Raw genomic sequence first — 56,147 nt, 5'->3', positions numbered from 1 at the left:
GGTCGCCCTCGGCACCCGCGACGGCAATGCCGCAAGGGTTGGCATGCTTGATGATCGCCACGGCAGGCTCATCGAAGTCGAACGCGGCCCGCACCGCAGCATCCGCATCGACGTAGTTGTTGTACGACATCTCCTTGCCGTGAAGCTGTGTCGCCTGGGCGATGCCCGTGCCGTGCTGCTCAACGTAGAGGGCCGCCGACTGGTGCGAGTTCTCGCCGTACCGCAGCTCCTGCTTGAGGGTCGCGCTGAGGGTGATCTCCGCGGGAGCGGTGCTCGTGGCGGGAGCGGTGCTCGCTGCGGGGGCATCGGCCTTTGCCGCCTCGTGCTCGGCTCGGACCCCGACGTTGCCGGCAAACCACTCCGCCACCGCCGAATCGTAGGCCGCCGTGTGCGCGAACGCCTCGCCAGCGAGACGCTGCCGTTGGGCGAGCGTTGTGCCGCCGAGCGTCGCCGCCTTGATGATCTGCTGGTAGCTGTCGGGCGAGACCGCGATCGCCACATTGGCGTGATTCTTCGCCGCCGCGCGCACCATCGCCGGGCCGCCGATGTCGATCTGCTCGACAACTGCATCACCCTCAGCGCCAGACGCAACCGTCTCGACAAACGGATACAGGTTCACCACGACAAGCTCAAATGGCTCAACGCCGAGCTCCGCAAGCTGACGCTCGTGGTGCTCAAGGCGCAAGTCGGCGAGGATCGCCGCGTGCACAAACGGGTGCAGCGTCTTGACGCGACCGTCAAGCGCCTCCGGGAAGCCCGTCACCGTCGCAACCTCAGTGACAGGATGCCCCGCCTCGGCAATCATCTTCGCCGTCGACCCCGTCGACACAATCTCCACACCCGTGCCAACGAGGGCGGCCGCGAGCTCGAGCAGGCCGGACTTGTCGCTCACCGAAATGAGGGCCCGCTTCAACGGGATGGCGTCGCGGTGACGGTACAGGGATGCGTCGTGGCTGGGGCCGCTCATGCGACAAGCTCCTTCAGATTGATGGTTCCGTTGGCGATGTCGAGCACGACCTGCACGAGCAGTTCGCGCTCCACCACCTTGATGCGGTCGTGGAGTGTCGACTCCGTGTCATGCGGCAGCACAGGCACGCGGCGCTGCGAAAGAATCGGCCCGCTATCGACCCCGGCGTCAACGACAATGACGCTCGCACCTGTCTCCGACACCCCGGCGGCGATCGCATCGCGAACACCATGGGCGCCAGGGAACTCGGGCAAGAACGCCGGATGCGTGTTAATCAGATTCGGCGACAACGCGTCGACAAACGCGGCCGGCAGCAACCGCATCAGGCCACTCAAAATGACAAGGTCAGGTTCCCAGCGCTGCACCTGCTCCAGCAGCGCCTCACCCCACGCCTCGCGACTCGAATAGTTTGCGTACGACACGGCAAACGACGGGATGCCAAAGTCCTCCGCGTGGGCGAGCCCATCAGCATCACGGTCGGCACCGATCGCGACCACCCTCGCGGGAAACTCCGCATCCTCCGACGCCTCCAACAACGAGCGCAGGTTCGAGCCACCGCCGGAGATGAGCACGACGAGTTTCAGCACCCGCCAAGCCTACTCCGACGCAGCACCCCGCCGACCGCCAACCAGCAGCCCCAACACGCACGCGACACCCACCTCGAGCGCCGCACACAACCCCACCATGAGGGCGTCGGGGCCGAGCTCCGCGAGGCGGCCAGGACCGCCGCTGCCGCCAGACCACCACGCCAACAGCCCAAACCCAGCACCCGCCACCACACCCGCCAGCGACCCGAGCGCCACCAGCGACGGGAGCGGCAGCATCCGGAACTCAGGTTTCGCGCGGAGCAGCGCACCGACCAAGAACCCGATCACGACAGGGACGAGCACCCCGACAAAGCCAAACGCGAGATCGCCCGTCGGCAACGCCCCGAACACAGGGATCGCCGGAATCGGGCCGAGCGTCGTGCCGAGCGGCGACACCGCCGAACCAGTGCCGAGCGCGAACCCCGGCCCGATAAGCCATGACGCGCACCAGATCACCAGATTCGGCACAAACGCGAGCTGCGCCACCGTGAGCGCGATGCCCCCAAGCACGCCAGTCTGCGACGACTGATACAGGGCAATGATGCTGCCGTAATTCGTGGCGACGAGCACCGCGACGAGCACCGACGCGACAATCATGACGGCGGCAACCGACATGGCGCCAGCCAGCAGCGCACCACCGACCACCCGTCGCACCGCCGCCGGCCAGTCCGTGAGCCGAGCCCACACACGGTCAACAACATCCCGTGGACGCGTGCCGGCCAGCCGCTGCCGCGCCAGCCATGCGCCGATCGCAAGACCCGCCGCAAATACAAGCGTCGAACAGATGGTCCCCTGCACGATGGAGGGGCGCGCCGAGTCGTGGAGCGCGGTCAGCACGGCAATGAACGCGAGCACGCCGAACGTGGCAACAGACACCGCCAGCCCCAGCAGGTGGTGCGGGGTTTCGGCGATGCGACGGCCGGCACGCTGCCCCAGCAGCAACGTCAACAGCCCGAACCCGAGCGGCGCGATCGACAGCACGAACGGCTGCTCTGCCCCCGCCAGACCGAGCGACGCGACCAGCGTCTCATCCAGCGTGATCGTCATCCCAGCCCCGTGGCCGAGCAGCCACACGTCGACCGCGACCCGCCAAAACACCAGCCAGTCGATCTGCAGCTCGTACTGAAAACCCCACAGCAGCGTGAGCGGCACCAGCGAGATGCCAATGCCGATGCCCACAACAAGGAGCGCCTCCAGGGCGGAGAAGACGGCGGTGAGCGAGCGATTCATACCGCTCACGACCCTAGCCGGGCCCACCCGCCGAAGTGCTGCGCCGTACCGGCGCCGCGAGCATCCGCCCCGCTGGAAGTTCAGGAGATCGTGCGGCCCACTCCCCCAGATGCCTGAGAGTTCGCGGGCGGCGCTGCGCCTTTCCTGAATTTGCGTGAAGGGTGGGGGGATGACTGCATCGGTGTATGCCCGCGCGCTCGGTGACGACTTCGGGATGCTGCATCCAGAGCTGCAGCGATGGTTCGGCAGCACGGCCAGGGTGCGGGCGCAGGGTGTGTTCGATGAGGCGGGGTCGCGGCTGCGCTGGTTGCGGCCGTTGTGGAGCGTCGCTGCGCGACTTGGCCTGCTGTGCCCCGAGTACGGTCGCGGGGTGCCGTTTGAGGCGACCATGACGCCGGTCGGGGTGAGCACGGTCGCCACGCGACGCGTGCTGCGGTTCGAGTCGGGCGTGCGGGTGCTCGCCGACACGACCCGTGTGGTGCGCGGCCGGCTGGTCGACGCGCATGCCCGCGGGCGGCTTCAGGTCGAGATGGTGCCGGAGGTCATCGACGGGGCCCTTGTCGCGCATTCCGGACGAGCCCGACTCATGCTCGCGCGGCGTCTGCCGGTGCCCGTCCCGTCGCCGCGTGTGACCCTGCGGCACGCCTGGGATGCGAGCGCCGCGCGGCACACGGTCGACGTGTCGGTGCGGGTTCCCCTGCTCGGCGAAGTGTTCGGCTACCGCGGGAACTTCGCGATGCTCGCAGAGGCGTGAGACTGCGCAAGTTGTCGCGAATGCGCCGTGAGACGACGAATTGCGCAGTCTCAGCGACCTGAGGCCGCGGGCCCCACACGACAAAGGGCCCGCCGAAGCGGGCCCTTCGCACGTGGTGACGCTTAGAGCGACGCGAGGATTTCGCGCATGAGCGTGGCGGCCTCGGACGGCGTCTTGCCGACCTTGACGCCGGCGGCCTCGAGGGCCTCCTGCTTTGCCTGCGCCGTGCCGGCCGAGCCGGAAACGATGGCGCCAGCGTGACCCATGGTCTTGCCCTCGGGGGCGGTGAAGCCCGCGACGTAGCCGACAACGGGCTTCGTGACATTCGCCTTGATGAAGTCGGCAGCACGCTCTTCAGCGTCGCCACCGATCTCGCCGATCATGACGATCGCCTTCGTCTCGGGGTCTGCCTCGAATGCCGCGAGGGCGTCGATGTGGGTGGTGCCGATGATGGGGTCGCCGCCGATGCCGATCGCGGTCGAGAAGCCCAGGTCACGGAGCTCGTACATCATCTGGTAGGTCAGCGTGCCCGACTTGGAGACGAGGCCGATTGGGCCCTTGCCGGTGATGTTCGCGGGCGTGATGCCGACGAGCGCCTCACCTGGGGTGATGATGCCGGGGCAGTTCGGACCGATGATGCGGGTCTTGCTGCCCTTCTCCTGCGCGTACGCCCAGAACTCGGCCGAGTCGCCGACGGGAACACCCTCGGTGATGATGACGAGGAGCGGGATCTCGGCGTCGATGGCCTCGATGACCGCGTCCTTGGTGAAGGCCGGCGGCACAAAAGCGATCGACACGTCGGCGCCGGTCTTTTCGATCGCCTCGGCGACCGAACCGAAGACGGGCAGCTCGATCTGCGAGCCATCCTGCGCGGCGTGGGTGACGGTCGTGCCAGCCTTGCGGGCGTTGACGCCACCGACGACCTGCGTGCCGGCCTTGAGCATGAGGGCGGTGTGCTTGGTGCCCTCACCGCCCGTGATGCCCTGCACGATGACCTTGGAGTCCTTGTTGAGGAAGATTGACATTCCGGTGTTCCTTACTTCGCGGCGTGGGCGAGTTCGGCGGCCTTGTCGGCGCCCTCGTCCATAGAGGCGGCGAGGGTGACCAGCGGGTGGTTCGCCTCGTTGAGGATGCGGCGACCCTCGTCGACGTTGTTGCCGTCGAGTCGCACGACGAGCGGCTTGTCGGCCGCGTCGCCCAAGATCTCGAGGGCCTTGACGATGCCGTTCGCGACCGCGTCGCAGCTCGTGATGCCACCGAAGACGTTGACGAACACACTCTTGACCTGCGAGTCGCCGAGGATCACGTCGAGGCCGTTCGCCATGACGGTGGCGGATGCTCCGCCGCCGATGTCGAGGAAGTTGGCGGGCTTCACGCCGCCATGCTTCTCGCCCGCGTAGGCGACAACATCGAGCGTGCTCATGACGAGCCCAGCACCGTTGCCGATGATGCCGACCTGGCCGTCGAGCTTGACGTAGTTGAGGTCGTTGGCCTTCGCCTTCGCCTCGAGGGGGTCAGCGGCATCCTTGTCTTCGAGCGCTTCGTGGTTTGCGTGACGGAAGCCGGCGTTCTCATCGAGCGAGACCTTGCCGTCGAGGGCGATGATCTCGCCATCCTCTGTGAGCACGAGCGGGTTGACCTCGACGAGCGTCGCGTCTTCACCCTTGTAGACGTCGTAGAGCTTGACGAACACGGGCGCGACCTTGGCGACGAGGTCGTCGGGGAAGCCACCGGCGCGAGCGATCTCCTCCGCCTTGGCGAGGTCGATGCCGTGGGCCGGGTTCACCTCGATCTTGGCGAGCGCTTCGGGGCGCTCGACCGCGAGCTCCTCGATCTCCATGCCGCCCTCGATGCTGCAGAGCGAAAGGTAGGACCGGTTGGCCCGGTCGAGCAGCACCGAGAAGTAGAACTCCTTATCGATGCGGGCGCCCTGGGCGACCATGACGCGCTTGACGATGTGGCCCTTGATGTCGAGGCCGAGAATCTGCTCGGCTGCGGCGTAGGCGTCATCGGCGTTGTGCACGACCTTGACGCCGCCGGCCTTTCCGCGACCTCCGGCCTTGACCTGGGCCTTGACGACGACGGTGCCACCGATCTTCTCGGCCGCGGCCTTCGCCTCTTCGGGTGTGTCGGCAATCAGGCCGGCAAGTACGGGCACGCCGTAGGACTCAAAAAGGTCCCTGGCCTGGTACTCAAATAGATCCACGCTGCTCATTCCAATCCGCGCGTAATGGGGTGTGATTAGGCGATTTTTCTGAAGCGGACCGGAAAACCAGGCCCGGAGAAGATGCCACGAAGCACTCTACCCGCTGGGTGTACGGCGTTCTCCCCGACAACCGTTCATCGGGAATGAAAGAACATCGATTCCTTCGCCTCGGCACCCGCGGTCGCGGTTCGCCCGCGCCGTTGAGGCATCGAGAGGTCAAAATCTGCGCCATAGCCACGCTTATGGCGCAAATTTTGACCTCTCAGGCCCCACTCGAACCCCTCAGGCCCCGCTCGGGTGCCTACAACTTCTCGATCGGAGCTATTTTCACTAGCAGTCGTTTGCGGCCCGCCGAGTCGAACTGCACCTCGGCGATGCTCTTCGCCCCGTTGTCGGTGACCGAGGTGACGCGCCCCTCACCAAAATCGTCGTGCCGCACGCGGTCGCCGGCGACAAGCTTGAGGTCGCCGTTGTCGCGCACCGTGCCCGTGACCTTGTTGGCCCACTGGGTCTTTTCGCCGGCCTCCGCCTTGCGAGCGGCCCGCGCGAGGGCGGTCGCACTCGGGCCCGACGAATAGCCGTAGCCCGAGCCACCACCAGGATCGAAGCCGGGCGCTGCACCGGATGCCGCGCCACGCGAGCCCGACGAGAAGCCCGAGCCCACGGCATCCCGCCTCGCATTGAGCGCCCTGGGCTGGGTGCCGCCGCGACTGTTTGCCATGCCGGGCGACTGCCGCCACTCAATCAGGTCGACGGGGATCTCCTGGAGATACCGCGACGGCATCGCCACATTCACGTCGCCGAACTGCGCGCGCGTCATCGCGAGCGAGAGGTAGAGGCGACGACGTGCGCGCGTGATGCCGACATAGAACAGGCGTCGTTCTTCGGCGGGGCCGCCCGGTTCGCCGGACGACATCTGGTGCGGCAGCAACCCTTCTTCGATTCCGGTGAGGAACACGGAGTCGTATTCGAGGCCCTTCGCGGTGTGGAGGGTCATGAGCGAGACGGTGCCGCTCGAGTCGTCGAGCTCGTCGGCCGCCGCCACGAGGGTCACCTCGGTGAGAAAGTCGAGCAGGGTGCCCTCGGGGCTGCGCGTGTTGAACTCGCGCGTCTGCGCCAACAGTTCTTCGACGTTCTCGGCGCGCGCCTCGTCTTGCGGGTCGCGGGATGCTCGCAACAGTTCTACGTAGCCGGTGCGTTTGATGATGGCTTCGAGGATGTCAGCGACCTTCGCCGGCGGCCCGGCACCCTCTGGCGGGTCTGCGGCACGGGTGAGGTCGTCGAGCAGCCCGGCGAGCTCGACCATCGCGCTGCGCACCTTCGGGCCAAGCCCGAGTTCATCGGCCTGCCGCAGCGAGTCGCGCAACGTCTGCTCGTGCTTGTCGGCGTGCAACTGCAGCGCCGCCTCGGTCGCCGGGCCGATCCCCCGCTTCGGCACGTTCATGATGCGGCGCAGGGCCATAGGGTCGGCGGGGTTCGCGACCGCGATGAGGTATGCCATGACGTCTTTGATTTCGGCGCGCTCATAGAACTTCGTGCCGCCGAGCACCCGGTACGGGATCGCCGACCTGATAAAAATCTCTTCGAGCGCACGTGTCTGCGCGTTCGTGCGATAGAAGACGGCAATGTCCTTATACGCGAGCCCGCCCTCGTGCAGGGTCGAGACCTCGTCGGCAATGAACTGTGCCTCATCGTGCTGGCTATAGCCGGTGAAGCCGACGATCTTCTCGCCCTCACCGATGGTCGTGAACAGCTTCTTGTCTTTGCGGTCGAAGTTGTTTGAGATGACCGCGTTCGCCGCATCGAGGATGTTCTGGGTCGAGCGGTAGTTCTGCTCGAGCAGGATCACCCTGGAGTTGGGAAAGTCGCGCTCGAACTCGACGATGTTGCGGATGTCCGCACCACGGAACGCATAAATCGACTGGTCGGAGTCACCGACCACCGTGAGGCTCGCGCCCTCCAGCCGCCCATCGTCATCCTTCGGCGGCCGCGTGAGCTCACGGATGAGGGAGTACTGCGCGTGATTGGTGTCCTGATATTCGTCGACGAGGATGTGGCGGAAGCGACGTTGATAGACGGCCGCGACCTGCGGGAACGCCCGGAACAGGTACACGGTCTGCCCGATGAGGTCATCGAAGTCGAAGGCGTTCGCGCGCTGCAACTCGCGCGTGTAGGTGCGGAAGATCTCGGCGAACACCCGCTCGGCCGGGTCGTTGAAGTTTGCGTTGCGGGCATACGACTCGACGTCTTGCAGCTCGTTCTTCAGCTTCGAAATCTTGCCGGAGACAGAAGAAACGGTGAAGCCGAAGGCGTCGGCATCCATCTCCTTGATGATGCGCTTGATGAGTGCGCGCGAGTCGGCCGAGTCATAAATCGTGAAGTTCTTGGTGAAGCCGAAGTTCTCGGCCTCGCGCCGCAGGATGCGCACGCACGCCGAATGGAACGTCGAAATCCACATGCCCTCGGCGGCCTGCCCGATGAGCCCCTCGACGCGCTCGCGCATCTCCGCCGCGGCCTTATTCGTGAAGGTGATCGCAAGGATCTGGCTCGGCCACGCCTCGCGGCTGTAGAGCAGCCCGGCGATGCGCCGCGTGAGCACGCTCGTCTTGCCGGAGCCGGCCCCGGCGACGATGAGGAGCGACTGGCCCCGGAATTCGACCGCCTCGCGCTGTTGCGGGTTGAGCCCGTCGAGGAGGGGGTTCGCTGGCGCGCCATCGGCGTCGAGGATGAAGGTCATGTCGCCGTCAATTGTAGGCGGCGCCCCTGACAGCACTCGATGGGCGGGCAACGAGCGGCTAGGCGACCTCGAACAGCCCCGCCGCCCCCATTCCGCCGCCGACGCACATCGTCACCACGACATACTTGGCGCCGCGACGCCGGCCCTCGAGCAGCGCGTGCCCGACCATCCGCGCCCCCGACATGCCGTAGGGGTGGCCGATCGCGATCGCCCCACCGTTGACGTTGAACTTCTCGGGGTCGATGCCGAGCTGGTCGCGGCAGTACAGCGTCTGCGACGCGAATGCCTCGTTGAGCTCCCACAGGTCGATGTCGTCGACCGTGAGGCCGTGCTGTCGCAGCAGCTTCGGCACGGCGACGACCGGGCCGATCCCCATCTCGTCTGGCTCGCATCCGGCAACCGCCATGCCGCGATACACCCCGAGCGGTGCGAGGCCGCGACGCGACGCCTCGCCCGCTTCCATCAGCACGGCGGCGGATGCCCCGTCCGAGAGTTGCGAGGCGTTGCCGGCCGTCACGGTCGCGGTCGCGGTGACAGCCCCATCGGCGAGCACGGTGCGCAGGCCCGCGAGCCCCTCGATGCTCGTCTCGGGCCGGTTGCCTTCGTCGAGTTCTAGCGTGACCTCGCGAACGCTGATCTCGCCCGTGCCCTTGTCGGCGATCGCCATGCTCGCCGTGAATGGCACGATCTCGTCGGCGAAGATGCCGGCCTGCTGCGCCCTTGCGATGCGCTGCTGCGAAGTGAGCGCGTATTCGTCTTGCGCGTCGCGGCTCACGCCGTAGCGTTCGGCGACGAGTTCCGCCGTCTCCAGCATTGGCATGTACACGCCCGGGTGGTGCTCGTTGACCCACGGGTCGATCATGCGGAACGTGTTGCGGTGCTCGTTCTGCACGAGCGAGATCGACTCGAGCCCGCCGCCGACCGCGATGTCGATCCCATCAACGATGATCTCTTTCGCCGCGATCGAGATCGCCATGAGGCCTGAGGCGCACTGGCGGTCGATCGTCATGCCGGCGACCTCGACGGGGAGGCCAGCGCGGAGGGCCGACTGGCGCGCGACATTGAGGCCCGTGTTGCCCTCCTGCAGGGCGACGCCCAACACGAGGTCGTCTACCTCGGCGCCCTGCAGGCCGGCACGTTCGACGGCGGCGGCGATCGCGTGCCCGGCGAGCGCCTGCCCCTCCGTGGTGTTGAACGCGCCACGGTAGGCACGCCCGATTGGGGTGCGGGCGGTCGAGACGATGACGGCTTCTCTCATGGCTTCACTCCGTTGTGATCGATGGATGCATTCCACCTCGCACGGGCCTCGATCGCAAGGTCAGGCTGGTCGGCGAAGACACCGTCAACCCCCGACGACATGATGAGCTGGAACTCGGCGAGCCAATCACCGAAGCGCGCAGCATCCTTGCCCCGGCGCAGGTTGGCGTCGAGGTAGCGGTTTTCGGCACGGAGCGTCCAGCAAAACGCGGTGAGGCCTGCGGCATGAGCCCGGTCGACGACGTTCGTGATGCCGAGTGTCGCGCCGTCAGCATCCGTGCGCAGCAGCAGCCGTTTGTCGACACTCACACCGTCGATGCCCGAGGCGCGCAGGGCCGCCAGCCCGTCCACCGTGAGATCGTCGGCATACGGTCGCGCCCCCGTGCCGTCGCGGGCCACCCGGTCGGCCGGCGCACCCTTGGCCTCGACCAGGTAGATGAGCGGTGCCGTGACCCCGAGATTCCGGATGCCGCGCAGCACGTCGAGCTCGAAACTCTCGACCGTCACCCGCTCGTCGTCGTGCCACCCCGCCGCCCGCAGCTCCTCCGCGAAGAGGCGGTCGACGTCGAGCCCGATGGACGCGAAATAGGTGGCGTGCTTGATCTCCGCAACCAGGCCGACGCGGCGGCCATCGCGGTCGGCCTCGTCGAGCATCGCGAGCAGGTCGCCAAGGCGCAGCACCCCGTCGAGGCCGTCGAACGTCGTGTTGTTCACCCGCACTTTCGGCAGTCGTTCACGCGACCGCAGGGTGCTGAGTTCAGCCCACGTGAAGTCCTCCGTGAACCATCCGGTGAGCTCGATGCCATCGATCGTTTTGGTGGTGCGGCGTGAGGCGAACTCGGCGCGGCTCGCGACATCCGTGGTGCCCGAAATCTCGTTCTCGTGCCGCAGCACCAGCACGCCGTCGCTCGACGGCACAATATCGGGCTCGATCGCGTCGGCCCCCATCGCGATCGCGAGCGCGTAGGCCGACCGCGTGTGCTCGGGGCGGTAGCCGCTCGCCCCGCGATGGGCGATCACGAGCGGGCGGGGTGCGGGGGTGGTGGCGTTGGCGTTCGCATGCTGGGCTGTCGCCTGCTCGGATGTCACGGCTCAACGCTACGCGAGGCCAGCCTGTGGACACAGCATCACGCCCCAACACACGCCCCACTACCCTGCCGGAATGCCCCCGTGCCCGAGCTGCGGCGCCGCCCCGACGCGCGCCTGGAAGTACTGCATCGCCTGCGGTGCGCCGCTTGTGCGGCGTGAGGCGGTGCCCGCCGCGATCCGCCCGGAACCGCCCAGTGCCGCCACCCCCTCGCACACTCGCGGCCGGGTGCGCACGGCGGCGATCGCGAGTGCCGCCATCATCGGCGTTGCGGTCATCGCCGGGGCGGGCATCCTGCTGTTCACCTAGGGCAAACGGCAAGAGAATTCGCAGCAATTCGGGGAAGAGCTTCGGTACGCTATGCGTTGTACCCCGCAGAGGCGACAGCCTCGACAGACCCGGTACCACCTAGGAGAAGACCACAGATGGCCAACCCCGCATTCAGCAACTCGCCCGCCTTCGCGGCGGGCGCGAAGGCAGTCAACTACTCGAAGCCTGTCTCGGCCGAAGAGCTTGACGCCATGTACGGTCGCCCCTCGGCGACCCCCGTCGACACCGACCGGATGTCGTATGAGGACACGATCGTCAAGACGCTCATCGCCTTCAGCGTGCTCGTCGCGACCTCCGTCGTCGGCTGGTTTGTGCCGATCCTCATGATCCCCGGCGCGATCATCGGCCTCGTGCTCGCGCTCGTCAACATCTTCAAGAAGCAGCCGTCGCGCGGGCTCATCCTTGCCTACGCCGCGTTCCAGGGCTTGTTCGTCGGCGGTATTTCGGCGATCTTCAACACGATGTGGGACGGAATCGTCACGCAGGCGGTCTTTGGCACCCTTGGTGTTGTTGGCGTCACCCTCGTGCTCTTCCTCAACGGCAAGGTGCGCACGAGCCCCCGGGCCAACAAGATCTTCCTCGTGGCGATGATCGGCTACGCGGCCTTCTCGCTCGTCAACTTCGGTCTCATGATGTTCGGCGCGACCGACAGCATGTTCGGCCTGCGCGGTGACATTGAGATCTTCGGCATCCCGCTCGGTGTCATCCTCGGCCTGCTCGTCGTGCTGCTCGCGGCGTACTCGCTCGTCATGGACTTCGAGAACATCAAGACCGGCGTCGAGCGCGGCGCCCCCCGCATCTTCGGATGGCAGGCCGCCTTCGGCATCATGGTCACCGTCGTGTGGCTCTACGTCGAGATCCTGCGGATGATCGCGATCTTCCGCGAGTAAGCACTGCACGCGCAACAAGGGCCGTCCCACTGGGGCGGCTCTTCTTGCATGTCAGTCGGTCGCGAGATGCGGCTCAGTCGCGGCGGCGGCGGCGGCGAAACAGCCCGCGCTTCCGCTTCACCACGGGCGCCTCCTCCGCCGTCGCCATAGGCGCAGACCTGAGGGTCGAGACACCCCGCTCGGAGTCCTTCACAAGTCGAGTCCAATCACAGCGGATGCACTGCACCACATAGCGATGCACCGAAAGTCCCGTGCCGAAAAACGGGTTCGGCACCGTGCGGGTGCGCGCGTTGCAGGTCGGGCAACGAACCTCCCTGACATCCACCCCTGATCTGGGCATGCTCATGACGTCGACCTCGCGGCGGACGAATAGCGGGACACGATAGCCCTTCAGTGGTGCACGGTGCGCCCTAGGGTAGGCACATCCATGCTAGACCGACAGGTCTATTCAGGAGGACCCCGTCACTCCCACTCAATCGTGCCCGGCGGCTTCGACGTGACATCGAGCACGACCCGGTTCACATCCTGCACCTCGTTGGTAATGCGATTCGAGATGCGGGCGAGCACGTCATAAGGAAGGCGAGTCCAGTCCGCCGTCATGGCATCCTCGCTCGAGACGGGGCGCAGCACGATCGGATGCCCGTAGGTGCGGCCATCTCCCTGCACGCCGACCGAGCGCACATCCGCAAGGAGCACGACGGGGCACTGCCAAATGTCGTTGTCGAGACCCGCCAGAGTGAGCTCGGCGCGGGCGATCGCATCCGCTTTGCGCAGCAGCTCAAGCCGATCTTTTGTGACCTCGCCGACGATGCGGATGCCGAGGCCGGGGCCGGGGAACGGCTGGCGGCCAACAATGACCTCCGGGAGGCCGAGCTCGCGACCGATCTGCCGCACCTCGTCTTTAAAGAGCGCGCGGAGCGGTTCGACCAGTTCGAACGTCATGTCCTCCGGCAGGCCGCCGACGTTGTGGTGGCTCTTGATGTTCGCGGTGCCGGAGCCGCCGCCCGACTCGACCACGTCGGGGTAGAGGGTGCCCTGCACGAGGAACCGGATCGGGTCACCCTCCTCAGCCGCCTCCTCGATGAGCTGCTTCTGCGCCGCCTCGAAGGTGCGGATGAACTCGCGGCCGATGATCTTGCGCTTCTGCTCCGGGTCGCTCACCCCGGCGAGCGCCGTGAGGAACTGCTCCTCAGCATCGATCGTGATGAGTCGCACGCCCGTCGCCGCGACGTAATCCTCTTCGACCTGGCGGCGCTCATCCTGCCGCAGCAGCCCATGATCCACGAAGACACACGTGAGCTGGTCGCCGACCGCCTCATGCACGAGGGCCGCCGCGACCGCCGAGTCGACACCGCCCGAAAGCCCGCAGATGACCTTGCCCGAACCGATCTGGGCCCGGATGCGATCCACCTGCTCCTGGATCACATTGCCGGCGTTCCAGTCGTTCGCAATGCCGGCCGCGCGGTGCAAGAAGTTCTCGAGCACACCCTGGCCGTATTTCGAATGCTTGACCTCCGGATGCCACTGCACGCCGTAGAGCTTGCGCACGTCATCCGCAAACGCTGCGACCGGGGTCGCCACCGTCGACGCGAGCACGCGGAACCCCTCGGGCGCCTTCGCGACACTGTCACCATGTGACATCCATGCCGTCTGTGTCTCAGGCTGGCCGTCGAGCAGCACGCCGTTCTCGACAACGTTGATCTCGGTGGAGCCGTACTCGCGCTGACCCGTGTGGGCGACCTCGCCACCGAGCTGCTTCGCCATGACCTGAAAGCCGTAACAAATGCCGAAGACGGGCACGCCGAGCTCAAGGATGCCCTCGTCGAGGTGCGGGGCGCCGGGCTCATAGACGCTCGACGGTCCGCCGCTCAACACAATGCCGACCGGATTCTTCGCCGCGATCTCCGCGGCACTGATCGTGTGCGGCACAATCTCCGAGTAGACGCCCGCCTCGCGCACCCGGCGCGCAATTAGCTGAGCGTACTGCGCACCGAAATCGACGACGAGGACAGGTTTCTGCTCGGTCTCGCTCACGCGTGAACCTCCACGGGCTCAGGGATGGCCGCGAGTCGCTGCTCGACAAAGCGGGGAACGGTTCGCTCGAAATAGAACGAGAGGAACGGGATGACACCACCGAGCGCGATCAGCAGGAACCGCGCAAACGAGAACCGCAGCAGCCGCCACAACACGAAATCGCAGGCGACATAGAGCACATAGAACCAGCCGTGCATCGCGAGGATGACGATCGACAGGTTGACGCCCGTGATCTCCGTCTTGTCGGTGAGCGCGAGAAAGCCGTTCGCGCCGTTCAGCTCGATGTCGGTGCCGAAACCATAGCGCGTCACCATCATCACAACGAGGGCGAGAAGAAAGAACCCGGTGATGTACGAAGAAACCTTGTACACCGAGAGGGTCTTGCGGATGCGGGGGACGTCAGACGGGCGGGGGCCGATGGGCATGGGCCCAGTTTACCGGGCGGATGCTGGGGCTTCAGCCGCCAGCTCGGGCTCGCTCTCAAGCTCCCACGCATCTTTCACCAGCCGCCACCACAAGAAAATCGCGAAGCCGCCGAAGATCACCCACTCGGCCGCATAGAAGATGTTGAGCCAGTTGATCTCGGTGTCCTCGCTCGGCGGCGGCGCATCGATCGTCGTGAGCTCGCCAAGCGCCCCATCCGCGATGACATAGCCCGCGTAGGTGCCGGCATCATCGACAACAGACCACAGATTCACCAGGCCGGCCGGCGACAGCGCACTGAGTTCCCCGGCCTCAAAGTCGGTCTCTTGCGGGGCATCGCCCGCGACGTAGCGACCTGCCAGCTCGACAGTGGTGCCAGCGGATGCCACCGCCTCGAGTTGCGCAGCAGCATCCGAAATTTCGTCCTCGACGTCAGACCACCCGAGTGCCACGGCGAGGCCCGCCCCGTCAGCGGTCGTGAGATGCCCGACCAGCCAGAAGCCGGCGACGCCATCGTGGAGGCGACCGCTGAGCACAACCGCGTCACCCGCAACCCAGGTCCCCTCGACGGTGACGAGCTGCCCGTCCTGCGGCGCGCGCACCGACACCTGCGGTTCAGTGAGCTCGTCGAGCGGCACCTTCGACTCGGTTTCGCGGGAGACGACGTCGTCGCTGGCGAAACTGCGCTCAAGCTGCCACTGACCGAGCGCGGCGAACGCGGCGGCAATGCCGAGCGCGAGCAGAAGGGCGGCGATCCATCGGGGCCTGCGCGCCACCGACCACATGCTGTTGCTCACCATGGCAGCCTACCGGCGCGTGGCTGGGGGCTTGCTCGCTGCGCCCCGCGCCCCCGCGCCCCGCGCCCCGCTCCGCGCTCCGCGCTCCGCGAATGATGGGGTTCCGGCGAGAGGGCGCCGCCACGGCACCATCATTCGGCCGGTATCCCGTCATCGGCGCCGGGTTGTCGCGGAGCGTCGCCTCCTCCTCAAGGCCACGGATGCCCCGCGGTGCCCCCATTCGCTGGCGTCAGGCCGTCCCTCCCCCGGCAAGCACCATCGTCGACTCGTGGACGATTCCCTCCTCTTGCACCGCGAGACACTTCGCCTCGGCTCTGACCGGGAGCTGCGCCGGCGGTTCCAGCGCGGAGAGTTCCATCGCCTTCGATCCGGTGTGTACGTCTCGGCAGAGAGCTGGCAGGCACTGGATGCTGACGACCGATACCGGATGTCGGTACGAGCCTCCGCCGCGGTGATGCCGCAAGGGACACAGTTCAGCCATGACTCTGCTGCTGCATTTTGGCGCCTCCCCTCGCTCGGACCCTGGTCAACATCCGCACACGTTGTGATGGATCGGCGCCTTGGCGGTCGATCCCAGGTCGGCGTGCGGTTCCACGGCCTCGGGCTCGATGACACCCCGTCGGTCATTGATGAGGTCACCGTGACCTCGCTTGCCCGCACGTTGCTCGATGTAGCCACCCAGCCAAATTTCTCGCGCGCCGTCGCCATGGTTGATGCGGGGATCAGCGCGACCGACCGAACCGTGCGCCACCCGGTCTCGGTCGAGCAGCCCACACGCGAGCATCTCCTCTCACTGCACGAGCAGCGGATGCCGTACTTCGCCTCCGCGAGAGCGGGCCGAGTTCTCGAGTTCGCCGATGCTCGGAGTGGCTCGCCTGCGGAGTCCCTCTTCCGGTGTCAGTGCCATGCGCTGGGGCTCCCGCGGCCAGAGCTTCAGGTGCCATTCTTCGACGACGATGGTCTCATCGGCTATGCCGACTGCTACTGGCCGCACATCGGCCTAGTTGTCGAGATCGACGGCGATGTGAAGTACAGCGCGCGGCGAAAATACCAGCGACATCTCACGCCAGAGCAGATCTTTCTCGCAGAGAAGAAACGTGAAGACCGGATGCGACGCGTCGTCCGGAGCTTCGCTCGGCCTCCCGTGGAGACAATCCGCGATCGACGCAGGCTTGCAATGTTTCTGGCGCACCACGGACTCGTGCCGCAGCGGCGTGGTGCGACAGATGACGGGTTTTCGGCAGGATGACGCCGCCACGGCCCCTTCATCCCGCCGAAAAGCCGTCATTCGTGAAACGAGGGGGGTGAGGGGGCGCGCGCAGGGCGCGCGGAGAGCGGGCGCGTCAGTGCGACGAGATGTCGGGCGCTTCGAGCCGCACGCGATCGGCCGAAGCGTCGTCGGGCTGTCGCTGGCTGGCCCGCTCCGCCTCGACGCGGGCGAGGTAGTGCGACACCTCGCGTTCGATGCGCTCCTCATCCCAGCCGTGCACGCGGGCCATGAGCCGCGCTGCGATCGGCGCCGCCGAGACGCCACGATCCCACGCCTCGATCGAGATGCGGGTGCGGCGGGCGAGCACATCGTCGAGGTGCAGTGCGCCCTCATGGGAGGCGGCGTAGACGATCTCCGCCTCGAGGTAGTCGTCGGCGCCGGGCAGCGGCGTGTTGAGTGAGGGGTCGGCGCGCATGAGGTCAAGCAGCTCATCCGTGAGGGTGCCGTAGCGGTTCAGCAGGTGCTCGATGCGCACCTTGTGCACGCCGAAGGCGCGTGCGATTTTCGATCGCTTGTTCCACGCCGCCTGATAGCCCTCGGCGCCGAGGAGCGCAATGTCTTCTGTTGTGCTGCGCGGCACTTTGCCGTCGAGGGCGGAGGATGCGGCATCCACCGCGTCTCTCGCCATGATGCGGTAGGTGGTCCACTTGCCGCCAGCGACAACGACAAGGCCCGGCACCGTGTGGGCGACCAAGTGCTCGCGCGAGAGTTTGGATGTTTCGTCCGATTCTCCGGCGAGGAGCGGCCGCAGCCCCGCGAAGACACCCTCAACGTCGTCGCGGGTGAGCGGCACGGCGAGCACCCGGTTGACCTGTTCGAGCAGGTAGTCGATGTCGGCGGTCGTCGCGGCGGGGTGCGCTTTGTCGAGATCCCATTTGGTGTCGGTGGTGCCGATGAGCCAGTGCCTGCCCCACGGGATGACGAAGAGCACACTCTTCTCGGTGCGGAGCAGCAGCCCGACTTTCGACTGGAACCGGTCTCGCGGCACCACAAGGTGCACACCCTTTGACGCGCGCACCTTGAACGTGCCGCGTTCGCCGACCATGCGCTGCGTGTCATCCGTCCACACGCCCGTCGCGTTGATGACCTGCCTGGCACGGATCTCGAAGGTCTCATCGGTGACGAGGTCGCGGGCGGTCACCCCGACAATGCGCTGCCCCACCTTGATGAAGCCCTCAACCCGCACGCGGCTCGCAACCTTGGCCCCGTAGAAGGAGGCGGTGCGGGCGAGACTCGAAACGTAGCGCGCATCGTCGACCTGCGCGTCGTAGTAGGTGATGCCGCCAGCGAAGGCATCCTTCTTGAGGCTGGGGATGCCGCGCTGAATCTGTCGCTTCGTGTGGTGGCGGTGATGCGGCACACCGGGCGCGCGGCCACCCGTGCGCGCGAAAACGTCGTAGAGCACCATGCCGGCACCGATGTAGACACGCTCGAACAGGTTCCGCACTGGGTAGAGGAACCGCACCGGTTTGACGAGGTGCGGGGCGATGCGCTGCAGCAGCAGGCCCCGCTCGATGAGGGCTTCGCGCACGAGCCTGAAGTCGAGCTGCTCCAGATACCGGATGCCACCGTGCACAAGTTTCGACGACCGGCTCGAGGTGCCCGAACCCCAGTCGCGCGCCTCAACCATGCCGACGCTGAGCCCCCGGGTGACGGCGTCGAGTGCGCACCCGGTGCCGACGATTCCCCCGCCGATGACAAGCACATCGAGTTCGCGGGTCTTAAGGGCGTCGAGGGCTGCCGCCCGCTCTTCTGGCCCCAGCTTGGATGAGTGGGTGACGGTCTTCGGTGCGGTCACGGATGCCCCTCGCTCTCGGTACGAGTTCGATGCTAGCCGCGGCGGGCGAACGGAGGCTGGATGTGACCGCTAGTGCGGCACGTACGGTGCGACGACGACATCGACGCGCTGGAACTCTTTGAGGTCTGAGTAGCCGGTCGTCGCCATGGCGCGCTTGAGCGCCCCGACAAGGTTGGAGCGGCCGTTGGCCGTGTCTGACGGGCCGTAGAGCACCTGCTCGAGCGGGCCGACCTGGCCAACCTCGACCCGGTGGCCGCGCGGCAGCTCGGGGTGGTGCGCTTCAGCACCCCAGTGGTATCCGCCGCCGGGCACATCGGTGGCCCGTGCGAGCGTCGTGCCGAGCATGACCGCGTCGGCACCCATCGCGATCGCTTTGGCGATATCACCGGAGGTGCCGAGGCCGCCGTCGGCGATGACGTGCACGTAGCGACCGCCCGACTCGTCCATGTAGTCACGGCGTGCGCCCGCGACATCCGCCACCGCGGTCGCCATGGGGGCGTGGATGCCGAGGCTCGCCCGCGTGGTGGAGGCAGCGCCGCCGCCGAACCCGACGAGCACCCCGGCCGCACCCGTGCGCATGAGATGCAGCGCGGGCGTGTAGCCTGCCACGCCGCCGACGATGACGGGGACGTCGAGTTCGTAGATGAACTTCTTGAGGTTGAGCGGCTCCTGGTTTTGGGAGACATGCTCTGCGCTCACGGTGGTGCCGCGGATGACGAAGATGTCGACCCCGGCCGCGACGACCGTCTTATAGAGCTCCTGGGTGCGCTGCGGCGAGAGGGCGCCGGCAACCGTAACGCCGGCGGCGCGGATCTCGGCGAGCCGCTTGGTGACAAGCTCTGCCTGAATGGGCTCGGCATACATGGCCTGCATGCGGTGCGTCGCCTCAGCGGCAGGAAGGGTGCGGATCTCTTCAAGCAGCGGCTCAGGGTTTTCGTAGCGCGTCCACAGGCCCTCGAGGTCGAGCACGCCGAGACCGCCGAGCTTGCCCATGAGGATCGCCGAGGCCGGGCTCATGACGGAGTCCATGGGGGCGGCGATGAAGGGGGTCTCGAACGTGAACGCGTCGATGGTCCAGTTCACCGAAACATCTTTGGGGTCGCGGGTGCGCCGGTTCGGCACGATCGCGATGTCGTCGAACGCGTACACACGGCGTGACCGCTTGGCGCGGCCGATCTCTATTTCTTGCACTGCCACAGCCTAGCGCGACCCCCTGTCGCGGGGCCGAGGGTGGTGTGCGCGCGGGGAGAGCCGCGGCATCCACCGATCGGTGGAGGGCTGATTCATCCGATGCACGGCTATCGCAGCGGATGCCGCGCCGCCACGATTGACGCATGACAACACATGACTCCCCCGCCGTGAGCGTGCGGGGCCTGCGCAAAGAGTACGGCGCGTTCGCTGCGGTCGACGGTGTGGATTTCGACATCGCGCGCGGTGAGACGTTCGCGCTCCTCGGCCCGAACGGCGCCGGCAAGTCGACGACGATCGAAATCCTTGAGGGCTACCGCGACCGCACCGCCGGCGAAGTCCGGGTGCTTGGCACCGACCCCCACAAAGCATCGCTCGAATGGAAGTCCCGCCTCGGCATCGTGCTGCAGGACACGGGCGAGAGCGGCAATGTGACGGTGCGTGAGCAGCTCACCCAGTTCGCTGCCGCCTACCCGAATCCCCGCGGCGTCGACGAGGTCATCGCGGCGGTCGGGCTTGAGGAGAAGGCCGGCACCCTCATCCGCAAGCTCTCTGGCGGCCAGCGCCGACGGGTCGATGTCGCGCTCGGCATGATCGGCCACCCCGAACTCCTCTTTCTCGATGAGCCAACGACGGGCTTCGACCCGCAGGCGCGGCGCGCATTCTGGGAGGTCATCCGCGGCCTCAAGGCTGAGGGCACCACAATCCTCCTCACCACCCACTACCTCGATGAGGCCGCCCAGCTGAGCGACCGCGTCGGCATCATCGCCGAGGGGCGGCTCATCGATGTCGGCACCGTCGACGAGATCGGTGGCGCGGATGCTCGCGTGCCGGTTGTGCGGTGGCTCGAGCACGGGCTGCCGCGCGAGGAGCGCACCACAAACCCCGCACGATTCGTGCAACAGCTCGTCGATCAGATCGGCGAACCCAGCGGCCTCGAGATCGTGCGCCCGAGTCTTGAGGACGTCTACCTCGGGCTCATTGCGGCGCATACGGAGGTTTCGACACGGCCGCAGGCGGCATACTCAACCAGCAAAGGACAGACATCATGAGCCAGGTTTCGACACCGCCGCAGGCGGCGAACTCAACCGGCAATGCAACCCTCCCGACTGGCCGCACCCTGCGGCTCGGCATCCGGCGCATCGGCTACGAGCTCAAGGCATACTCGCGACAGGGCGACGCCGTCTTCTTCAGCTTTCTCTTTCCTATCGTCATGCTCACGATCTTCTCGGTCGCGTTCAGCGAAGCCGACTTCGGGCGGGATGCTGACGGAAACCCGGTGAGCGCCGCCGACTTCTACCTGCCCGCCATGCTCGCCGCGGGCGTGCTGCTCAGCGGGATGCAAAACCTCGCCCTCGATATCGCGGCGGAGAAGAGCGACGGCACGCTGAAACGGCTTGCCGGTTCGCCCCTGCCGATGGTGAGCTATTTCGTTGGCAAGATCGGGCAGGTGCTCGTCTCGGGCCTCGCGCAAGCGGCCCTCCTCCTCGTGATCGCCGCGCTCGCCTTCGGCGTCGAACTGCCCTCAACAGCGGAACGCTGGGGCACCTTCGCCTGGGTGTTTTTGCTCGGGGTCGCGACGAGCGCCATTCTCGGCATCGGCCTCAGCAGCATTCCCCGCAGCGGCAAGAGCGCGAGCGCCGTCATCATCCCCATCGTGCTCGTGCTGCAGTTCATCTCCGGCGTGTACCTGCAGTTCTCGGCACTGCCCGAATGGCTGCAGAACGTCGCATCCGTCTTTCCGCTGAAGTGGATGGCGCAGGGCATGCGCGCTGCGTTCCTGCCCGACGAGTTCAAGGTGCTCGAGCAGGGCGAGACCTGGGATCTGCCGGGGGTGGCGATCGCGCTCGCGATCTGGCTCGTCGTCGGGCTCGTGCTCGCACGCCTGACATTCCGCTGGATCCGCAAGGATAGCTAGGTGACGATCAACCGGTGGTGGCACGGCGCAGTCGCGGTCATGCTCGCGACGTGCGCCGCGCTGCTGCTGAGCGCGGCGAGGGGCGAGAGCGGCCTCGCGCTCGGGTTCGGGGTCATCGCCGCCTACGCCGTCGCCTGGGTGCTCATCGCACCTCACGCCTCCGAGGGCAACCGGGCCGCGAAGCTCCTCATTGCCATCACAATCGCCGCCGCCTTCTTCGGCTGCCTCGCCGCACCCAACTTCGCCTTCTTTCAGTGCCTCGCGCATCCGATCGCCTGGGTGATGTCGTCGTCAAAACGCAACGGCATCATGGCGAGCGCCGGCGTCGCCGTGGCCGTCGGTTTCGGGTTCCTCCTCGGCGAACCGTTCAGCATTGCGAACCTCGTCGCCAGCATCCTCACCGCCGGCATGTCCCTCCTGTTCAGCATCGCGTTCGGCCTCTGGATCTCACACATTGCCGAACTCGGCGACGAACGGCAGCACCTGCTCGAAGTGCTGCAGGCGACCCAGGCGGAGCTTGTCGCCCTCAGCCGCGAGGCGGGCGTCGTCGCCGAACGAGAACGGCTCGCCCGCGACATCCACGACACGGTCGCGCAAGACCTCACCGGCCTCGTCATGCTCACCGAACAGGCGAAGCGCACGACGGATGCCGCGGCTCGCGACGCCTTGCTGGCCCAGGTTGCCGATGCCGCGCGCGGGGCGCTCCACGAAACCCGTGCCCTCGTCGCCGCCGGTGCGCCCGCCGCGCTCGAGGGTGGGCTCGCTGCGGCGATCGACCGGGTGGCCGCACGCTTCACCCGCGACACCGGCATCACGGTGACCGTCACCTGCAACCCGGCTGAAACCCTCGACCGTGACAGTGAGGTCGTGTTGCTGCGCTGCACGCAAGAGGCGCTCACGAACGTGCGTCGGCACTCTGGCGCCTCGACCGCGACGGTCGAGCTCGACGGCACCACCCTCCGGGTGCGCGACGACGGGCACGGCTTCGACCCCGCCTCGCCGACCGCGGGCGTGGGGCTCGCGGGGATGCACGACCGCGTCACCCTCGTCGGCGGAACCTTCGAGGTGACGAGCGACGAGGGCGGCAGTGTGATCACCGTCGCGCTGCCGTCCGCTGAGGCGAAGGTGCGGCATCCATGACCATCCGTGTGCTTGTCGCCGACGATCACCAGATCGTGCGCGGCGGACTCGTCGCCCTGCTCGGCACGGCCGACGGCTTCGAAGTCGTCGGCGAGGCCGCCAACGGTGACGACGCAGTCGCGCTTGCCCTCGAGTTGCGCCCCGACCTCGTGCTCATGGATCTGCGCATGCCCGGCATCGAAGGCGACGAGGCGACCGCCCGCATCCTCGCGAGCGAACCCGGCATCCGCGTGCTCGTGCTCACCACCTACGAAAGCGACGACACCATCCTCCGCGCGATCGAGGCCGGGGCGAGCGGATACCTGCTCAAGGCGGCCCCACAGGAGGAGATCGTCGCCGGCATCCGGGCGGTCATGCGCGGCGAAGTCGCACTCGCACCCTCAGTCGCCGCCGCCCTCGTCAAAGGAATGCAGCGAACGGATGCCCCGAGCCTCAGCCCTCGCGAGCTCGACGTCTTGCGCCTCGTCGCCGAGGGGCTCAGCAACCCGCAGATCGCCGCCCGCCTCTACGTCGGCGAGGCGACAGTGAAGACACACCTGTTGCACGCCTTCGAGAAGCTCGAGGTGGGCGACCGCACCCGCGCGGTCACGAAGGCGATGGAGTTGGGGCTGCTGTAGCTACAGCTCCACGCCGACGAGCACCGGCTCCGGCTGCAGCCGCACCCCGAACTCCGAAAGCACGCGCGTCTGCACGTAGCGCGCCAACTCGGCAATCTGCTCGGCCGTCGCCCCACCCGTGTTCACGATCGCGAGAGTGTGTTTGCTCGAAATGGCCGCGGCAGAGCCGGGGAGACTGAACCCACGCCGGATGCCAGCGCGCTCGATCAGCCACGCCGCACTGAGCTTCACGCGCGATTCGGCCGGGTGCGACGGCTGGAGCCCATCGAGCAGACCTGCCTGCTCAAGCGGGAGCACGGTGTCTTCGGGGTCTGGGTCGAGACTCCAGCTCGGGGCATCCGCCGGCAGCTGGGCCGCAAAGCCGCCACCCACAATCGGGTTGGTAAAGAAGGAGCCGGTGCTCACCGAGTCTGGGTCGGCATCCGACAGCACCATGCCTTTGGATGCTCGGAGCCGCAGCACGGCGTCGCGCACCTCACCGACGGGGCGACGCTCCCCGAGCTCAGCCCCGAGGGCCGAGGCGAGCTGCGCGTAGCCGATGGGGGCGCTGAGTTCGCTGCGCTGCAGGCGGAGTTCGACCGCGAGCACGACCCCCTGCCGCCCCCGCTTCATGGCGGAGGTGCGATAACCGAGCCCGAGCTCGCCGGCGGGGATGCGCGCACGCTCCCCCGTGAGGAAGTCGAGAAAGTCGATCGCGACGAGCGTGTCAGAGAGCTCGGCACCGTAGGCGCCGATGTTCTGGATTGGCGACGCGCCGACCGAACCCGGGATGCCGGAGAGTGCCTCGAGACCGGCGAGTCCGGCGTCGATTGTGCGGGCAACGAGGGCGTCCCACGGCTCCCCCGCCTCAACCCGGATGATGACGCCGTCGTCGGCTGTGGCATCCAACCCCTCGATGCCGCTCGTGCGCACGTGCACCGCGGTGCCGTCGAAGCCGTCATCGCCGACGATGAGATTCGAGCCGCCGCCGAAGACGAGCCACGCTTCACCGGATGCCCACACCTCAAGCATCGTGTCGACAAGCTGCTCACGGTCGTGGACCTCGATGAACTCGCGGGCATCGCCGCCGACGCGGGTCGTCGTGAGCTCTGAGAACGCGGTCACTTCGGCAACGCCACCCTCACCTGGGCTTTGCCGAGCACCGTCTGCTCGTTGTAGGTGACCGTGAGGTCGATGCGCGCGCCGTCATCGTCGAGCACACCCACCTTTGCAGTGACCGTGACAACCGCACCGATCTCGGGGTCAACCACGACGGGGCGCGTGAAGCGCACCTGGTAGTCACGCACCAGCCCTGGGTCGCCGAGCCATTCGACGACGGGCTGCACGGCCGTGCCCATCGTGAGCATCCCGTGCGCGAGCACGCCGGGCAGGCCGACATTCTTCGCAACGTCATCGCGATAGTGGATGGGATTGAAATCACCGGATGCCCCGGCATAGCGCACGAGCGAATCGCGCGTCAGCGGATACACCGCCTCGGCGACAACCTGCCCAACCTCAAGCTGCTCCGGCATTATTCGTCTCCCCTCACGACGAGCGTCGAAATCGCGGTGACAACATGCTCGCCCTCGGCGTCAACGATCGTGGACTGTGCCGTGATCATGGCGTTGCCGCCGAGCGTCTTGATGCTCGTCACCTCAAGGGTCGCGGTGAGTTCGTCGCCAGCAACGATGGGGCGCGTGTATGTGAACCGCTGATCGCCGTGGACGACGCGCGAAAAGTCGATGCCGGCATCCGGCTCGGCGAGCAGCTGGGCGAGTGTCGCCTCCTGGATCACGACGGGGAAGGTCGGGGGTGCGACGACATCCGCATACCCGGCAGCGCGCGCGGCCTCGACGTCGAGGTTAATGGGGTGGGTGGCGAAGACGGCCCGCGAAAACTCGCGCACCTTCTCCCGGCCCACCAGGTAAGGGGCTGTCGGCGCGAAGGCCCTGCCCTGCAGTTCGGGGTTCACAGTCACGCCCGCAAGTCTATGCACGGTGGCGTGGGGGTGGGGTGGGCGGCCACTTCGGCGGAGTGCGGTGCCGGCCGGTTCGGCGGGGTGCGGTGCCGGCCGCAGATCGCTTCGGCGGGTGTTTTGTGTGCGGGCGGGTGAAGTTTCGCCCGCACCCGCACAAAACACCCGCCCAACCCCACGACACCCACCCAACCGGCCGGACGCCACGGCGAACGCCAGCGGCAGACCCCGGCCGCAGCATCCGCTCGCCGACCCGCAAGCACCACTCGCGGCGACCGTCGCCGGACGCACGAAACCCCGGCTCGCAATGAGCCGGGGTTTCGTGGGGTCTCAGTTCAGTTGACCGTCATGGGCCCCTGAAGTGTGGTGCCTACTGGCAGGAGTCACACTGCAGGAGATCCATCGGGTCGACCGGAACGTCGTAACCACTCACGCTGTCGTTGTCCATGTGGGCCTCCTTAAAGTCTTGGTTGTTTGGGTCGCAGTCACTGAGTCTTACATCGGCGCCTGCGGTGGGTTCCCACTATATAACCGGAATGACACGCATGTCATTCCCCTACATGTTGTGTTTTCGGCGTGTCGCGAGGTTTTTCTTAATGCTACAAAGCGCCACCGACATCTGTGTCGTTTATGAAAGAGCAGGCGAGCGATGAGCGAAGTGGAGTTGAGCGCGCACCGTCACCAGGCGGAGTAAACGCGACTGTTCTCAGATAGAGACTTCGGCGCACACCGGCCCGCGCCTAGTCGAACTCCATTCCGTCTAGCGCGGCGCGGATGCGGCCTTGGTGCTCGGCCTCAGCATTGGCCTGCCGCTGCTGCTCACGCTCGTCGGCAGCTTGAGCTTGTCGCTCCCACTCGTTTGCTTTTACAACCACCGAACGAACTGTCTCGAGGTGGTGCTGCGCCACTTCTTCGACAGTTGTACCGTCCAGAAGAATGCGGTCGCCGGAGACAGAAGCGATGCCGGGGCGGTGCATGGTCGAGAACAAGCTTTCATTCCAGCTCCGTTCGAAGTATGTAGACCAGTTTCGTGACGGTTGCCTAGAGAGCCGCAACGGCACGAGGTAGAGAGCGCTCCCGCGAGTTCCGTCCCTCCTCGGGCTCCCCAACCCCTTCTCATCGACACCCGTGACCCGGATGGGAGCATCGGCCGGTTCACCATCGGTAGTCCGCACCTCCGAGGGCGAGCGCCGGCGCCGCGACGGGACGGCTCGTGCCGGCGCTATGTGTCGGTTGATGCTGGCAGCTAGGCGCTCTGTCGCTTGCGCGACGTCCTGCCCATGTACTTCTACATAAAGCTTGTCTTTTAGACTCGCGGGCATCTCTACATGGTCGATACGAACCGGCAAGACCTTCACGCCGCTCTGAGCAATCTCGCCGGTCATCGCCAAGGAAACTTCTTTCTGGCACCACGGACTTGCGACGCTGTTCTTACTGATTAGGGCGACGACGAAATCAATCTGGTCTAGTGCCGCGGTGACGCGCTCCACGACGCTGTCGCCCACCAACAGTTCGCCCTCATCGCGCCACACGAAGTAGCCGAGTTTCTCGAGTCCGTCTTGCAGACCCGCCGCCAATCGCTTGTCGGCGTGCTGGTAACTAATGAACACACTGGCTACAAAATCGGGAGACCTCATGGCACTGAGGATAGATCTAGGTTCTGTCACTCGCGTGAAACCCAGCCAAATGCGGACGGCCCACGCCGCGCGGGTCGGCGTCTCGGTGAGTGCCTAATAATCGACGTGGCGAAGACTCCGCAAGCCACGAAATGGGCGGGATGCTTATCAGAACTGTGTCGAGCGTCGATCACGTCAACGCGTCCGGTAACGCTAGGGGGATCCTGCGCCACGATTCATCACCCGTTAGGCCTGACCGGCCTCGGACTGGAGGTGACGGTAGATGGTCGGGCGGGATACACCGAAGGTGTCGGCGATCTCCTGCACGGTGTGATTGCCGCTGTCATACATCGACCGGGCCTGCCGGATCTTGTTTGCGGTCATCTTGAACTTCGGCCCGCCCTTCCGACCGCGGGCACGGGCGGCCGCGAGTCCGTCATGGGTGCGTTCAACGATGAGGTCGTGCTCGAATTCCGCGATCGCCGCGAGCATGTGGAAGAACAACCGACCCCCCGGAGTGGTTGTATCGATTCCCTGCGACAGCGCCTTCAATCCGATCCCTCGCTGCTGCAGCTCGTCGGCCACCTGCTTGAGGTTCCGCACCGAGCGGCCGAGCCGGTCCAGCTTCGTAACGACTAGGGTGTCTCCGTCGCGCAGGTACGACAGGGCATCCGTCAGCGCCGGCCGCTTCGCGAGCGTGCCCGATGCGTACTCCACGAAGATCTTGTCGCAGCCGGCAGCCTCGAGCACGTCGGTCTGGCCTTCGGGATTCTGATCCTGGGTCGAGACTCGCGCGTAACCGATCGTTGCCATGCCTCACTGTAACGCGAACGTTGCCTGCATTACATAGATCGCGAACACGGATTATGAGACACGACACGCCAATTTTGCGCCCGAAGCCGTCGACCGTCTCATGAACGTTCGTTTATTTGACGAGTGAAGACAGAGTCCACCTTAATGATGGAGGGGAGCGTTTTTTGAGTTAGTCGCTCTTCCGAGCGGCTTTGCTCCGGAGCATCCTTGCGACGCGGCGCGAAGCCTTGTCGCTCAGGACGGGCCACGTAGTGCGGATGGCCGCGGCGATCATTGCGATCGCGAGGGCGAATCCGATTGCGTAGCCCGCTGCTTCCGGGATCTCAATCGACAGCTGGAGCATGGAACCTCCACCATTCGAGCTGTCAGCCAGGTCGGCCGACTCACGAGCCACGCAGCATGCGGGTTCGAGGTTGATGGGTTCTCGAGCTGCGAGAACAGCGAGGCCTAATGGTCTCGCGCGTGCGGCGTGCCGTCGAAGACGCGCAGTGGGCGTCGGATTGGGGGCACAAAAAAACCGACCCTTGGGCCGGCAGTTTTCGCACGCTAAAGGTGCAAGCCCAGTATCACATAGTTTGTGCCGCAGGGCCAGTCGACTGGGGCAGCAGCTCATGGCGTGGACACAGACCCGCAGCCTAGGCGTCCACGCTTCGATATCTCGGCCGAGAAATGCGCTTAGTGGCTGGAGGCGCGAGTACGCCTAAGGAACGACCCTTACAGCAATCAGTCGACTCGGTTGAATCAATCCTGAGCAACTGACGGTCCGGCCTCGATTCCGCCGGATCGACGAACTGAGCCTTTGGAGCGCTCGAGCCACTGCATGTGAGATGACTTGACGTGCGCGCGCTGCTGTGGGTTGTCAAACTTCAAGCGCGCAAGATATCCCCGCGAGATTGTGCCCTTCAACCGCTTCTCCAATGGAGACCCCACCTTCGCCTTGTAGAAGGCCATGAGAAGCACCATGGTGACGAAGCCTTCGACTACTCGAGTCGTTTCGAATGGTTCGATGAGAGTGTCAACTTGGTTCTCCCACCCCGGCTCACCAATCGCCTCAATGAGCAGGGCGCTTGGGATCGCGACCCTGGCATCTGACCTGGCTACGTCTAGATCCGCGACTTCGCGAGCAGTCACCAGCAGCTTGCGCGAGGCTAGCGTGGTGGTGATTCCCGCTTCCATGATTAGCCACGGAAGTAGTTTGACCAGGCCTTCCAAAAACTGATTCTCCTCAGCACTGAGTTCCTCTTCAGCCTGAGCGCGAAGCTGAAATGCTAGCTCTTGAAAGCTGTCATCTTCATGCATGGCATCAGCGAGATGACCCCATCCGCGCAAGACTGCTTCGAGGCTCTCTCGCTTGAGGGTTAGATCGTCTACCTCTTCACTGTCCCGCAAGACAACTGAAACGAGGGAGAGCGACTGCGCGAATCGAACCAGCGGTGGAAGGTCGGAGTCGTTTGTGACCGGAAATGGCAGGACATCAACGTCAGAGGACGAATCAAGCGGGTCGCTGGCTTCGATCCCACCCGGGGTTTCATCGCTTGCCTCACCATCTGTGGCGGCCAGTATTTGGTCGAACTGCTCACCCAGCCCATCCGGTGCGTCTCGCGGCGCCTGCACATTGAACGCAGAATCTTCGCCCGGAGTAGGGGGTTCCGAAATGAGCCTTCTCAGTGCGTCGAGCGTCTCTCTGTCATTCCTGACTAAAGCTGCATAGGAGGTCAGAATCGACGCGTAGTAAAGGGGACGCTTGAGAAGTCTGTCGAGAAGCTCGGGCGATTTCGCCGCAGCCTTCGCTGCGAAGAGATAAAGAAAGCTTGATTGGGTGAATCGGACGCGAACCCCGTCATCGATGAGCACACGCCGGCGAACCAAATCATCGAGTACTTTGCGCGGAGACTCTTCCCAGGCGAACCTCTGGAAGAATCCCTCCATAGTTTCGATGGTTTCCGATTGCAGCACGGCGCCATGGTCGTCAGAGACAAATCGTGCGGCAAGGTCGGTCAAGATCGACTCGCGGTCAGCGGCGCTAAGTGCTCGCCGAGAGTCGTCGCCCGTATCGTCACGACCCAGCAAATGATTGACGTACTGATCGATGATCGCGGTGGGCGAAGCATTAGCAATCAGAGACTCGCCTCGCGCCATGAGAGATACGAGCATCGCAACCGTGAACGGCGTACGCGGTAGGTGTTCACTTTGTAGGGTCGCAACGACAGCTGCCGCAAGAATCTCTGCTTTCGAACCGGCCGCCAGTTCTGCCATCGCCCGTACTTGCTTCGCTCCCAGCTTGCCCAGGTACCTCACCCGCACGTCACATCCGGACCGCTTCAGAACATCTACTGCGTCCGCTTCATTGACGCTGCTACATCCGAGGATTACTAGTCCCTCCGCATCACCCAGCTCGTCGCTGGCGCGCTCGGATATCCGGCTGTAGCTATGAAAGTTATCTATGCCGAGCACATGGGGCGGGAGCGGCTCCAGACGGTTTTGGATGAGTCCACGCTCCAGCGCCTCACCGCTGCGTGATTTCGAAAGAGGCTTATGTCCCGCCGGGAACCGTCTAAAATCCAGAAACACAGGTGCGACATGTCGCTTTCGAGATGCTGCAAGCAAAAGCCACCTGATTGCGGTCGACAATCCGGAGTTCTCATCCGCCACAAGGAGAATCACTCCGTCGTCGTCGAGATCTTGCTCCGGATCAACGACGTCTAGCTTCTCCTCGGGTTCTTGCGCGGAACGGAAAAACTCTTGATGCGGAACGGGCAGCAGCGTTGGCGGAAGAATCAGTTCGTGGATTGGTTTGCTGTCGAGATCGGCGAGTCCTTCACCGATAATCGTTTCCTCCCGAAACTGGTCCTCTAGGTAAGTGCGCATGTCACTGACGACATCGCGTACGACCCCGCTGGCACTCCGAGCGACATCATCGCGTGGTGCGATCGACCTGATAAAGGCTGGCAGATCAGAGTAGCTGTCACCGTAGCTGACGGGTTCGATATTCGAGTCGCGGTGGAACTCCCTCAATGTCGCCAATTCCGAAGAAAGACATAGCCGATAGTGCGGCATGGCGGAGGTCGCGAAGGTCTTCCGATGCCATCGCAAGAGCTCCGTGAAGTTCGGATCGTCAAGGGTACCTCCGCACCCGATGTACACGATCGACTTTGTCGCCGAGACGGCACGCTCGATGGCCTGGACACCTTCGGCGGACTTCTGCCGCGTGTAGTCGGATTCAGAAAGTACGACTGAGTCAGGCTCTGTATAGACACCATGGATATGACCAATGTCCCCAGACGCATTCAAGATTCGCTGGAAGCCATGCGGAGTTCGCCAATCGATTGCGCCACCCTTCACGAAACTTTCCAGGACGGTGTCGTAGTTCGTCGTGAATATTGGCGCGCCCAGTTCCGCGATCGCCCGCGGCCAAGATGTGTCTTCGACCACAATGCTGTCGAAGACACTACTGAGCCAGTTTGCAAACGCTTGCTCGCCCATTCCTCGCAATTTGGAAGAGAGTTGCCCGGCGACCTGAAGAAGCTGGGCAGCGTCGTTCTCCTCAATGGCGAGGTCGAGCTGCCCATCAACCATCGACCGCCACTTAGCCGCCTTCGCATCATGCGTTACGACAAAGTCCAGGCCATTGCGAATAAGCCCAACCCACGTCGACGACGGCGCAGCACGGGTGGCCGCGACGGTGGATCCCGCTCCTACGATGGCCACTACGCGGCCGCTCGCAAGGGCTTCGGATAGTTGCTCTACGGACATGATGTTCCCCCTACCGAGAGCATATTGCGCCGACCCAACATAAAAGGCCTTCGTGGCAATAAGCGGGCGCGCCTTTCCCTACCGCACAACGCTCACAGAGCCCAAAGCTGACCCAATGCTCACGACAGCGGTTGCCACCAAGGTGATTCATCGATCACCGGATATCCGAGCGAGAGTTGGTGACAGGTTGCAGGCCTAAATGACTTGAGCCCAGCGAAACAGCGAAAAGGTGAGACCCATGCGTCTTGACGTGGAGGATGCCTTGTCCGCCCGCTGCCTAAAGCCTTCGAGCTACGCGGGGAACGCGTCCTCCACGGGCAGTCCGAAAAGCGTGCTGGCTCGATTGGAGATGGGCTGGGCCGGATGCCAGCGGAATGAGTACCCAGCCGCAGCCAGAGTCTCGATTGCTTCTAGCGCCACCACTCCGATGTCGAGGTCCAGCGTGCGAGGCTCAGAGTTCCCACCGCTCGCCTTGTCCACGCTGCAACCTGCCGCGGTGAGCATTTCACATATGCGCTGCGCTTCCTTAGCATCACTCGTCCATACCCAAGTTGCCCGCGGAGAAGTTGATACCTCTAGTTGCATGAACCCACAGTAGAGGTACGTCACGTCCTGATTACCTTCGGTTCAGAGCGCTTCTCATGCTGCCGATACGCTGCTTCAAAATCGGCGTCGTCAAACATCACCTCCCAACCCTCTCCTTCGAACCGGTAGGCGTTCCAGTCGAACTCAGAATTGGGTAGATCCTTGGGCTCTGAATACGTCAGTTGGACGCGCTCTGCTCGGGGCAGGAGCGACTTCGGGCGAATTGCACTAACAAATGGCCCTCGGCCCATTGCCATCATGCGTCCGCGTTCGATCAGGTCGATCGCAATCGCGATGGCGCGAGCAAACCGTTGCCGGGACGTCTCCCCGAGGTTTATCTCGGAGCCGGCGAGCATTGCGATCGTTGACTGGCGGTCGCGGTCAGAAAGTCCAAGCTTTCGGCGGGACGCGGCCGGAAGCTGGAGCATCAAGCCTGCGAGTCCGAGCTCGTAATCCAGCTGCCGCAGCCCGCTGAGCCACAATGCTGCGCCTATGGCCCCAACCCGGACCTCGACGTTCTCGCCGCGGAGAGCCGCGGCGAGGCGAGCATCATGCTTGATCTCAGGCGCCGTCGCCTCCGCTGGCGGCCGCAGAGCGGAAGGCGCTAGGCGCACAATGCTCCTCCAGGACAGAGGATCACACCGCTGCAGCAGTAACCCGTGTACCGGGCAGCTGACTGCGAGCGACACGCGCCACGCGAGCGGGAACGCGGTTTCCGAGTCCGCTTGGCTGAGGCATGCGATGCACCCGCGCACGCTCGGCGGCCCGAACTGCCAGCGGACGCTGCGGCGTTCAGCGAAGGGCCACGTGTGCATCGAGGGCGGGATGAGAACTGTACCCACTAGATTCGGCCGACCCGGTCCCTGCAACCGCTCGACTGCGCCGTCCACCGTCATTCCTCGGATCTGCTGAGGATCGGCGCCCGTCCGGTCCGCAAGGGCTTCGACCCAACGCAGGCCAGGGCTGGTGTCGAGTTCTCGCGCGCGCACGTATCGACCGGTAAGCCCAGTCGCGAACTCAGACGGACTCATCCCGTATATGCGCGCCAGGCGAGCGACCCACGAGGACAGCGCCTCTCCGGGCTCAGCCGGGGGGCGAATCGGAAGAAGTGCCATTTCAGTCCAGGTTCATCTCTGCCTGCTGGGTGCGCTGCGACGGCCCAGCGTAAGTTGTCGCCGAGAGAACTCTTTCGTTGAGACATTCCTCGCCAGTGGCAATCGCGATTCTCGCGGCCCGGTTCAACAGTTCGATAAGCTCCCCGACATTTCCTTCGCTTCGATGCAGGAGATATTCGGTCATGACCGTGCTGTCTATCCTTGACGGCTTGCGAAGTGGAAGTATTTGGGCGTAACTGCTTAGAAATGACCGCGACTCGCTATCAACTACCCACCGCGGCAGTAGCAGCGGCTCGAAGCGATTTTCTAGCTGGGGGTCACTACGGATGGCGAGATAGGCGTCCTTGGTTCCCGCACCAACAATCGGTATCTGCAGCTCGTTCCCGATCCCTCTCAGCACGTTGAGCATGATCTGTCGCTCTTTGGCGGAGGCGGGAAGCACGTTGTGCAGCTCGTCGATGATGAGAATGCGCGCACCGACAGAGCGAAGAACTCGGAAAGCGAGCGTACGGAGCTCCGAAGTGCTGGCTCGCTCTCGGTGGGGGCAGTGGACCTTCAGGAGAATCTCCTTGTAGAACTCGCGCACACTCGGAAAGTCGGGCATCAGCATCGAGATCACCTCTATGCGTTGCGCACTGCTCTGTCGCTCTGCTGGGTGCATACGAAGGAAGCGGTTGATCACCATCGACTTCCCGCGGTTCGTGGGTCCGATGAGCAACAGGTTGGGCATGCGCAGCTTTCGCGGCCAGTTGTACAGCTCCTCCATGCGAGCGACCGCTTGCATCGCACGCGTGTATCCGACCCAATGGTCGGCACTGATGTATTTAATCCTGGCTTCGTCGGCCTGTCGCGCCATTTCAGCGCTGGCCGGCCGAAGGTGATCGAGTGGCAGGGATGTTCCTGACTTATTGCTCACCAGTCCTCCATCTCCTCAAATGCGGCAGCGGGTTCCTCGTCGCTAACCAGCGACGGGGCCGGCGGGACCGATTGCGTACTCGCACGGCGAGGGCGGCCTGCCTGGATGTCCCGGGTGCGCTCGCTATTCCTACGCGTTCGGCGCGTGGAACGCTCAGCATCGGTGATGAGCCTGCTCCGCTCCTGGCGCATCCTTAGCAAAGCTTCTGGGCTCTCGCTAGATCGCCCCTCGGCTGTCTGCTTCGCGACCAAAGCGCGGGTTTCCCAGATTGACACCGGCTCTAGGAGAGAGTTCGACGGAACCAGAAGATAGCTCCCACCGTCGGGTAGCTCGACCCAAACCCGGCTTACGTCCCGAGGATCTCGCACGAGGCGAAATTTAGCCAGCTCCCCTCGACGCTCAATCCATGGACTCAGCGTCGGCGAGAAATAGTGAATCCGGTCCCAGACGAACCCTTCCCTTCGAATGGACCTGTGGATGCTCGGCAGGAAGTCGATTATGTAACTCTCTTGATCGATCACACTGGGCGGTGGCCCATGACGCTCGACTGCCTTCGCCCAGGCGGCCGCGGGCGGATGCCCCAGGCTACGATGCACCGTTCCGTGGTATTCCCCGACGGCCAAGACAAGCCACTTCTCCAACTCTGGGAGGGTCATGATCGCTAGCTGCTGGGACCGGTACCCTTGCCGCTCGGCAACGCTTGAGAACGTGGTGCCGGGGATTTCGTGAACCCTACCCATGAGCGTTCCTATGACGCGCTCCACCGTTCCGCCGTCCTCAGGCGCCCACGGCCGCCGGAAACCCATGCGGATACCGTGCTGTTGGCAGCCGCGCTTCAGGTCTGCGCTGTGAAACTCGGATGCGTTGTCCATGAAGAGCTCTTCAGGTTTGCCCGCCATCGGCCAGTCCACGTCGAGGCCGAGGCCCCTCGCTCGCTGCGTCTTGTCACTAGCTACGCTCGCCAGGCAGAGCGCGACCGAGAGCCTTGAGGGGGCCTCCAGCGTGAGAACCATGCCGACGATGCAGCGGGTGGCCTTGTCGACCGCGATTGTGAGGTAGGGACGTCCGATCTCTTCGCGGTCAACTCGGTCTACGATCATGACGTCGACCGGGGTGTGATCGATCTCGACCCGTTCTAAAGGCCGACCGGATCCAGTCGCAGACCTTCCAGCCGGCTGCAGCTTGCGCTCGGCGTCCGCGCCCTGTCGTTTGCGCGCAGCGAGAGTAGGACTGACCGCTTCTATTCGCCGCTTGACTGTTGTGTGTGCTGGCACAGGGAGCTTGAGTCGAATGCACTCGTCCTCAACGAGTCTCTGAATGGTTGTCGCGCGCAGCCTTTGCTTGTGCAGGTGTCGCCTTTCCAGGACCTCCGCGATTACAGCATCGACAGCTGGTGCAAGGCGTGATCTCCCACGGCCCCCGCTAGGCGGCGCTGGAATGAGAGAAGTGACAGTTTGGGGCCCACGCCTGAACTTCGAAATGAGTTCGTAGAGGTAGCTAGCACTGATCCCGAGCTCTGCTGCGTTCTGGGCGGCAACTGCTCGGGTGACTTCCTTCAGCGCGGCGAGTTCAGACACGATGGCGAACCGCTTCACTGCAGCATTCCAGATGTCCTCGTCAACATCATGGGGGCTCGACGATCGACTTCCAGTGCGCACCATCGCAATCTCCCTCGCCATCGAGTGACGATGACGTTACGCCGAAGCAAGCGCGTCGCCAAGAGTGGAATATCACGGGTGTGCTCGAGGACCTCCACCTGAGCACCGCTTATGCGTTCTGATGCTGCCCAGTCGAGCGCCAGCGGCGTGACGCGATCGCGAAGGCGAACCCTGGCCGAAGGGACCTAGGAGTCTTCTCCCAAGCGATCCATCCATGGCGGTACCAGTGGATTGCACAGTGATGCCGGAATCCGCGAGCTGTATCTCGCGGTAGGGATTCCCAATCAATCTGCCGTTCGAGAGCGCGAAGCCGAGGATAGGTGAGCAACTCGTCGAACAGCTCGGAGAATGTGGGCGAGCGCTCATGGCGCTTGCGAAACCGGACGATGGCGATGGCTGCCCTGAGTCCCCACTGGTCGCCCCGAGCGCCCGTGAGCTCCTCGAAAAGCTGCGCGACCTCTGCAGGAAATGACGGGGGCGTGACTTTACCGTAAGCGTTCAATATTCCCTCCGCTGGATCGACTTCGTCGATGTCGCGGCAACACGTGCAGGCGTCGCACTGGGGAGTGAACGCGAGGGAAAGCGCTTCGTATGGCCTCAAACATTATGCCATACGGACTAGGCCGCAACATTTTGGCAACCGGACAGGCTGGGGGCATGTCATCTGGCCCGCACCCCAACCGGGAGTGGGAGGTGTTCGCGGGGGCCCTCGGTCGGCGGTTGCAGCGGGTCAGGCTCGCCAGGGGCCTCAGTCAGGAACAAGTCGCCTACCGGGCGAAACTAAGCCGGTACACCTATCAGAAGTACGAACGCGGATTCTCGAGACCAGGAGAGCCCGCAAATCCCTCTGTGCGCTCCCTCCTCGCATTGGCTCAGGTGCTCGAGATCGATCTTGCTGAAATGCTGCCCCCCGACGTGCCGGATCTCACAGCGCGCTGACGCGTGGGCCATACCATCTCAAACATGACAAGCAGAGAGCTCGACGACCAGACCCGTGCCGTGGGCCTGTCGATCGCGGAAAAGGACACCACTATCGGAGCTCTCGTTGACATGAGCGACTCCGAAATCGGCCTGTTTCTGCTGCAGGCCATGGACCAATCCACTCGCGAAGACTGGTCAACAGGAAACATGGGAGCACATGCACAGGCTTCCATCAACTTGCCGCGAATAGGCGGGAGGCCAAACCGCTCGATTCGGAATCTCGCTGAGATCATTGCAGACGTTATCGCGGACGGGATGGGCTGGCTGATCTCCACCGGCCTTGTCGGTCCGTCGGCGATGCAATCCGGAAGCTCCGCGGAATGGAGGATCACGAGCGCAGGCCACAACGTGCTGGCGCAGGGCACAACCGCTCACATTGAGGCAACACGTCGGCTCCATGTCGACCTTCATCCTGCTCTCCAGGGCGCAACCCGCATGAACTTCGAGCGTGGCGAGCTTGCTGCAGCTGTCCAAATCGCGATGAAGGAAGTGGAAATCAGTCTTCGAACCGCTTCGCGACTACCCGCGAAGCTGTCGGGCAAGTCCTTGGCGAGTGAAGCTTTGCGCGACGGAGGCCCGTTTCGAATAAGCGGTGAAACTCCCGACGAGCAGGACGGCTTCATGTTCCTGTTCATGGGTGCCACCGCAGCCCTGAGAAACCCCAATAGTCATCGTGCAGTCGAGTATTCAGATCCCACAGAAGCGGCAGACATTATTCATCTCGCTGACCTTCTGCTGCGCGTCATAGAGCGAGAGAAGGAGCATCGGTCGGCTTCATCGGCGTAGCTAACCGGCGAGACCATCGAGCGACTGGGCCCACAATCCACTCGACTTCGACCAGTCTCGTTCGGACCTCGTCAAAGGCCAGTAGAGCGGCCTATAGATCTAGCGGGCGGCCGCTCTACTCCACTTCGAAAGACGACAATCTGTTGGTCGTCCTAGAGCAGGCGAACGACTGATGGATGCCCGCCATCCATGTACTGATCCGAAGCGCTGCTTGCCGATCGGCTCAAACCGTCGATAGGCTCGCCTCAAATCGGGGGTACAACATGGGGGTACAAAAAGTGGATTCTGGCACGCTCAAAGGCGCACGTTCGCGCGCAACGATCGCTCTCGCGGGCGCCGCGCTGGTTTCGACCGTCGTGGCGGGGATGCTCGCGCTCGTACCTGCGACGCCGGCGGCGGCCGCCCCGGTCGGCTGCTCCGCCGATGTCTACTTCGTTCTCGGGACCGGGAGTCCCCTCACTACGCCGAATGTGCTCACAAGACGAGCTCCCGACGGCACACTGACCAGCATCACCACACCGGGCCTCAATCCGTGGACGATCGGAGTGAACCCTGTCGATGGACACCTTTACGCCTTCCAATACGAGTCGCCCGGCGACCACATCTTCCGGGTGGAGAGCGACGGCAGCTCGACCGACCTCGGTGCTGTCGCTGGAGGCCCCGGCGACGTCCTCGTCTCGATCGGCGGGTTCGACGACAGCGGCACCTTCTGGGTTGCCAGTTCGTCAATCCTCTACGGCATTGACATCGAGACAATGACGGCAACGGCGGTGCCGCTCAGTCAGAGCGTCGGCGGGGACCTCGCATTCATCGATGGTGTCATCTATGCGTCCACCAACCCCGTCTTTCCCGGTACGCCAGATCTCGCGCGCATCGACCCAGCTACCGGAACCGTCACGGTGGTCGACCTGCCAGGAATGATCACCGCGCCCTCATTGTGGACGGTCGACGGGCACCTCTACATCTCGCAGAACACCTCCCTCGTCGAGGTGCTCGACTACGACACCGCCACGCCGACGATGCTGACAGTCGGCTCCGGGGCCACCGGGTTCACCGGGATAGCACGGGACGCCGCCGCTTGCCCGACCGGTCCATCGCCGTTCCTGAACGCTGCCGACGACGACTACACCACGAATGCGCTGACCTCGGAGGGTGGTGTCGCGGGCAACGTATTCGGCAACGACACCGAAAACGGTGCGGCGGTCAGCTCGGCCGCGGTGACGGTGGCCGTGACGGATGACGGCGGCCTCACGGGCGTGACCATCGCTGCCGATGGCGCGGTCACGGTGCCAGCCGGCACGAGGGTCGGCACCTATGCACTGAGTTACGAGCTCTGCTCGATCGCTACGCCCACGTTGTGCGATCTTGCAGTGGTGACTGTGGTCGTCGAGGCTGCGACTCCCGACCCTGCGGTGGCGACCCCCGTCGGGGCCGCGGATCGAGAGCTCCCCCCGACCGGTGCCGAGTCCGGATGGCTCGCCGGCTCTGCGGTCATGCTGCTCGCCGCGGGTGCGGCGTTGTTCGCCCGCCGTCGTCATCTGCGCAGCGCTCTGTAGCTCTCAGGTGCCCTGTAGCTCTCAGTCGGAGCGCGGCAAGCTAGGTCGCTTCTGACAATCGTCTTGGAAAGGCGATGACGTCGGTCAGGCCGGCGTCGCGGCCGCCCGCATCCGGTGCGCCCGCACCTTCGCGCGGTTGCCGCAGCGCTGCATCGAGCACCAGCGACGGTTGTTCGCACGTGAGTCGTCGAGGAAGACGTGGGTGCAGTCATCCGCTTCACAGCTTCGGATGCGGTCGGTGCCGTGCAAAGTGAACTGTCGCACGGCGTCGCGCGCGATGCTCGACAGCGCCTGCGCCACCTTAACCCTGGTGGCGCCGGCCCGGCGGCGGCCCCCGGCGAGCACCGGCGGCACGTCCGGGGTGGCGGCGAAGAGGTTGATGGTGTCGACGTCGTCGCGAGCCGGCGACTGCCCACTGCTGATCGATTCGGCGGCGCGCGCGATGGCTGAGCGGAGGAGTACGGCGTCGCGCAGGTCGCGATCCGCGACCGTCTTCTCAAGGTGCGCGTAGCGCGCCGACACCCACTCAAGCAGGTCGGCAGGAGACGCGAACTGCTCACGCACATCGACGCCGACGAGGGCGAAATCGAGGCTGAGCGCACCTGAGTCGAAGTGCCAACGGGAGCCGTCCGGGTTGGCGAGCCACTGTCCAGTTGTCATGTAACCAACATACTGGGTTACGGATGCTCGGCCCTCGCCCAGCCTCGCCGCGTAGCGTGGCATCCCCACGACGACGGCTCAATGACCCCAGAAGGAACCCCATGCGCATTGCCATCATCGGCGGCCACGGCAAGATCGCCCGCCACCTCACCCCCCTCCTCACGACGGCCGGCCACAGCGTGAGCTCGATCATCCGAAACCCCGACCACGCTTCCGAACTCGAAGGCCTCGGCGCGACCCCCGTCGTCGCCGACATCGAACAGCTCGACATCGATGGTCTCGCGGGGGTGCTCACGGGGCACGATGCGATCGTCTGGACTGCCGGCGCCGGCGGCGGCGACCCCGCGCGCACCACAGCAGTCGACCGGGATGCCGCCATCCGCTCGGTCACCGCGGCAGATCGGGCCGGGGTCACGCGCTATGTGATGGTGTCGTACTTCGGCGCGGGCGTGCGCCACAACGTACCGAAGGAGAACTCCTTCTTCGCGTACGCCGAGGCCAAGGCCGCAGCCGACGAGGCACTGCGTGCGAGCGCCCTCGCATGGACGATCCTCCAGCCGAGCGCGCTGACGGATGATTCCGCCGCGGGGAGCATTGACACGAATGCCAACGAGGCCACAAACGTGAGCCGTGAGGATGTCGCGCGCGTGATCGCCGCGACCCTCGCCGACGGATCGACGGCGCACCGCAGCATCCGCTTCAACAGCGGGTCGACACCGATCGCCGAAGCGATCAAGGGCTGACGCCGGGGCGGCCCTTGAACTCGTCCATCGATCGGTAGACGCCGAACCAGCGGCCGCCGACCGTGTCCCACACGCGGGTCGGCAGCACACCGCGCATCACCTTGGACAGGTTCACCGACCAGGGCAGCAGCAGCATCGGACGGCCAGCGAGCATCGCCGACCATGCCCGGCGCACGGCATAGTCGGGGGCCATGAGCGGGGTGAGCAGCGGGCCGCGGGCGCCCTCGAACATGCCCGTGCGGATGTAGCTCGGCGCGAACGTCGTCACCTTGACGTGACGGTGCCCCGCCTTTTCGAGTTCGAGGCGCACCGAGTCGCTCCAGCCGATCACAGCCCACTTCGAGGCGGCGTAGACGGCCATGCGCGGGTTGGAGAGCGTACCGGCGGCCGACGCAATGTTGAGGATGCGGCACTCCCGGCCCGACGCGATCATGCCCGGCAAAAACTCCCGAGTGATGTGCATGGGTGCGAGCGCGTTGACGCGCATCGTGAGCTCCGTGTCGCGCGCTGAGTCCTGCTCCCAAAACCACGCGCTGCGCACGACGCCCGCGTTGTTGATGAGCACGGTGGGCACGCCGACCTCGGCGAGCACCCGCGCCGCGGCATCCCGGATCTCGTCGAGGCTCGACACGTCGACCCTCGCGGCGTGCACCTTGACACCGGATGCCTCGAGCTCGGGCACGACGCGGGCGAGCCCCTCCTCATCGACGTCCCAGAGCACGAGGCTGGCGGCGCCCTCGGCGGCGGCCCGCCTCGCGTAGAGCAGTCCCATGCCCATGGCGGCCCCAGTGATGAGCACGATCGCGCCTTCGACGGTCTTCATAGGCCGACGGTAGCGGATGAGCGGGAGGTCACGCGGGGTGCGCCTCGAACCCGAAGCGTTCGCCCTGCTCCCAGGCTTCGCTGTTGTTGCCATAGGAGGGGAGCCCGCCGGCGTCTCTAAGCATTCGCGCGAGGTGCATGAGGTTCCACGTCATGAAGGTGAGGCTGCGGTTGGTGAAGTCGTTGGCCGGGCCGTGCGCCTCCGGGTCAAGATAGCTCGGCCCTGGCCCGACCTCGCCGATCCAGCCCGCCTCGGCGCCGGGCGGGATCGTATAGCCGATGTGTTGGAGGCTGTAGAGGATCTCCCGAGCAGCGTTCTTGACGCCGTCTTCGTTGCCCGTGATGAGGGCGCCGGCCGTCTTGCCGTAGAAGATGTACTGGCCTTTGGCGTTGAGCTCAGACCCCATGGCGTAGAGCCGCTCGATGAGTTGTCTCGCGGTCGACGACACCTCACCGAGCCAGATCGGGCTTCCGACCACCAGGATGTCGGCGGCCTGCACTCTCGGCCACAACTCCTCCGCCCAGGCATCCCGATCCCAGCCATACTCGCGCATGTCGGGGTAGACCCCGGTGGCGACGTCGAAGTCGGCAAAACGGATGCTGTCGACGGTCACACCCTGCGCCCGCATGAGGGCGATGCTGCGATCCATGAGCCCCTGCGTGTGGCTCTGCTCTGGGCTGCGTTTGAGCGTGCAGTTGATGAACATGGCGCTGAGATCGCGGTACTTCGCCGGGGGAATAGCCTGCCCTGCCGCTGGGTTCGACCCGGTGGCACTACTCGATTTCGTCTCGTCAGTCATGCCGCGAATGCTACGCCGAGGCACCATCAGGTCCCAGTGTGAATGTCAGTGTTCTGGGCTAGCGTTGGCGCCACGCACACCCCGGAGGGCACCATGAAGGCAATAGTCGACGGCACCGTCATTGCAGAGGCGGATGCATCCGAGCTCATCTCGATCGAGGGCAACTGGTACTTTCCGCCCTCGAGCCTCACGGGCGGGCACCTCACCGAAAGCCCGACCCCGTACACGTGCCCGTGGAAGGGTGAGTGCCAGTACTTCACCGTGACGGTCGGCGACACCGTGGTGACCGATGGTGCCTTCAGTTACCCCCACCCCTATCCGGGTGCTGCCGAGCGGGTCGGCCGGGATTTCGCGGGATACCTCGCGTTTTGGAAGAGTGTCGAGGTCGTCGAGTGATTTCCGCCGCATGATCGAGTTCACGTCCGTCTCCAAACGATTCGGTGACGGGCCCCTCGTCATCGACAACTTCAGCCTTGTCATCCCCGCCCACAAGACGACCGTGCTTGTGGGGTCATCCGGATGCGGCAAGACCACCCTTCTACGCATGATCAACCGCATGGTCGACCCCACGTCGGGCCGCATCGAGATCGACGGCACCAGTGTGCTCGATCGCGAGCCGGTGGCGCTGCGGCGCAGCATCGGCTATGTCATGCAGAATGCGGGCCTGCTCCCCCACCTCAAGGTCGTCGACAACGTCGCGACCGTGCCGCGGCTCAGCGGCACGCCGAAGAAGGTCGCCCGTAAGCGTGCCCTCGAGCTGCTCGACACTGTTGGGCTCGACCGCGCCCTCGCCGGTCGCTACCCCGCACAGCTTTCGGGCGGCCAGCAGCAGCGCGTCGGTGTGGCGCGCGGTCTCGCCGCCAACCCGAACATCCTGCTCATGGATGAGCCGTTCGGGGCGGTCGACCCCATCGTGCGCGCCGAGTTGCAGCAGGAGACGATCCGGCTCCAGCGTGAGCTCGACAAGACGGTCGTGTTCGTGACCCACGACATCGATGAGGCGTTTCTGCTCGGCGACCAGGTCGTCATCCTCGAGAAGGGGGCCCGCATCGCCCAGGCTGGCAGCCCGAGCGAGATCATCGAGAACCCGGCAAGCGAGTTTGTGGCGAGCTTCGTCGGGGTCGATCGCGGCAAGCGTGCCCTCTCGATCAAGACCACCGCGCAGGGGCCCGTGCTCGTTGATGACGCCGGCCGCACCCAGGGCGTGCTCGTCGAGGATGCGGCACGCCCCGCTGCACCGACCGCCGCGGAGGGCGCCCGCTCGTGAGCTGGGTGCTCGACAACCTCGATCTCATCGGCAGGCTGTCGATCGAACACCTGCGCCTCAGCGTCGGGCCCATCCTTTTTGGTCTGCTCGTGTCGCTCCCCATCGGGTGGTCGGCGCACCGATTCCGCCCCGCCCGCGGGGTGCTGCTCACGGTGGCTGGGCTGCTCTACACGATCCCGTCGCTCGCACTCTTCGTCATCATCCCGCCCATTCTCGGCATCAGCTATCTCAGCGAGCTCAATGTGACGATCGCGATGACCGTCTTTGTTGTCGCGATCATGGCGCGCTCGGTCGCTGATGCGCTCGATTCAGTCGACCCGGCTGTGCGCCAGTCGGCGACCGCGATGGGGTATGGGCCGTGGCGGCGATTCTTCGCGGTGGAGTTTCCCCTCGCCGGCCCTGTCATTCTCTCTGGGCTGCGGGTCGCGGCGGCGAGCACCGTGAGTCTCGTCACCGTCGGCATCCTTATCGGTGTCGAAAGCCTCGGCTACCTCTTTACGAACGGCTACCAGCGACGCATCGTGCCCGAAATTCTCGCCGGTGTCGTCATGGTCATGGTCATCGCGCTGCTCATCGACCTTGTGCTGGTGATGGCCGGGCGGATGCTGCTGCCGTGGGCCGCGCTCGCGAGGGCCTCGAAGGGCGGCGCAGCGTGAACCTCATCATGGAGGCCTTCGCCTGGATTTTTGCGCCCGAACGTTTCGAGGGCCAGAACGCGATCCCCATCCGACTCGCGGAACACCTGTACTACACGGGCTTCTCGCTCCTCATCGCGGCGATCATCGCCATCCCGCTCGGCTACTTGATCGGCCACACCGGTCGAGGTAGGGAGCTTGCGATCGGCCTTTCGGGTGCCGCCCGCGCGCTGCCGTCGTTTGGTCTCATCCTGCTGCTGGTGCTCGTGATCGGGGTGACGAATAAGCCGCTCGCCGCATTCGCGGCGTTTATTGTGCTCGCGGTGCCGTCGATTCTCGCGGGCGCCTACGCGGGGTTTGAGGCGATCGACCGGCGCGTGATCGACGCAGCCCGCGCCGTGGGCATGACCGAGTGGCAGATTCTGTGGCGGGTCGAGGTGCCGCTCGGGCTGCCGCTGCTTGTCGGCGGGCTCCGTGCGGCGGCGCTGCAGATCGTGGCGACGGCAACGCTCGCCGCTTATATCGGGCTCGGCGGGCTCGGCTACTACATTTTCCGTGGCCTGCCACTCGGCCGCTACGACGAGATGCTCGGCGCCTCCCTTCTTATCGCTGTGCTCGCCATCGTCATTGATGGCATCCTCGCCCTGCTCCAGCGCATCATCGTGCCTCACGGTGTCGCTGCCGGGCGCACCCCCAGTCTCCGTGCGGCGCCAGCCCGGCGCCGCACGGTGGTGGAATCCCCCACCGCCTAGAACGATTGAAGGAACAACATGTTCACACCGAGGAACAAGGGCCGGCTCGCACTTGGCGTAGCCGTGGTCGGGGCGGCATTGGCCCTGTCAGGGTGCGCATCAGGTGATCCCCTGGCCACAGATGACGAGGCGGCAAGCGGTGACGCGATCGTCATTGGCTCGCAGACCTACTTCTCCAACGAGATCATCGCCGAAATCTACGCTCAGGCCCTTGAGGGCGCCGGCTTCGAGGTCGAGCGACAGTTCAACATCGGTCAGCGCGACGCGTACCTGCCGTCACTGGAGAACGGTGATGTCGACCTCTTTCCCGAGTACACGGGCAACCTGTTGCAGTTCTATGACACGGAGACCACGGCGACCGGGAGCGACGAGGTATATGCGGAGCTCCAGGAGGTGCTGCCAGAGGGCCTCACGGTGCTCGAGCAGTCGCCAGCGACCGACCAGGATTCGTACAACGTCACCGCCGAGTTCGCCGAAGCGAACGGGCTTTCGAGCCTCGCCGACCTTGCCGACGTGAGCGAAGAACTCACCCTCGGCGGCGCGCCCGAGCTGGAGGAGCGCCCCTACGGCCCCACCGGCCTCGCGGACACGTACGGCGTGACGGTCGGCTTTGTCGCGACGGGCGACACGACGGTCGATGACCTGCTTGCCGGCACGATCAATATTGCGAACGTCTACAGCGCCGACCCGCGCATTCAGACCGAAGATCTCGTCACGCTCGACGACCCAGAAGGGCTCCTTCTCGCGTCGAACGTTGTGCCGCTGGTGAACGAGGAAATCGCGGATGAGATTGCTGACGTGATCAATGCGGTCAGCGCCGCCCTCACGCCGGAGGGTCTCGTCGCTCTGGGCGTCGAGTCGACGGTCGATGAGCGCTCCTCTGACGACATCGCCGCCGACTGGCTCGCCGAGAACGGGATACTCGGCTAGCCCTGACCCATGTCGCCGACTGGGCCGACGAGCACACGCCAGACCCAGTCGGCGGCGGTCGCGGCGGAGGGGAGTGGCTCGCGCTTGAGCCACGCCTCGATGACGCCGAGTGCCGAACCGGCGATCCCGGCCGAGACGATGTCGACCGGGAGCCCTTCGAATCCTGGCGCTCCAACGCGGGTGATGGTTTCCCGCACGATGCTGTGGATGCGCTCGCGCAGTCGGGCCGCGACAACGGTCGACCCGCTGGCGCCGAGCACGCGCCGATAGAGTTCCGCATTCTCTTCAAGATGCTCAAAGTAGGAGTGCAGCGCGGCGGGCGGGCCGTCGAGCGGGCCTACCAGTTCGGGAAGGCTGGCACCCGCGTCGCCGGCTGCCGTGTCGAGCGCATCGAGGAGGAGAGTCTCTTTGTCGGAGTAGTGCTGGTAGAACGTGCTGCGGTTCACGTTCGCCTGCGCCACGATGTCACTCACCGTGATGGCGTCGAGCGGGCGCTCCCGCGCGAGCTTAAGCAGCGCCGCCTGGAGGCTCCGGAGCGTGCGCTCGGTTCTGACATCCATTCTCCGATTCTGTCAGCGTTCCCGAACGTTCTCTGCAAATTGTCCGCCAACTGTCGGATTTCCGACAGGTGTCGTTTAGTCTGGGTTCGGCCCACTGTCGTGCCTCCGTTTCCGCTGTCATGAAAGGCACCTCCGTGGCCAACTTGCTCTACCGTCTCGGCCGGTTTTCCGCACGTCGCGCGTGGACGATCATCGTCTCGTGGCTCGCCGTGCTCGCGATTGCGGGCGGCTCCTACCTCGCCTTCGGCGGCACCCTCGCCTCGAACCTCAGCATTCCTGGCACAGAAACAGAACGGGTGAGCGAGCAGCTGACCGAGCGTTTGTCTGGGCTCGGCGGCGCCACCGCATCCGCCGTCTTCCAGTCCGAAGACGGATCGGCGATCACCGAAGATCAGCAGGCCGAAATCAGCGAACTCCTCGCTGGCCTCGTGGACATCGACGGTGTGGACTCCATCGTTGACCCGTTCGCCACCGAAGCGGAACGTGCGGAGCAGGAGCAGGAGATTGCCGACGGGCTCGCCCAGCTCAGCGAGGCCGAAACGCAGGCTGAGGCCGCCCAGGCTCAGATTGATGCGGGCCAAGCACAGCTCGACGCCGCAATCGCCGAGGCCCAGTCCGCCGGATACTACGAGGCCACCAAAGCCGAGTTCGACGCGCAGCAGGCCCAGCTCGACGCCGGAATTGCGGAACTCGAAGCAGGTCAGGCCGAGATCGCCGAAGGCCGTGAACAGATCGAGCTCGGCCAAACGCTGCTCGAATATGCCGAAGAGCTTCGCACCGTCTCAACCGATGAGGCCACCGCGCTCGGAGTCATCACCTTCGAGGGCGACCTCTACTCCCTCTCGGACGAGCTCAAAGATGAGACTGCCGCCGCCCTCGACAATGCCGACATCGATGGCATCCAGATCGACTACTCCTCCACTATCGCCACCTCGGTCAGCAATCTTCTCGGCATCGGCGAACTCATCGGCTTCATGCTCGCGGCGATCGTGCTCGTCATCATGCTCCGGTCGTTGCTGCCCGCCACGCTCCCCCTCATCTCGTCGCTGATCGGCGTTGGGGTTGGGGTCGCCGGCACGCTCGCCTTCTCAGGGGTTACCGAGATGACCTCGGTCACCCCAATCCTCGGCGTCATGCTCGGCCTCGCGGTCGGGATCGACTACTCGCTGTTCATCATCAACCGCCACCGCAAGCAGCTCAAGACGGGCATGGACGTCCACGAGTCGATCGGGCTCGCCAACGGCACCTCCGGCAACGCCGTCGTCTTCGCCGGCGCCACGGTGCTCATCGCCCTGCTCGCGCTCAACATCACGGGCATCCCATTCCTCGGCGTCATGGGCACGGTCGGTGCGATCTGCGTGCTCGTCGCCGTGTTCATCGCGGTGAGCCTCACCCCGGCACTCCTGGGGCTGGCCGGCAACCGTGTGCTCTCGCGCAAGGAACGCGCGACCGTTGGCCAGGCCGAGCATGCTGAGCCGAGCATCCGGCCCATGCGCACGTCGCGTGCGGTCGCCGGGGCGGCCCTCGCCATTATCGGCTTGCTCATCATCGCTATTCCGGCGCTCTCGCTGCGGCTCGGGCTGCCAGACGGCTCAAGCGAACCAGAGGATTCGACGCAGTACCGCAGCTACATGGTGGTCGCTGACGAGTTCGGCGAAGGGCAGAACGGCGCCATTCTCGCGGTCGCTGAACTGCCCGAGGCTGTCAGCGAAGACGAGGTGCTCGCTACGCAGGTGGAGCTCGCCAGTGTGCTGATGGATCAGACGGATGTTGTCGCTGTCGCCCCCGTCGGCGTCTCGGATGAGCGCGATTACTTCGCGTTCCAGGTGATCCCGAGCGAGGGCCCGACGAGCGAGTCGACCGAAGCGCTCGTGCACAATCTGCGTGCGCTCTCACCCCTCGACGGCGGCATTGAGCTCGGCATTGCTGGCACGGCGAGCGGCAACATCGATATCTCGGAGAAGTTGCAAGACGTCTTGCCGCTCTACCTCTCTGTTGTGATCGGGCTTTCACTGCTGATCATGATCGTGGTGTTCCGCTCCCTCCTCGTGCCGTTGATTGCGACGGCCGGGTTTGTGCTGTCACTCTTCGCCGCCCTCGGCGCCGTCACCGCCGTGTACCAGTGGGGTTGGCTCGGGGCGCTGTTCGGCGTGACCAACCCTGGCCCGGTGCTGAACTTTGCGCCGCTCATCATCATGGGTGTGCTCTTCGGCCTCGCGATGGACTACCAGTTGTTCCTCGCCTCGGGCATGCGTGAGGCGTACGTGCACGGCATGCCGGCGCGCGCCGCCGTCGTCGCGGGCAGACGCAACGCCCGCGCCGTCGTCACCGCAGCGGCGATCATCATGATCGCGGTCTTCGGCGGCTTCGTGTTCTCGCATCTGTCGATGGTGCGCCCGCTCGGCTTCGGCCTCGCGATCGGGGTGCTCTTCGACGCGTTTGTCGTGCGACTGGTTCTTGTGCCTGCACTTCTGCACCTCGTCGGCGATAAGGCGTGGTGGCTGCCGAAGTGGCTCGACCGCATCCTGCCGAACGCCGATGTCGAGGGTGCGTCGCTCGAGCGCAGCCACCCCGTTGCGGGCGCGAAGCAGCCGGCGGTCGACCCGGCAAAGTAGCGCGGCGCAGCGCCCGTCGCCAGCTCGCGTGCGGCGGCTCAGGCGGGGCAGTTCAGCTGCGTGCGCGTGGTCGCGTCGCCGCGGCGAACATCATGCTCAGACATGGGGTGCGTGCAGACGGGGCAGGTCGGGTTGGCCGGGGGCACATACGCCGCCTCCGGCCGACCGATGCCGACCTGCGCTGGGCCAGTGAAGGTGTAGACGACGCGGTTCACGCGATTCCAGAACCCCGCCTTGCCCTTGAAGGGGTTCTCGAGTCTGGTCATCGGTTCCATGAAGCCATCGTCTCAGATCAGGATGCTGCTGGGTTCAGGATGCTGCTGGGTTCAGGAGCGCAATCACGCGGCGCATCACGGCCGGCGTCGAATCCGCTCTTGCACTCCGGCGTCTTCGCCGTGAAGCGCCGTGAAGTCGTCCAGCTGTCGTCGCGCCGTGCGAATCGACCTGACGCCAACGCCGATTATCGCCAGCCAGAGAAGGATGAGGATCCAGTACAGCACCCGATCTGCTGCCAAAAGCAGCGCCGCGATGTTGAAGGCGATGATCACCGCACCACACCCGATATAGAACACACCGATCGCCCGCGTTCGCTCGATCGCCTGCCGCTCCATCGTGAGACCCATGCCTCGACGATACCGCTCAGCCCTGGGCCTCTCCCGGCGCCGGCGCCACCTCACGCCGACGGCGCTTCGCCTCGAGCAGCTTCATGTCGGCCCGCGCGAGACACTCGTCGAAATCGGCGCCATCGGGCCAGGCGGCGATGCCATACGACCAGGGCACGGGGCTGCCCGCGCTCAAACGGTGAAGCAGTGTGTCTGCAGCATCCGGTTCAACCCGCGAGAAGATGAGCGCGAACTCGTCGCCGCCCAGCCGCACCACAAGGTCGTCGCTGCGCAGCCCCGCGACCCAGTGGTCCGCGAGATCGCGCAGCACTTGGTCGCCGTCGGCGTGGCCGCGTTCGTCGTTGATGTTCTTGAAATCGTCGACATCGATCAGCGCGATGCTGCGGTAGACGAGCGGGGCGCCGGATGCGCGCCGCACCCGGGTGAGCGCATACAGCCCGCGGCGGTTCATGACCCCCGTGAGCGGATCGATGAGTGACTGCTGTTCCAGCGCCGCCACAAGAACCTGGATGACGACCACCACGACCACGCAGAGCACCGCGATGGTCACCCACGCCGACGCCAGCGCCGGGCTGAACCGTCCACCAACGACGAGCGCGACCGAACCGGCCACGACGATGTACACGACAACGAATCCGGCCATGCGTCGGGAACCCCAGAACCCGGCATACACCCCGGTGGCGATCAGCCCGACGAGCAACGAGACGGCACCGGCATCCGTCGGCGAAGCGCTCACGAGCACCGCCGCGATCGCAATGTGCACCATCAGCTCGGCCCAGAGCACCCAGGCTGGGGTGTGCGCGCGCAACACCGCGAGCACGGCCAACATGGCCACCCCGATGAGCACGGCGGCGGCCTTCAGCGTGACGTTGTGGTCAGGATGCGCCGGAAAGATAAGCCCGACAATGAGGAGAATGACAGCAACACTCTGGGCGAGCATTAACGTCCAGACTGGGCCGGGCAAGCCGAACTTGTGCACCCTCACGAGGGGACGCTCCGCGAAAGATCGGACGAGCTCGGCCACGCCACGATTCTATGGCGAGGCGTCGCGTGCGTTACTGCTGCGTGCGATCAAACATCACGCGGTGGAGCAGGCCCGCAATGATCGCGCCAACAATGGGGAAGACGATGAACACCCAGAGCTGGGCGAGCGGTTCGGTGCCGCCGTAGACCGCGGCAGCGATGGAGCGGGCGGGGTTGACCGAGGTGTTGTCGATCGGGATTGTCACCAGGTGGATCAGGGTGAGGGTGAGCCCGATGGCAAGACCGGCGAGCGCGGGATTGCCGCGCGTGGGGTGGGTGACACCGAGGATGACGAGCACGAACACCCCGGTGAACACGAGCTCGACACCGATCGCGCCGCCGATTCCGAACCCGCCGGGCGAGAGTTCGCCCCATCCATTGCTCGCGAACCCGCCATCGCGGGCCGACTGGAACCAGCCGTCAGCGGATGACCCGATCAGCGCGATCACGCTCGTTGCGACGACACCGCCCACCACCTGCGCGGCGATGTAGGCGGCGCTGCTGCGCCACGGGAAGCGCCCTGCCGCTGCCAGCCCGAGGGTCACGGCAGGATTGAAGTGTCCACCCGAGATGGGCCCGAACGCGTAGGCACCCGCGACCACGGTGAGCCCGAACGCCAACGAGACACCGACGAAGCCGATGCCGAGGGAGGTGCCGTTGTCGCTGACGCCGAAGTTTGCGGCGAACACGGCGGAGCCGACACCGCCGAGCACGAGGAGGAACGTGCCAAAAAACTCCGCCAACAGCACGGCAGAAGTCGACGGTGCTTTGGCCGTCGACCCTGGAGTGTGTTCGAGCGGCGTCGGTTCGACAGCGGGTTCGGGGCGTGGATCAGTCATCTCGTGCTCCCTCGTGCAGTGGCTCAGTGCGTGTGATTCCCGTGAGTGCTCGTCGACGTGCCGATGTTCAGGGAATGTCTACTCCTGCGGGTCGGGGCGGTCAATACCCTGGAATTCAGAGCCCGGGCGCAGGGAGCGATGACACGATTCCGTCAGCCTCGCCTCGCTGCGTCAATGGCGCGAGCACAACCAGGCCGACTGCCACGGTGCACATAGATAATCGCCGCACTCACCTTCGCACCAGCGACGGCATTTACCTAGCCCTCGCGTTTGCTCTTGCCAACGGCACGCGATTGATACGCCACCGAGCCCATGAGGGCCACCGCTGTCAGCCCACTGCCAAGACAGGTGAGCAGCTTTGCTACCGGATCTTCAACCCACACGAGCGCAACGATGAATACGCAAGCGCTGATGAACAGCAACACCAGTAGCAGAATGAGGCGATTTCGCATTTTACTTACTCCAGTTCCTAACACGTGTTGATTGTGTCTCCAACGGAGTACACAACGCCGCTGTGAAAACTCGAGATCTGTAAATCAAGAATCGAGCCGCGTGTTACAGTTATTTCAGATAGGGAGATCTCGTGATCGAAACACTTGAGAACGACCGTGTTGACTCAAAGGAAATCGAGCGCCTACTCGGCGCCGCTGCGGAGCTTCCCGCGTCCAGCGAGCTTCGCGGCATCGTCACGCGCATGCTAACCGCCTTGAACAACGGCATACCCGTCGGCGTGTTCGAGCAGGACAAGGAGCTGACGCCGAACGACGTCGCCACACTCATCAACGTCAGCCGACCCCACGTGATGAAGCTGATCCGCTTGGATCTTCTCGCCGCTCACCAGAACGGCGCGCACTACAAGATCAAGTACTCGGACATCGTGGACTACATCGAGCGTCGCGACGCCGCTAATAAGGATGTCGCTGATTCGGTTAAGCGCGTGCGCCGCGGTCCATCGTTCACACTGACCGACAACGAGCAGGCCCTCCTCGACGACATGTAACGGTCGTCTACGCGGCGCGCCCTTCGAGGAGGCGAAGCTGGTCGAGCAGGCCCTGCGCGACCGGCTCCACCGCCTCGCAGTGACCACAGATGGGCAGTGCCGCGTCTTCGCCTTTGGTCAGTACATACGCTCCACCGCACAGAGCGACGACAGCGTCGCCCTCGACGAAACCGCGGACCTGGTCGTCCGAGGTGAACCAATGACGGTGGGTCGGTGGCACCGGCGGCCCGGGGAACCCTGAACCCGATTCGTCGATCTCCGCCAGAAGTTGAGCGAGACGCGCGTGCGTGACCATCACGCCGAGGACCAGCTCACTTCCCTTCGAGTACGCGACGGTACGCAGACCCTCATCGGGTTGCAGGAAGCACGCCGCAGTCGACAGGATGTCTCGGACGTCTTGATTACCGTCGCTCAAACTGACGACGATGTCGATGTCGCTGTTCGTCGTGTGCGCGTCCGCAGCATCCTCAGCAGCTTCTTCGTGCACGATGTTCACCGAGTACGACACCGTCGGATACTTCGTCTCCGCGTCCCAGTGCGGCGGCGACACGAGCTCCACGTTCGCCTTTGTTTCTACCGATTTGCGGATGCCTTCGATGACCTGAAGGTACACGAGGGTCTCGGTGTGGGTGCGGTCAAGGCGTTCGGCCTCCGCCTTCTTCATCTTGTGGTCGATGGAAGTGGGCTCCCAGACATTGGTCTTCGGGGGCTTCGACTTCGACGTTGACTTCTCACGCTTCAAGGCGGTTGCGACCTGGCTGTGGAATGCGTTGTGCGGGGCGGCGTAAATGAGCCAGGGGTCGCCGTCGTCGTCCAGAATGACTGCGCCGCGCCATCCGGCCCCGATATGGGAACGGACTTCGTAGACCGTGCTGCCGAACGCCTTTGTCGCTTCATGGTGCCGATCAGGCGTCGCGCCGTTCTCGAAGCGTGCATTCGCATCCGTCAGCAGCTTGTGCTCGATGGATAGGAAATCCAGCTCCGCCAAAGCCTTCGTCCGCGCATGCCCGCCCAATGCGAGCGCAGAATCCAAATCGTCAAGGATCGACGGGTCGGCGAACTGCTCGCGCTCAAGCAGCTTCCGCAGGAGGCGAATGGTGGGGCGAACAGGTCTCATCGCTTCCAGTGTATGAGCCCGCGCCGACACGGTGACGGGGTTGGGCAAAGAACTCAGGCCGGCCGGGCGAAGGGCTGAGTAGCGCGCCAACCGATGCTGGCCCGGTTCTGATTCGAACCGGGGCAACGTCGTGTTCAGGGTCTAGTCGACAAGCGCCGATCCACTCGGGAACGATCCGAGGCGTGCGCATTGGGGCAAGGGCCCTGACGGGTGGCCGCTGGCCCGACCGGTCGAGGTCGCCACCGTGCTCGCTGCATCGATTTACTGAAGGAAGTCACCCGATTGCGTGAAAGGGCCCGGGGTGGAGGTTTCACGGAATTGAAAAGCGCTGATCAGAGGCAGGTTACCTCGAGGCGTGCGCAACTCATTCCAGGCTAAGGACGATTCCTTTCAAGTGCCGCTTGCGAACTTCGTGTCACCTTTCCAGATCGCTTTCAATCACTGCCGCCAGTCGCGCCCGCGAGCGCGTTGCGACACCAGCGATCAACCAGGCGGGAGCGAACGGAAGCAGCCAAAGCAAGGTGCTCCACTGGGGAACCAGAATGGCCACCAAGATGGGCGCGGCCGCGAATACCACGGTCAATGCGAAAAGGACGTTGGAGATCACGAAGATCCGGGCAGACTCCATGTTCTTCATCCTGTCAGCCGCCCGCCGAAAAGGGCGGGGCCGTAGTCGCTTGCGCGTGGCCCACGCGCTGGCAGCAAGCGGTCTGACCACGCTCGAACGAGGATATTTCTATTCAGATGGCGGAGCTACTGCTGTCGCTCTCTGAATCCTGTTCAAGTGTCAGCGACTCGTTGTGCTTTGCCGCGGTTGTCTTGCGATGTGCCCACAACGCAATGCAGCCATGCGTGACAAACATGATGATGCCAATTCCGATGGCGGTAACACCGTTGAGTTCGGTCGTTCTCTCGACAATCAATCCGAAGATGAGGATTACAACTCCGGCGGCGGCGGCAACGATGGACCACTTCCGCCTCGACGCGTAGAGGAGGGACGGCTGGATCTCGACGGGATCAGACATGGGCGATTGTCCTCATAATCCATCGAGCTTGACAGATCTGCCGGCGTCTCGATGGTAATCTCGCTCAACGAGCGACAATCTAGGTCGGGCCGCACGTCACGGTCACTCATCCCGTTTCACGCACCGCACAGTCCTTTCCATGTGACCAGCGTCCGAGCTGAAAATGTTGTAGCAGCCGGGTAGGCTCCGGCCATGGAACCCATGGGAATCCCTTATAGCTGGTTCTGGGGTGTGGGTGCTGTTCTGATCGCCATCGCTCTGACTTCTGCGGCGCAGGGAAACGTCTGGCTGTTCGCCTCGCTCGTCCTTGCCGGGGCGGCGATGTTGATTCTGGGGTTCGTGGAGCGGCACAGAGGAGGCCGACTTTTCTGAGTCAAGAGGGCTTTCTCCGACTCGGCCGACACGCTCATCTTGGGTCGGCCAGGAACCGGATCAGGCTAGCGGCATCTCAGCCAAATCGTAGGCCGGTCAGATGTTCCAGAGCGGTCGGTACTGCGAATCTGAAGGGACTCCTTGTGAGTTGGGACACCGAAGCCGACGCCGCAGGTCCGAGGCTGCGACTGTGGAGCGGCGCCGACAGTCCGCCATCGATCTCCGATGGAACCGACAGGCGCAGTCGGTGGCCCCTCGCGAGTGATCCTCTCCTCAATCGCACCAGACACCCGACGAAGACGGCAGCTCCCTGCAAGTCGGGCCTGTACCCTGCCAATGCTCGTCGACGTAATCGCAAATGTTATCCGTCTTCGTGGCCGAGGTAGATGCGAATAACAAGGACTAAAGTCAGCACAAACCCGATGGCACAAATGATGAGTGAAAACCATTCGCCGCTGGGCCACTTGGTTGACGCAGCCTGCACGGCGGACAGGATTGCGCCGACCGCGAACCCGACCAGCACGACCCACTCAATCGCTAGTCGCCAATTGTTTCTGGACGGGTTGGTGTCCACGGCACTTCACCTCAGCACTCGCACACAGAATCAGAACGCGCGTAAACCCACTATGCGTTGGTGGTGGCGCCGACCATACGAAGCCGAATCTACCGTGCCCGTCGCTTCCGCCGCGCGGAGACAATCACCACGATCGCCAATGCCAGTGCGCCAAGGTACCCGACAATCACCATTGGCCAGAACTGGATGATGACTCCCAGCGTGGCGAAAAGGAAGAGGCCCGCGATACCGACGATGCCGATCCACCGGTCTCGTTCTTCAGTTGAAGTCACGTTCGTTTCCAATCAGCATGTGAGGGCAGCGGATGCCAAGGCTATGCCCACGCCCACAAACCCTACTCCTAGGACCACAGCCGCTACTGGTGTCGGCGCGCCGCCGCTCGCAACACTGGCTGCTCCTCCTGCATAGAGCGCGTACTCAAAGAGACCTACCGTTATAGCTGCCCCAGCCAGAGCCAAGGCGCAGTCTTTAGTTATCAGACCTGACGAGTCAGCGGCACCGATCGGGTTGCACGCGGCGTACGAGTACGGGTTGGCTTCCTGCCCACTCGGGTCAAACTGGGTGAATCGCCCCAGACTGGCGTCGTAGTAGCGAGCGCCGAGCTTGTAGAGCCCTGCCGCGCTGTCGTAGTAGCCGCTGATGTAGCGCAGGCTGTTTGTCGATGGCGCAGTTCCGGTGGCAGTGCTCCGCGCTTCACCGTACGGGCTGTACGAATACCCGCCGAGCCATCCTCCTGGGGTGGAGAACATCCCGATGACGCTGCCCTGGTGATCGGTGACGTAGTAGTACCGAGACCCGCCGCCGAGGCGGTTCGCGAGCGCTTCCCC

Annotated in this window: 58 protein-coding genes and 1 pseudogene (1 of these 59 running past the window's edge); 20 read left to right on the top strand and 39 right to left on the bottom strand. The window is 64.8% G+C overall.

The genetic code is table 11. From position 1 onward, the window contains the following. The 3 genes in view from purH to ACY48M_RS12415 are tightly spaced (at most 9 nt apart) and all read right to left on the bottom strand, a layout consistent with a single transcriptional unit that may run on beyond the window. Positions 1–967 carry the 5' portion of a bifunctional phosphoribosylaminoimidazolecarboxamide formyltransferase/IMP cyclohydrolase gene (gene purH, locus ACY48M_RS12425; RefSeq protein WP_462820607.1) on the bottom strand. It extends 683 nt beyond the left edge of the window, so 967 of the gene's 1,650 nt are visible here — the first part of the coding sequence; it begins with the start codon at positions 965–967; the stop codon falls past the left edge of the window. Further along, complete coding sequence (gene purN, locus ACY48M_RS12420) at positions 964–1,554, bottom strand: phosphoribosylglycinamide formyltransferase (protein ID WP_462820606.1); 591 nt, start codon at positions 1,552–1,554, stop codon at positions 964–966. The genes purH and purN overlap by 4 nt, the downstream gene beginning before the upstream one ends. 9 nt (positions 1,555–1,563) lie before the next feature. Next, a complete protein-coding gene (locus ACY48M_RS12415; RefSeq protein ID WP_462820713.1) occupies positions 1,564–2,784 on the bottom strand; it encodes a cell division protein PerM in 1,221 nt (406 codons plus the stop codon). A 169-nt stretch (positions 2,785–2,953) separates the two neighbouring features. Here ACY48M_RS12415 and ACY48M_RS12410 point away from each other — a divergent pair, with 169 nt between their 5' ends. After that, positions 2,954–3,538: a DUF4166 domain-containing protein gene (locus ACY48M_RS12410; RefSeq protein ID WP_462820605.1), complete on the top strand. Its 585-nt coding sequence runs from the start codon at positions 2,954–2,956 to the stop codon at positions 3,536–3,538. Between the two features lie 122 nt (positions 3,539–3,660). On the opposite strand, the gene sucD is transcribed toward ACY48M_RS12410, so the two are convergent. From sucD to ACY48M_RS12385, 5 genes are all read right to left on the bottom strand, one after another. Then, the gene (gene sucD / locus ACY48M_RS12405; RefSeq protein WP_462820604.1) at positions 3,661–4,563 is read right to left on the bottom strand and encodes a succinate--CoA ligase subunit alpha; all 903 of its coding nucleotides are present in this window, start codon (positions 4,561–4,563) and stop codon (positions 3,661–3,663) included. A gap of 11 nt (positions 4,564–4,574) precedes the next feature. Continuing rightward, positions 4,575–5,744: an ADP-forming succinate--CoA ligase subunit beta gene (gene sucC / locus ACY48M_RS12400; protein WP_462820712.1), complete on the bottom strand. Its 1,170-nt coding sequence runs from the start codon at positions 5,742–5,744 to the stop codon at positions 4,575–4,577. A gap of 301 nt (positions 5,745–6,045) precedes the next feature. Beyond that, positions 6,046–8,481: an ATP-dependent helicase gene (locus ACY48M_RS12395; protein WP_462820603.1), complete on the bottom strand. Its 2,436-nt coding sequence runs from the start codon at positions 8,479–8,481 to the stop codon at positions 6,046–6,048. Between the two features lie 58 nt (positions 8,482–8,539). Next, complete coding sequence (locus ACY48M_RS12390; protein WP_462820602.1) at positions 8,540–9,739, bottom strand: acetyl-CoA C-acyltransferase; 1,200 nt, start codon at positions 9,737–9,739, stop codon at positions 8,540–8,542. Next, a complete protein-coding gene (locus tag ACY48M_RS12385; protein WP_462820601.1) occupies positions 9,736–10,827 on the bottom strand; it encodes a glycerophosphodiester phosphodiesterase family protein in 1,092 nt (363 codons plus the stop codon). The genes ACY48M_RS12390 and ACY48M_RS12385 overlap by 4 nt, the downstream gene beginning before the upstream one ends. Positions 10,828–10,900: 73 nt before the next feature. On the opposite strand from ACY48M_RS12385, the gene ACY48M_RS12380 reads away from it, so the two are divergent. Continuing rightward, positions 10,901–11,134, top strand: coding sequence for a hypothetical protein (locus ACY48M_RS12380; protein WP_462820600.1), 234 nt, complete (start codon positions 10,901–10,903; stop codon positions 11,132–11,134). A gap of 116 nt (positions 11,135–11,250) precedes the next feature. Continuing rightward, the gene (locus ACY48M_RS12375) at positions 11,251–12,045 is read left to right on the top strand and encodes a Bax inhibitor-1/YccA family protein (RefSeq protein WP_462820599.1); all 795 of its coding nucleotides are present in this window, start codon (positions 11,251–11,253) and stop codon (positions 12,043–12,045) included. A 462-nt stretch (positions 12,046–12,507) separates the two neighbouring features. On the opposite strand, the gene guaA is transcribed toward ACY48M_RS12375, so the two are convergent. The 3 genes from guaA to ACY48M_RS12360 are packed head-to-tail and all read right to left on the bottom strand — an operon-like array spanning position 12,508 to position 15,299. Then, positions 12,508–14,079 (bottom strand): glutamine-hydrolyzing GMP synthase, encoded by a 1,572-nt coding sequence (gene guaA / locus ACY48M_RS12370; protein ID WP_462820598.1) that lies wholly within the window; start codon positions 14,077–14,079, stop codon positions 12,508–12,510. After that, on the bottom strand, positions 14,076–14,504 hold the full coding sequence (locus ACY48M_RS12365) for a DUF3817 domain-containing protein (protein WP_462820597.1): 429 nt from the start codon (positions 14,502–14,504) through the stop codon (positions 14,076–14,078). Before ACY48M_RS12365 ends, guaA begins: the two co-directional genes overlap by 4 nt. A 9-nt stretch (positions 14,505–14,513) precedes the next feature. Continuing rightward, on the bottom strand, positions 14,514–15,299 hold the full coding sequence (locus ACY48M_RS12360) for an SURF1 family cytochrome oxidase biogenesis protein (RefSeq protein WP_462820596.1): 786 nt from the start codon (positions 15,297–15,299) through the stop codon (positions 14,514–14,516). 268 nt (positions 15,300–15,567) lie between these two features. Between ACY48M_RS12360 and ACY48M_RS12355 the strand changes: the two genes are divergently transcribed. After that, positions 15,568–16,548 (top strand): hypothetical protein, encoded by a 981-nt coding sequence (locus ACY48M_RS12355; RefSeq protein WP_462820595.1) that lies wholly within the window; start codon positions 15,568–15,570, stop codon positions 16,546–16,548. Positions 16,549–16,642: 94 nt separating this feature from the next. On the opposite strand, the gene ACY48M_RS12350 is transcribed toward ACY48M_RS12355, so the two are convergent. Both ACY48M_RS12350 and ACY48M_RS12345 read right to left on the bottom strand, forming a co-directional pair. Beyond that, positions 16,643–18,367 carry a glycerol-3-phosphate dehydrogenase/oxidase gene (locus tag ACY48M_RS12350; protein WP_462820594.1) on the bottom strand — a complete coding sequence of 575 codons (1,725 nt, stop codon included), beginning with the start codon at positions 18,365–18,367 and terminating at the stop codon, positions 16,643–16,645. Positions 18,368–18,436: 69 nt separating this feature from the next. Beyond that, positions 18,437–19,558: a GuaB3 family IMP dehydrogenase-related protein gene (locus ACY48M_RS12345; protein WP_462820593.1), complete on the bottom strand. Its 1,122-nt coding sequence runs from the start codon at positions 19,556–19,558 to the stop codon at positions 18,437–18,439. A 143-nt stretch (positions 19,559–19,701) separates the two neighbouring features. Here ACY48M_RS12345 and ACY48M_RS12340 point away from each other — a divergent pair, with 143 nt between their 5' ends. From ACY48M_RS12340 to ACY48M_RS12325, 4 genes are read left to right on the top strand one after another with little or no spacing between them, the layout of a single operon-like run. Further along, a complete protein-coding gene (locus ACY48M_RS12340; RefSeq protein WP_462820592.1) occupies positions 19,702–20,607 on the top strand; it encodes an ABC transporter ATP-binding protein in 906 nt (301 codons plus the stop codon). Then, positions 20,604–21,473, top strand: a complete 870-nt coding sequence (locus tag ACY48M_RS12335; RefSeq protein ID WP_462820591.1) for an ABC transporter permease — start codon at positions 20,604–20,606, stop codon at positions 21,471–21,473. Before ACY48M_RS12340 ends, ACY48M_RS12335 begins: the two co-directional genes overlap by 4 nt. Next, on the top strand, positions 21,474–22,613 hold the full coding sequence (locus tag ACY48M_RS12330; protein WP_462820590.1) for a sensor histidine kinase: 1,140 nt from the start codon (positions 21,474–21,476) through the stop codon (positions 22,611–22,613). It begins immediately after the preceding gene. Further along, a complete protein-coding gene (locus ACY48M_RS12325; protein WP_462820589.1) occupies positions 22,610–23,230 on the top strand; it encodes a response regulator in 621 nt (206 codons plus the stop codon). Before ACY48M_RS12330 ends, ACY48M_RS12325 begins: the two co-directional genes overlap by 4 nt. Here the strand turns inward: ACY48M_RS12325 and ACY48M_RS12320 are convergent, their stop codons facing one another. The 11 genes and pseudogenes from ACY48M_RS12320 to ACY48M_RS12270 all read right to left on the bottom strand — a co-directional run bounded on the left by ACY48M_RS12320 (position 23,231) and on the right by ACY48M_RS12270 (position 35,661). Further along, entirely contained in the window at positions 23,231–24,334 is a 1,104-nt protein-coding gene (locus ACY48M_RS12320) for a UDP-N-acetylmuramate dehydrogenase (protein WP_462820588.1), read from the bottom strand. Then, the gene (locus ACY48M_RS12315; protein ID WP_462820587.1) at positions 24,331–24,741 is read right to left on the bottom strand and encodes a MaoC family dehydratase; all 411 of its coding nucleotides are present in this window, start codon (positions 24,739–24,741) and stop codon (positions 24,331–24,333) included. The genes ACY48M_RS12320 and ACY48M_RS12315 overlap by 4 nt, the downstream gene beginning before the upstream one ends. Further along, entirely contained in the window at positions 24,741–25,187 is a 447-nt protein-coding gene (locus tag ACY48M_RS12310; RefSeq protein WP_462820586.1) for an FAS1-like dehydratase domain-containing protein, read from the bottom strand. Before ACY48M_RS12310 ends, ACY48M_RS12315 begins: the two co-directional genes overlap by 1 nt. 737 nt (positions 25,188–25,924) lie before the next feature. Further along, a complete protein-coding gene (locus ACY48M_RS12305) occupies positions 25,925–26,821 on the bottom strand; it encodes a toll/interleukin-1 receptor domain-containing protein (RefSeq protein ID WP_462820585.1) in 897 nt (298 codons plus the stop codon). A 225-nt stretch (positions 26,822–27,046) separates the two neighbouring features. Continuing rightward, the gene (locus ACY48M_RS12300; RefSeq protein ID WP_462820584.1) at positions 27,047–27,613 is read right to left on the bottom strand and encodes a recombinase family protein; all 567 of its coding nucleotides are present in this window, start codon (positions 27,611–27,613) and stop codon (positions 27,047–27,049) included. A gap of 169 nt (positions 27,614–27,782) precedes the next feature. Further along, complete coding sequence (locus ACY48M_RS12295) at positions 27,783–27,956, bottom strand: hypothetical protein (RefSeq protein ID WP_462820583.1); 174 nt, start codon at positions 27,954–27,956, stop codon at positions 27,783–27,785. Positions 27,957–28,354: 398 nt separating this feature from the next. Further along, entirely contained in the window at positions 28,355–31,366 is a 3,012-nt protein-coding gene (locus ACY48M_RS12290; protein WP_462820582.1) for an SIR2 family protein, read from the bottom strand. 605 nt (positions 31,367–31,971) lie between these two features. Further along, a complete protein-coding gene (locus ACY48M_RS12285) occupies positions 31,972–32,379 on the bottom strand; it encodes a hypothetical protein (protein WP_462820717.1) in 408 nt (135 codons plus the stop codon). A gap of 231 nt (positions 32,380–32,610) precedes the next feature. Beyond that, a pseudogene (locus ACY48M_RS12280) lies at positions 32,611–33,066 on the bottom strand (TniQ family protein); the annotation flags it as partial. A gap of 1 nt (position 33,067) precedes the next feature. Next, on the bottom strand, positions 33,068–33,982 hold the full coding sequence (locus ACY48M_RS12275) for a TniB family NTP-binding protein (protein WP_462820581.1): 915 nt from the start codon (positions 33,980–33,982) through the stop codon (positions 33,068–33,070). After that, entirely contained in the window at positions 33,979–35,661 is a 1,683-nt protein-coding gene (locus ACY48M_RS12270) for a transposase (RefSeq protein WP_462820580.1), read from the bottom strand. The genes ACY48M_RS12275 and ACY48M_RS12270 overlap by 4 nt, the downstream gene beginning before the upstream one ends. 636 nt (positions 35,662–36,297) lie before the next feature. On the opposite strand from ACY48M_RS12270, the gene ACY48M_RS12265 reads away from it, so the two are divergent. The 3 genes from ACY48M_RS12265 to ACY48M_RS12255 all read left to right on the top strand — a co-directional run bounded on the left by ACY48M_RS12265 (position 36,298) and on the right by ACY48M_RS12255 (position 38,963). Continuing rightward, entirely contained in the window at positions 36,298–36,579 is a 282-nt protein-coding gene (locus ACY48M_RS12265; RefSeq protein WP_462820579.1) for a helix-turn-helix domain-containing protein, read from the top strand. Positions 36,580–36,603: 24 nt separating this feature from the next. Next, the gene (locus tag ACY48M_RS12260) at positions 36,604–37,407 is read left to right on the top strand and encodes a TIGR02391 family protein (protein ID WP_462820578.1); all 804 of its coding nucleotides are present in this window, start codon (positions 36,604–36,606) and stop codon (positions 37,405–37,407) included. Positions 37,408–37,685: 278 nt separating this feature from the next. Next, a complete protein-coding gene (locus ACY48M_RS12255) occupies positions 37,686–38,963 on the top strand; it encodes a DUF6923 family protein (protein WP_462820577.1) in 1,278 nt (425 codons plus the stop codon). A gap of 84 nt (positions 38,964–39,047) precedes the next feature. Here the strand turns inward: ACY48M_RS12255 and ACY48M_RS12250 are convergent, their stop codons facing one another. Next, positions 39,048–39,623, bottom strand: coding sequence for a CGNR zinc finger domain-containing protein (locus tag ACY48M_RS12250; protein WP_462820576.1), 576 nt, complete (start codon positions 39,621–39,623; stop codon positions 39,048–39,050). Positions 39,624–39,724: 101 nt separating this feature from the next. Here ACY48M_RS12250 and ACY48M_RS12245 point away from each other — a divergent pair, with 101 nt between their 5' ends. Next, positions 39,725–40,366 carry an SDR family oxidoreductase gene (locus tag ACY48M_RS12245; RefSeq protein ID WP_462820575.1) on the top strand — a complete coding sequence of 214 codons (642 nt, stop codon included), beginning with the start codon at positions 39,725–39,727 and terminating at the stop codon, positions 40,364–40,366. On the opposite strand, the gene ACY48M_RS12240 is transcribed toward ACY48M_RS12245, so the two are convergent. Further along, complete coding sequence (locus ACY48M_RS12240) at positions 40,356–41,189, bottom strand: SDR family NAD(P)-dependent oxidoreductase (RefSeq protein ID WP_462820574.1); 834 nt, start codon at positions 41,187–41,189, stop codon at positions 40,356–40,358. The genes ACY48M_RS12245 and ACY48M_RS12240 overlap by 11 nt on opposite strands. Before the next feature lie 28 nt (positions 41,190–41,217). After that, entirely contained in the window at positions 41,218–41,988 is a 771-nt protein-coding gene (locus tag ACY48M_RS12235; protein ID WP_462820573.1) for a flavodoxin family protein, read from the bottom strand. Positions 41,989–42,081: 93 nt separating this feature from the next. On the opposite strand from ACY48M_RS12235, the gene ACY48M_RS12230 reads away from it, so the two are divergent. The 5 genes from ACY48M_RS12230 to ACY48M_RS12210 are packed head-to-tail and all read left to right on the top strand — an operon-like array spanning position 42,082 to position 45,572. Then, on the top strand, positions 42,082–42,384 hold the full coding sequence (locus ACY48M_RS12230; RefSeq protein WP_462820572.1) for a DUF427 domain-containing protein: 303 nt from the start codon (positions 42,082–42,084) through the stop codon (positions 42,382–42,384). A gap of 10 nt (positions 42,385–42,394) precedes the next feature. Then, positions 42,395–43,255 (top strand): ABC transporter ATP-binding protein, encoded by an 861-nt coding sequence (locus tag ACY48M_RS12225; RefSeq protein ID WP_462820571.1) that lies wholly within the window; start codon positions 42,395–42,397, stop codon positions 43,253–43,255. Further along, complete coding sequence (locus tag ACY48M_RS12220; RefSeq protein WP_462820570.1) at positions 43,252–43,911, top strand: ABC transporter permease; 660 nt, start codon at positions 43,252–43,254, stop codon at positions 43,909–43,911. The genes ACY48M_RS12225 and ACY48M_RS12220 overlap by 4 nt, the downstream gene beginning before the upstream one ends. Next, positions 43,908–44,642 carry an ABC transporter permease gene (locus tag ACY48M_RS12215; protein ID WP_462820711.1) on the top strand — a complete coding sequence of 245 codons (735 nt, stop codon included), beginning with the start codon at positions 43,908–43,910 and terminating at the stop codon, positions 44,640–44,642. Before ACY48M_RS12220 ends, ACY48M_RS12215 begins: the two co-directional genes overlap by 4 nt. An 18-nt stretch (positions 44,643–44,660) precedes the next feature. Continuing rightward, the gene (locus ACY48M_RS12210) at positions 44,661–45,572 is read left to right on the top strand and encodes an ABC transporter substrate-binding protein (RefSeq protein WP_462820569.1); all 912 of its coding nucleotides are present in this window, start codon (positions 44,661–44,663) and stop codon (positions 45,570–45,572) included. Here the strand turns inward: ACY48M_RS12210 and ACY48M_RS12205 are convergent. Further along, positions 45,569–46,132 (bottom strand): TetR/AcrR family transcriptional regulator, encoded by a 564-nt coding sequence (locus ACY48M_RS12205; RefSeq protein WP_462820568.1) that lies wholly within the window; start codon positions 46,130–46,132, stop codon positions 45,569–45,571. The two genes, ACY48M_RS12210 and ACY48M_RS12205, sit on opposite strands and share 4 nt — an antisense overlap. A 134-nt stretch (positions 46,133–46,266) precedes the next feature. On the opposite strand from ACY48M_RS12205, the gene ACY48M_RS12200 reads away from it, so the two are divergent. Next, entirely contained in the window at positions 46,267–48,747 is a 2,481-nt protein-coding gene (locus tag ACY48M_RS12200; RefSeq protein ID WP_462820567.1) for an MMPL family transporter, read from the top strand. 38 nt (positions 48,748–48,785) lie between these two features. Here ACY48M_RS12200 and ACY48M_RS12195 read toward each other — a convergent pair whose 3' ends face one another. The 5 genes from ACY48M_RS12195 to ACY48M_RS12175 form a co-directional block, all read right to left on the bottom strand. After that, on the bottom strand, positions 48,786–49,022 hold the full coding sequence (locus ACY48M_RS12195) for a hypothetical protein (protein WP_462820566.1): 237 nt from the start codon (positions 49,020–49,022) through the stop codon (positions 48,786–48,788). A 75-nt stretch (positions 49,023–49,097) separates the two neighbouring features. After that, positions 49,098–49,370 (bottom strand): hypothetical protein, encoded by a 273-nt coding sequence (locus ACY48M_RS12190; RefSeq protein ID WP_462820565.1) that lies wholly within the window; start codon positions 49,368–49,370, stop codon positions 49,098–49,100. Positions 49,371–49,386: 16 nt separating this feature from the next. Then, positions 49,387–50,394, bottom strand: a complete 1,008-nt coding sequence (locus ACY48M_RS12185; protein ID WP_462820564.1) for a sensor domain-containing diguanylate cyclase — start codon at positions 50,392–50,394, stop codon at positions 49,387–49,389. Positions 50,395–50,425: 31 nt separating this feature from the next. Further along, a complete protein-coding gene (gene aqpZ / locus ACY48M_RS12180) occupies positions 50,426–51,232 on the bottom strand; it encodes an aquaporin Z (protein WP_462820563.1) in 807 nt (268 codons plus the stop codon). A 257-nt stretch (positions 51,233–51,489) separates the two neighbouring features. Further along, the gene (locus ACY48M_RS12175) at positions 51,490–51,684 is read right to left on the bottom strand and encodes a hypothetical protein (protein ID WP_462820562.1); all 195 of its coding nucleotides are present in this window, start codon (positions 51,682–51,684) and stop codon (positions 51,490–51,492) included. Positions 51,685–51,815: 131 nt separating this feature from the next. Here ACY48M_RS12175 and ACY48M_RS12170 point away from each other — a divergent pair, with 131 nt between their 5' ends. Further along, positions 51,816–52,232: a helix-turn-helix domain-containing protein gene (locus ACY48M_RS12170; RefSeq protein ID WP_462820561.1), complete on the top strand. Its 417-nt coding sequence runs from the start codon at positions 51,816–51,818 to the stop codon at positions 52,230–52,232. 7 nt (positions 52,233–52,239) lie between these two features. Here ACY48M_RS12170 and ACY48M_RS12165 read toward each other — a convergent pair whose 3' ends face one another. The 3 genes from ACY48M_RS12165 to ACY48M_RS12155 form a co-directional block, all read right to left on the bottom strand. Further along, a complete protein-coding gene (locus tag ACY48M_RS12165) occupies positions 52,240–53,349 on the bottom strand; it encodes a DUF3039 domain-containing protein (RefSeq protein WP_462820560.1) in 1,110 nt (369 codons plus the stop codon). A gap of 415 nt (positions 53,350–53,764) precedes the next feature. Beyond that, positions 53,765–53,977 (bottom strand): hypothetical protein, encoded by a 213-nt coding sequence (locus tag ACY48M_RS12160; protein WP_462820559.1) that lies wholly within the window; start codon positions 53,975–53,977, stop codon positions 53,765–53,767. Positions 53,978–54,089: 112 nt separating this feature from the next. After that, the gene (locus ACY48M_RS12155; RefSeq protein ID WP_462820558.1) at positions 54,090–54,374 is read right to left on the bottom strand and encodes a hypothetical protein; all 285 of its coding nucleotides are present in this window, start codon (positions 54,372–54,374) and stop codon (positions 54,090–54,092) included. Positions 54,375–54,566: 192 nt separating this feature from the next. On the opposite strand from ACY48M_RS12155, the gene ACY48M_RS12150 reads away from it, so the two are divergent. Then, the gene (locus ACY48M_RS12150) at positions 54,567–54,746 is read left to right on the top strand and encodes a hypothetical protein (RefSeq protein WP_462820557.1); all 180 of its coding nucleotides are present in this window, start codon (positions 54,567–54,569) and stop codon (positions 54,744–54,746) included. A 361-nt stretch (positions 54,747–55,107) separates the two neighbouring features. Here the strand turns inward: ACY48M_RS12150 and ACY48M_RS12145 are convergent, their stop codons facing one another. From ACY48M_RS12145 to ACY48M_RS12135, 3 genes are all read right to left on the bottom strand, one after another. Continuing rightward, on the bottom strand, positions 55,108–55,320 hold the full coding sequence (locus tag ACY48M_RS12145; RefSeq protein ID WP_462820556.1) for a hypothetical protein: 213 nt from the start codon (positions 55,318–55,320) through the stop codon (positions 55,108–55,110). A gap of 89 nt (positions 55,321–55,409) precedes the next feature. Beyond that, positions 55,410–55,592 carry a hypothetical protein gene (locus tag ACY48M_RS12140; RefSeq protein WP_462820555.1) on the bottom strand — a complete coding sequence of 61 codons (183 nt, stop codon included), beginning with the start codon at positions 55,590–55,592 and terminating at the stop codon, positions 55,410–55,412. 12 nt (positions 55,593–55,604) lie between these two features. Further along, positions 55,605–56,147: RHS repeat-associated core domain-containing protein (locus ACY48M_RS12135; protein ID WP_462820554.1), on the bottom strand; the 543-nt coding region annotated here is incomplete at its 5' end.

The sequence above is a fragment of the Homoserinimonas flava genome (assembly GCF_054969005.1).
This window is presented reverse-complemented; position numbering and strand designations above follow the sequence as displayed.

What these genes read in the sequence shown, in the direction of transcription:
- ACY48M_RS12410 (WP_462820605.1), top strand. Translation starts at nt 2,954, where the DNA reads ATGACTGCATCGGTGTATGCCCGCGCGCTCGGTGACGACTTCGGGATG.
- ACY48M_RS12380 (WP_462820600.1), top strand. Translation starts at nt 10,901, where the DNA reads ATGCCCCCGTGCCCGAGCTGCGGCGCCGCCCCGACGCGCGCCTGGAAG.
- ACY48M_RS12160 (WP_462820559.1), bottom strand. Translation starts at nt 53,977, where the DNA reads ATGGAGTCTGCCCGGATCTTCGTGATCTCCAACGTCCTTTTCGCATTG.
- ACY48M_RS12290 (WP_462820582.1), bottom strand. Translation starts at nt 31,366, where the DNA reads ATGTCCGTAGAGCAACTATCCGAAGCCCTTGCGAGCGGCCGCGTAGTG.
- ACY48M_RS12375 (WP_462820599.1), top strand. Translation starts at nt 11,251, where the DNA reads ATGGCCAACCCCGCATTCAGCAACTCGCCCGCCTTCGCGGCGGGCGCG.
- ACY48M_RS12415 (WP_462820713.1), bottom strand. Translation starts at nt 2,784, where the DNA reads ATGAATCGCTCGCTCACCGCCGTCTTCTCCGCCCTGGAGGCGCTCCTT.
- ACY48M_RS12250 (WP_462820576.1), bottom strand. Translation starts at nt 39,623, where the DNA reads ATGACAACTGGACAGTGGCTCGCCAACCCGGACGGCTCCCGTTGGCAC.
- ACY48M_RS12305 (WP_462820585.1), bottom strand. Translation starts at nt 26,821, where the DNA reads ATGAGGTCTCCCGATTTTGTAGCCAGTGTGTTCATTAGTTACCAGCAC.
- ACY48M_RS12175 (WP_462820562.1), bottom strand. Translation starts at nt 51,684, where the DNA reads ATGCGAAATCGCCTCATTCTGCTACTGGTGTTGCTGTTCATCAGCGCT.
- ACY48M_RS12210 (WP_462820569.1), top strand. Translation starts at nt 44,661, where the DNA reads ATGTTCACACCGAGGAACAAGGGCCGGCTCGCACTTGGCGTAGCCGTG.
- ACY48M_RS12365 (WP_462820597.1), bottom strand. Translation starts at nt 14,504, where the DNA reads ATGCCCATCGGCCCCCGCCCGTCTGACGTCCCCCGCATCCGCAAGACC.
- ACY48M_RS12150 (WP_462820557.1), top strand. Translation starts at nt 54,567, where the DNA reads ATGGAACCCATGGGAATCCCTTATAGCTGGTTCTGGGGTGTGGGTGCT.
- ACY48M_RS12300 (WP_462820584.1), bottom strand. Translation starts at nt 27,613, where the DNA reads ATGGCAACGATCGGTTACGCGCGAGTCTCGACCCAGGATCAGAATCCC.
- ACY48M_RS12235 (WP_462820573.1), bottom strand. Translation starts at nt 41,988, where the DNA reads ATGACTGACGAGACGAAATCGAGTAGTGCCACCGGGTCGAACCCAGCG.
- ACY48M_RS12315 (WP_462820587.1), bottom strand. Translation starts at nt 24,741, where the DNA reads ATGCCGGAGCAGCTTGAGGTTGGGCAGGTTGTCGCCGAGGCGGTGTAT.
- ACY48M_RS12285 (WP_462820717.1), bottom strand. Translation starts at nt 32,379, where the DNA reads ATGCTCCAGCTTCCGGCCGCGTCCCGCCGAAAGCTTGGACTTTCTGAC.
- ACY48M_RS12265 (WP_462820579.1), top strand. Translation starts at nt 36,298, where the DNA reads ATGTCATCTGGCCCGCACCCCAACCGGGAGTGGGAGGTGTTCGCGGGG.
- ACY48M_RS12195 (WP_462820566.1), bottom strand. Translation starts at nt 49,022, where the DNA reads ATGGAACCGATGACCAGACTCGAGAACCCCTTCAAGGGCAAGGCGGGG.
- ACY48M_RS12340 (WP_462820592.1), top strand. Translation starts at nt 19,702, where the DNA reads ATGACAACACATGACTCCCCCGCCGTGAGCGTGCGGGGCCTGCGCAAA.
- ACY48M_RS12390 (WP_462820602.1), bottom strand. Translation starts at nt 9,739, where the DNA reads ATGAGAGAAGCCGTCATCGTCTCGACCGCCCGCACCCCAATCGGGCGT.
- ACY48M_RS12325 (WP_462820589.1), top strand. Translation starts at nt 22,610, where the DNA reads ATGACCATCCGTGTGCTTGTCGCCGACGATCACCAGATCGTGCGCGGC.
- ACY48M_RS12260 (WP_462820578.1), top strand. Translation starts at nt 36,604, where the DNA reads ATGACAAGCAGAGAGCTCGACGACCAGACCCGTGCCGTGGGCCTGTCG.
- ACY48M_RS12245 (WP_462820575.1), top strand. Translation starts at nt 39,725, where the DNA reads ATGCGCATTGCCATCATCGGCGGCCACGGCAAGATCGCCCGCCACCTC.
- aqpZ (WP_462820563.1), bottom strand. Translation starts at nt 51,232, where the DNA reads ATGACTGATCCACGCCCCGAACCCGCTGTCGAACCGACGCCGCTCGAA.
- ACY48M_RS12295 (WP_462820583.1), bottom strand. Translation starts at nt 27,956, where the DNA reads ATGCTCCAGCTGTCGATTGAGATCCCGGAAGCAGCGGGCTACGCAATC.
- ACY48M_RS12240 (WP_462820574.1), bottom strand. Translation starts at nt 41,189, where the DNA reads ATGAAGACCGTCGAAGGCGCGATCGTGCTCATCACTGGGGCCGCCATG.
- ACY48M_RS12225 (WP_462820571.1), top strand. Translation starts at nt 42,395, where the DNA reads ATGATCGAGTTCACGTCCGTCTCCAAACGATTCGGTGACGGGCCCCTC.
- ACY48M_RS12270 (WP_462820580.1), bottom strand. Translation starts at nt 35,661, where the DNA reads ATGGCGAGGGAGATTGCGATGGTGCGCACTGGAAGTCGATCGTCGAGC.
- ACY48M_RS12205 (WP_462820568.1), bottom strand. Translation starts at nt 46,132, where the DNA reads ATGGATGTCAGAACCGAGCGCACGCTCCGGAGCCTCCAGGCGGCGCTG.
- ACY48M_RS12190 (WP_462820565.1), bottom strand. Translation starts at nt 49,370, where the DNA reads ATGGGTCTCACGATGGAGCGGCAGGCGATCGAGCGAACGCGGGCGATC.
- sucD (WP_462820604.1), bottom strand. Translation starts at nt 4,563, where the DNA reads ATGTCAATCTTCCTCAACAAGGACTCCAAGGTCATCGTGCAGGGCATC.
- ACY48M_RS12335 (WP_462820591.1), top strand. Translation starts at nt 20,604, where the DNA reads ATGAGCCAGGTTTCGACACCGCCGCAGGCGGCGAACTCAACCGGCAAT.
- ACY48M_RS12395 (WP_462820603.1), bottom strand. Translation starts at nt 8,481, where the DNA reads ATGACCTTCATCCTCGACGCCGATGGCGCGCCAGCGAACCCCCTCCTC.
- ACY48M_RS12230 (WP_462820572.1), top strand. Translation starts at nt 42,082, where the DNA reads ATGAAGGCAATAGTCGACGGCACCGTCATTGCAGAGGCGGATGCATCC.
- ACY48M_RS12165 (WP_462820560.1), bottom strand. Translation starts at nt 53,349, where the DNA reads ATGAGACCTGTTCGCCCCACCATTCGCCTCCTGCGGAAGCTGCTTGAG.
- ACY48M_RS12155 (WP_462820558.1), bottom strand. Translation starts at nt 54,374, where the DNA reads ATGTCTGATCCCGTCGAGATCCAGCCGTCCCTCCTCTACGCGTCGAGG.